At 71.4% G+C, this 55,257-nt stretch carries 53 protein-coding genes and 1 riboswitch (1 of these 54 only partly in view); of the genes, 25 read left to right on the forward strand and 28 right to left on the reverse strand.

The window, feature by feature from the left end:
• Window positions 1–58: 58 nt before the first annotated feature.
• On the reverse strand, window positions 59–4,078 hold the full coding sequence (locus ACFT2C_RS00005; RefSeq protein ID WP_377204949.1) for a S8 family serine peptidase: 4,020 nt from the start codon (window positions 4,076–4,078) through the stop codon (window positions 59–61).
• 480 nt (window positions 4,079–4,558) lie between these two features.
• Here ACFT2C_RS00005 and ACFT2C_RS00010 point away from each other — a divergent pair, with 480 nt between their 5' ends.
• The gene (locus ACFT2C_RS00010) at window positions 4,559–5,476 is read left to right on the forward strand and encodes a winged helix-turn-helix domain-containing protein (protein WP_377204950.1); all 918 of its coding nucleotides are present in this window, start codon (window positions 4,559–4,561) and stop codon (window positions 5,474–5,476) included.
• Window positions 5,477–5,479: 3 nt separating this feature from the next.
• Here ACFT2C_RS00010 and ACFT2C_RS00015 read toward each other — a convergent pair whose 3' ends face one another.
• Window positions 5,480–6,532, reverse strand: coding sequence for a tetratricopeptide repeat protein (locus ACFT2C_RS00015; RefSeq protein WP_377204951.1), 1,053 nt, complete (start codon window positions 6,530–6,532; stop codon window positions 5,480–5,482).
• 70 nt (window positions 6,533–6,602) lie between these two features.
• Window positions 6,603–7,946: an MATE family efflux transporter gene (locus ACFT2C_RS00020; protein WP_377204952.1), complete on the reverse strand. Its 1,344-nt coding sequence runs from the start codon at window positions 7,944–7,946 to the stop codon at window positions 6,603–6,605.
• Window positions 7,947–8,320: 374 nt separating this feature from the next.
• Here ACFT2C_RS00020 and dnaB point away from each other — a divergent pair, with 374 nt between their 5' ends.
• Window positions 8,321–9,685, forward strand: a complete 1,365-nt coding sequence (dnaB, locus tag ACFT2C_RS00025) for a replicative DNA helicase (protein WP_377204953.1) — start codon at window positions 8,321–8,323, stop codon at window positions 9,683–9,685.
• A 13-nt stretch (window positions 9,686–9,698) separates the two neighbouring features.
• Here the strand turns inward: dnaB and ACFT2C_RS00030 are convergent, their stop codons facing one another.
• Window positions 9,699–10,649 (reverse strand): SDR family NAD(P)-dependent oxidoreductase, encoded by a 951-nt coding sequence (locus tag ACFT2C_RS00030; RefSeq protein ID WP_377204954.1) that lies wholly within the window; start codon window positions 10,647–10,649, stop codon window positions 9,699–9,701.
• Window positions 10,650–10,704: 55 nt separating this feature from the next.
• Between ACFT2C_RS00030 and ACFT2C_RS00035 the strand changes: the two genes are divergently transcribed.
• The gene (locus ACFT2C_RS00035) at window positions 10,705–11,115 is read left to right on the forward strand and encodes a MerR family transcriptional regulator (RefSeq protein WP_377204955.1); all 411 of its coding nucleotides are present in this window, start codon (window positions 10,705–10,707) and stop codon (window positions 11,113–11,115) included.
• A gap of 41 nt (window positions 11,116–11,156) precedes the next feature.
• Here ACFT2C_RS00035 and ACFT2C_RS00040 read toward each other — a convergent pair whose 3' ends face one another.
• A complete protein-coding gene (locus tag ACFT2C_RS00040; RefSeq protein WP_377204956.1) occupies window positions 11,157–11,516 on the reverse strand; it encodes a hypothetical protein in 360 nt (119 codons plus the stop codon).
• Between the two features lie 179 nt (window positions 11,517–11,695).
• On the opposite strand from ACFT2C_RS00040, the gene ACFT2C_RS00045 reads away from it, so the two are divergent.
• The gene (locus ACFT2C_RS00045; protein WP_377204957.1) at window positions 11,696–12,865 is read left to right on the forward strand and encodes an AI-2E family transporter; all 1,170 of its coding nucleotides are present in this window, start codon (window positions 11,696–11,698) and stop codon (window positions 12,863–12,865) included.
• 12 nt (window positions 12,866–12,877) lie between these two features.
• Here the strand turns inward: ACFT2C_RS00045 and ACFT2C_RS00050 are convergent, their stop codons facing one another.
• Window positions 12,878–13,354 carry a GNAT family N-acetyltransferase gene (locus tag ACFT2C_RS00050; protein WP_377204958.1) on the reverse strand — a complete coding sequence of 159 codons (477 nt, stop codon included), beginning with the start codon at window positions 13,352–13,354 and terminating at the stop codon, window positions 12,878–12,880.
• Window positions 13,351–14,031: a Type 1 glutamine amidotransferase-like domain-containing protein gene (locus ACFT2C_RS00055; RefSeq protein WP_377204959.1), complete on the reverse strand. Its 681-nt coding sequence runs from the start codon at window positions 14,029–14,031 to the stop codon at window positions 13,351–13,353. Before ACFT2C_RS00055 ends, ACFT2C_RS00050 begins: the two co-directional genes overlap by 4 nt.
• A 214-nt stretch (window positions 14,032–14,245) precedes the next feature.
• Here ACFT2C_RS00055 and ACFT2C_RS00060 point away from each other — a divergent pair, with 214 nt between their 5' ends.
• Both ACFT2C_RS00060 and ACFT2C_RS00065 read left to right on the forward strand, forming a co-directional pair.
• Window positions 14,246–15,163 (forward strand): alpha/beta hydrolase family esterase, encoded by a 918-nt coding sequence (locus ACFT2C_RS00060; protein WP_377204960.1) that lies wholly within the window; start codon window positions 14,246–14,248, stop codon window positions 15,161–15,163.
• A gap of 16 nt (window positions 15,164–15,179) precedes the next feature.
• Window positions 15,180–16,091 (forward strand): fructosamine kinase family protein, encoded by a 912-nt coding sequence (locus tag ACFT2C_RS00065; protein WP_377204961.1) that lies wholly within the window; start codon window positions 15,180–15,182, stop codon window positions 16,089–16,091.
• Between the two features lie 116 nt (window positions 16,092–16,207).
• Here the strand turns inward: ACFT2C_RS00065 and ACFT2C_RS00070 are convergent, their stop codons facing one another.
• The 6 genes from ACFT2C_RS00070 to ACFT2C_RS00095 form a co-directional block, all read right to left on the reverse strand.
• The gene (locus ACFT2C_RS00070) at window positions 16,208–17,074 is read right to left on the reverse strand and encodes an alpha/beta fold hydrolase (protein WP_377204962.1); all 867 of its coding nucleotides are present in this window, start codon (window positions 17,072–17,074) and stop codon (window positions 16,208–16,210) included.
• Between the two features lie 43 nt (window positions 17,075–17,117).
• Window positions 17,118–17,528, reverse strand: a complete 411-nt coding sequence (locus ACFT2C_RS00075) for a VOC family protein (protein WP_377204963.1) — start codon at window positions 17,526–17,528, stop codon at window positions 17,118–17,120.
• Between the two features lie 159 nt (window positions 17,529–17,687).
• Window positions 17,688–18,299 (reverse strand): GNAT family N-acetyltransferase, encoded by a 612-nt coding sequence (locus tag ACFT2C_RS00080; protein WP_377204964.1) that lies wholly within the window; start codon window positions 18,297–18,299, stop codon window positions 17,688–17,690.
• Between the two features lie 4 nt (window positions 18,300–18,303).
• Window positions 18,304–18,912 (reverse strand): DinB family protein, encoded by a 609-nt coding sequence (locus ACFT2C_RS00085; protein WP_377204965.1) that lies wholly within the window; start codon window positions 18,910–18,912, stop codon window positions 18,304–18,306.
• A 62-nt stretch (window positions 18,913–18,974) separates the two neighbouring features.
• Window positions 18,975–20,090, reverse strand: a complete 1,116-nt coding sequence (locus ACFT2C_RS00090; protein ID WP_377205259.1) for a mannonate dehydratase — start codon at window positions 20,088–20,090, stop codon at window positions 18,975–18,977.
• An 84-nt stretch (window positions 20,091–20,174) separates the two neighbouring features.
• The gene (locus ACFT2C_RS00095; protein WP_377204966.1) at window positions 20,175–23,159 is read right to left on the reverse strand and encodes a glycoside hydrolase family 2 TIM barrel-domain containing protein; all 2,985 of its coding nucleotides are present in this window, start codon (window positions 23,157–23,159) and stop codon (window positions 20,175–20,177) included.
• Window positions 23,160–23,245: 86 nt separating this feature from the next.
• Between ACFT2C_RS00095 and ACFT2C_RS00100 the strand changes: the two genes are divergently transcribed.
• Genes ACFT2C_RS00100 through ACFT2C_RS00110 form a run of 3 tightly spaced genes read left to right on the forward strand, consistent with a single transcriptional unit; the run spans window position 23,246 to window position 24,665 of the window.
• On the forward strand, window positions 23,246–23,734 hold the full coding sequence (locus ACFT2C_RS00100; protein WP_377204967.1) for a nitroreductase family deazaflavin-dependent oxidoreductase: 489 nt from the start codon (window positions 23,246–23,248) through the stop codon (window positions 23,732–23,734).
• A gap of 10 nt (window positions 23,735–23,744) precedes the next feature.
• The gene (locus ACFT2C_RS00105) at window positions 23,745–24,077 is read left to right on the forward strand and encodes a TfoX/Sxy family protein (protein WP_377204968.1); all 333 of its coding nucleotides are present in this window, start codon (window positions 23,745–23,747) and stop codon (window positions 24,075–24,077) included.
• 24 nt (window positions 24,078–24,101) lie between these two features.
• Window positions 24,102–24,665, forward strand: a complete 564-nt coding sequence (locus ACFT2C_RS00110) for a peptide deformylase (RefSeq protein WP_377204969.1) — start codon at window positions 24,102–24,104, stop codon at window positions 24,663–24,665.
• A 13-nt stretch (window positions 24,666–24,678) separates the two neighbouring features.
• On the opposite strand, the gene ACFT2C_RS00115 is transcribed toward ACFT2C_RS00110, so the two are convergent.
• Entirely contained in the window at window positions 24,679–26,091 is a 1,413-nt protein-coding gene (locus ACFT2C_RS00115) for a PLP-dependent aminotransferase family protein (RefSeq protein ID WP_377204970.1), read from the reverse strand.
• On the opposite strand from ACFT2C_RS00115, the gene ACFT2C_RS00120 reads away from it, so the two are divergent.
• The gene (locus ACFT2C_RS00120) at window positions 26,090–27,043 is read left to right on the forward strand and encodes a DMT family transporter (RefSeq protein ID WP_377204971.1); all 954 of its coding nucleotides are present in this window, start codon (window positions 26,090–26,092) and stop codon (window positions 27,041–27,043) included. The genes ACFT2C_RS00115 and ACFT2C_RS00120 overlap by 2 nt on opposite strands.
• Window position 27,044: 1 nt before the next feature.
• Here ACFT2C_RS00120 and ACFT2C_RS00125 read toward each other — a convergent pair whose 3' ends face one another.
• Window positions 27,045–27,938, reverse strand: coding sequence for a LysR substrate-binding domain-containing protein (locus ACFT2C_RS00125; RefSeq protein ID WP_377204972.1), 894 nt, complete (start codon window positions 27,936–27,938; stop codon window positions 27,045–27,047).
• A gap of 53 nt (window positions 27,939–27,991) precedes the next feature.
• Here ACFT2C_RS00125 and ACFT2C_RS00130 point away from each other — a divergent pair, with 53 nt between their 5' ends.
• From ACFT2C_RS00130 to ACFT2C_RS00145, 4 genes are all read left to right on the forward strand, one after another.
• Window positions 27,992–28,963: an SDR family NAD(P)-dependent oxidoreductase gene (locus ACFT2C_RS00130; protein WP_377204973.1), complete on the forward strand. Its 972-nt coding sequence runs from the start codon at window positions 27,992–27,994 to the stop codon at window positions 28,961–28,963.
• A 429-nt stretch (window positions 28,964–29,392) separates the two neighbouring features.
• Window positions 29,393–29,899, forward strand: coding sequence for an FBP domain-containing protein (locus tag ACFT2C_RS00135; protein WP_377204974.1), 507 nt, complete (start codon window positions 29,393–29,395; stop codon window positions 29,897–29,899).
• A 243-nt stretch (window positions 29,900–30,142) separates the two neighbouring features.
• The gene (locus ACFT2C_RS00140; RefSeq protein ID WP_377204975.1) at window positions 30,143–30,661 is read left to right on the forward strand and encodes a DUF664 domain-containing protein; all 519 of its coding nucleotides are present in this window, start codon (window positions 30,143–30,145) and stop codon (window positions 30,659–30,661) included.
• Window positions 30,658–31,392: a GH25 family lysozyme gene (locus tag ACFT2C_RS00145; protein ID WP_377204976.1), complete on the forward strand. Its 735-nt coding sequence runs from the start codon at window positions 30,658–30,660 to the stop codon at window positions 31,390–31,392. Before ACFT2C_RS00140 ends, ACFT2C_RS00145 begins: the two co-directional genes overlap by 4 nt.
• A gap of 19 nt (window positions 31,393–31,411) precedes the next feature.
• Here ACFT2C_RS00145 and ACFT2C_RS00150 read toward each other — a convergent pair whose 3' ends face one another.
• On the reverse strand, window positions 31,412–31,930 hold the full coding sequence (locus ACFT2C_RS00150; RefSeq protein WP_377204977.1) for a GNAT family N-acetyltransferase: 519 nt from the start codon (window positions 31,928–31,930) through the stop codon (window positions 31,412–31,414).
• A 79-nt stretch (window positions 31,931–32,009) separates the two neighbouring features.
• The gene (locus tag ACFT2C_RS00155) at window positions 32,010–33,119 is read right to left on the reverse strand and encodes a DNA glycosylase AlkZ-like family protein (RefSeq protein WP_377204978.1); all 1,110 of its coding nucleotides are present in this window, start codon (window positions 33,117–33,119) and stop codon (window positions 32,010–32,012) included.
• An 82-nt stretch (window positions 33,120–33,201) separates the two neighbouring features.
• Here ACFT2C_RS00155 and ACFT2C_RS00160 point away from each other — a divergent pair, with 82 nt between their 5' ends.
• The 4 genes from ACFT2C_RS00160 to ACFT2C_RS00175 all read left to right on the forward strand — a co-directional run bounded on the left by ACFT2C_RS00160 (window position 33,202) and on the right by ACFT2C_RS00175 (window position 36,481).
• Window positions 33,202–33,822, forward strand: coding sequence for a SigE family RNA polymerase sigma factor (locus ACFT2C_RS00160; protein ID WP_377204979.1), 621 nt, complete (start codon window positions 33,202–33,204; stop codon window positions 33,820–33,822).
• Window positions 33,819–34,943, forward strand: coding sequence for a PASTA domain-containing protein (locus ACFT2C_RS00165; protein WP_377204980.1), 1,125 nt, complete (start codon window positions 33,819–33,821; stop codon window positions 34,941–34,943). The genes ACFT2C_RS00160 and ACFT2C_RS00165 overlap by 4 nt, the downstream gene beginning before the upstream one ends.
• A 66-nt stretch (window positions 34,944–35,009) precedes the next feature.
• Complete coding sequence (locus tag ACFT2C_RS00170) at window positions 35,010–35,456, forward strand: SRPBCC family protein (protein WP_377204981.1); 447 nt, start codon at window positions 35,010–35,012, stop codon at window positions 35,454–35,456.
• Between the two features lie 347 nt (window positions 35,457–35,803).
• The gene (locus ACFT2C_RS00175; protein WP_377204982.1) at window positions 35,804–36,481 is read left to right on the forward strand and encodes a C40 family peptidase; all 678 of its coding nucleotides are present in this window, start codon (window positions 35,804–35,806) and stop codon (window positions 36,479–36,481) included.
• Between the two features lie 88 nt (window positions 36,482–36,569).
• Here the strand turns inward: ACFT2C_RS00175 and ACFT2C_RS00180 are convergent, their stop codons facing one another.
• Window positions 36,570–37,631, reverse strand: coding sequence for a S8 family serine peptidase (locus ACFT2C_RS00180; protein WP_377204983.1), 1,062 nt, complete (start codon window positions 37,629–37,631; stop codon window positions 36,570–36,572).
• 144 nt (window positions 37,632–37,775) lie between these two features.
• Entirely contained in the window at window positions 37,776–38,669 is an 894-nt protein-coding gene (locus ACFT2C_RS00185) for a hypothetical protein (protein ID WP_377204984.1), read from the reverse strand.
• 163 nt (window positions 38,670–38,832) lie between these two features.
• Window positions 38,833–39,029: riboswitch (cyclic di-AMP (ydaO/yuaA leader) on the forward strand.
• Window positions 39,030–39,031: 2 nt separating this feature from the next.
• Here ACFT2C_RS00185 and ACFT2C_RS00190 point away from each other — a divergent pair.
• Both ACFT2C_RS00190 and ACFT2C_RS00195 read left to right on the forward strand, forming a co-directional pair.
• Complete coding sequence (locus ACFT2C_RS00190) at window positions 39,032–39,766, forward strand: C40 family peptidase (RefSeq protein WP_377204985.1); 735 nt, start codon at window positions 39,032–39,034, stop codon at window positions 39,764–39,766.
• Window positions 39,767–39,981: 215 nt separating this feature from the next.
• On the forward strand, window positions 39,982–41,349 hold the full coding sequence (locus ACFT2C_RS00195; RefSeq protein WP_377204986.1) for a TrkH family potassium uptake protein: 1,368 nt from the start codon (window positions 39,982–39,984) through the stop codon (window positions 41,347–41,349).
• An 80-nt stretch (window positions 41,350–41,429) separates the two neighbouring features.
• On the opposite strand, the gene ACFT2C_RS00200 is transcribed toward ACFT2C_RS00195, so the two are convergent.
• On the reverse strand, window positions 41,430–42,374 hold the full coding sequence (locus tag ACFT2C_RS00200) for a hypothetical protein (protein WP_377204987.1): 945 nt from the start codon (window positions 42,372–42,374) through the stop codon (window positions 41,430–41,432).
• Entirely contained in the window at window positions 42,371–42,634 is a 264-nt protein-coding gene (locus ACFT2C_RS00205) for a GlsB/YeaQ/YmgE family stress response membrane protein (protein WP_377204988.1), read from the reverse strand. Before ACFT2C_RS00205 ends, ACFT2C_RS00200 begins: the two co-directional genes overlap by 4 nt.
• Window positions 42,635–42,847: 213 nt before the next feature.
• Here ACFT2C_RS00205 and ACFT2C_RS00210 point away from each other — a divergent pair, with 213 nt between their 5' ends.
• Window positions 42,848–43,699 (forward strand): ion transporter, encoded by an 852-nt coding sequence (locus ACFT2C_RS00210; protein WP_377204989.1) that lies wholly within the window; start codon window positions 42,848–42,850, stop codon window positions 43,697–43,699.
• Window positions 43,700–43,712: 13 nt separating this feature from the next.
• On the opposite strand, the gene ACFT2C_RS00215 is transcribed toward ACFT2C_RS00210, so the two are convergent.
• A complete protein-coding gene (locus ACFT2C_RS00215) occupies window positions 43,713–45,695 on the reverse strand; it encodes a class I tRNA ligase family protein (RefSeq protein ID WP_377204990.1) in 1,983 nt (660 codons plus the stop codon).
• Window positions 45,696–46,009: 314 nt separating this feature from the next.
• Between ACFT2C_RS00215 and ACFT2C_RS00220 the strand changes: the two genes are divergently transcribed.
• The 3 genes from ACFT2C_RS00220 to ACFT2C_RS00230 all read left to right on the forward strand — a co-directional run bounded on the left by ACFT2C_RS00220 (window position 46,010) and on the right by ACFT2C_RS00230 (window position 49,594).
• Window positions 46,010–46,231 carry a hypothetical protein gene (locus ACFT2C_RS00220; protein ID WP_377204991.1) on the forward strand — a complete coding sequence of 74 codons (222 nt, stop codon included), beginning with the start codon at window positions 46,010–46,012 and terminating at the stop codon, window positions 46,229–46,231.
• Between the two features lie 125 nt (window positions 46,232–46,356).
• On the forward strand, window positions 46,357–47,808 hold the full coding sequence (locus ACFT2C_RS00225) for a zf-HC2 domain-containing protein (protein WP_377204992.1): 1,452 nt from the start codon (window positions 46,357–46,359) through the stop codon (window positions 47,806–47,808).
• 199 nt (window positions 47,809–48,007) lie between these two features.
• The gene (locus tag ACFT2C_RS00230) at window positions 48,008–49,594 is read left to right on the forward strand and encodes a zf-HC2 domain-containing protein (RefSeq protein ID WP_377204993.1); all 1,587 of its coding nucleotides are present in this window, start codon (window positions 48,008–48,010) and stop codon (window positions 49,592–49,594) included.
• Here the strand turns inward: ACFT2C_RS00230 and rlmC are convergent.
• Genes rlmC through ACFT2C_RS00250 form a run of 4 tightly spaced genes read right to left on the reverse strand, consistent with a single transcriptional unit; the run spans window position 49,561 to window position 53,010 of the window.
• On the reverse strand, window positions 49,561–50,739 hold the full coding sequence (gene rlmC / locus ACFT2C_RS00235; protein ID WP_377204994.1) for a 23S rRNA (uracil(747)-C(5))-methyltransferase RlmC: 1,179 nt from the start codon (window positions 50,737–50,739) through the stop codon (window positions 49,561–49,563). The two genes, ACFT2C_RS00230 and rlmC, sit on opposite strands and share 34 nt — an antisense overlap.
• 7 nt (window positions 50,740–50,746) lie before the next feature.
• Window positions 50,747–52,117, reverse strand: coding sequence for a M15 family metallopeptidase (locus ACFT2C_RS00240; protein ID WP_377204995.1), 1,371 nt, complete (start codon window positions 52,115–52,117; stop codon window positions 50,747–50,749).
• Between the two features lie 33 nt (window positions 52,118–52,150).
• Window positions 52,151–52,774: a DinB family protein gene (locus ACFT2C_RS00245; protein WP_377204996.1), complete on the reverse strand. Its 624-nt coding sequence runs from the start codon at window positions 52,772–52,774 to the stop codon at window positions 52,151–52,153.
• A gap of 29 nt (window positions 52,775–52,803) precedes the next feature.
• Entirely contained in the window at window positions 52,804–53,010 is a 207-nt protein-coding gene (locus tag ACFT2C_RS00250; RefSeq protein WP_377204997.1) for a hypothetical protein, read from the reverse strand.
• A 166-nt stretch (window positions 53,011–53,176) separates the two neighbouring features.
• Between ACFT2C_RS00250 and ACFT2C_RS00255 the strand changes: the two genes are divergently transcribed.
• Window positions 53,177–53,809 carry a DNA-3-methyladenine glycosylase I gene (locus ACFT2C_RS00255; RefSeq protein WP_377204998.1) on the forward strand — a complete coding sequence of 211 codons (633 nt, stop codon included), beginning with the start codon at window positions 53,177–53,179 and terminating at the stop codon, window positions 53,807–53,809.
• A 3-nt stretch (window positions 53,810–53,812) separates the two neighbouring features.
• On the opposite strand, the gene ACFT2C_RS00260 is transcribed toward ACFT2C_RS00255, so the two are convergent.
• Both ACFT2C_RS00260 and ACFT2C_RS00265 read right to left on the reverse strand, forming a co-directional pair.
• The gene (locus ACFT2C_RS00260) at window positions 53,813–54,685 is read right to left on the reverse strand and encodes an LLM class F420-dependent oxidoreductase (protein ID WP_377204999.1); all 873 of its coding nucleotides are present in this window, start codon (window positions 54,683–54,685) and stop codon (window positions 53,813–53,815) included.
• A gap of 12 nt (window positions 54,686–54,697) precedes the next feature.
• A protein-coding gene (locus tag ACFT2C_RS00265) for a TetR family transcriptional regulator (protein ID WP_377205000.1) crosses the window boundary here: on the reverse strand, window positions 54,698–55,257 show its 3' portion. The gene runs 46 nt beyond the window's last position; the window shows 560 of its 606 coding nt (coding positions 47–606); the start codon falls outside the window, past its right edge; the stop codon is at window positions 54,698–54,700.

Consider the following 55,257-nt stretch of genomic DNA (forward strand, 5'->3'; position numbering starts at 1 on the left):
AGCTTGTCGAGACCTGGTCTCGACAAGCTCGACCACCGGGCGCACTACTGGTGAAGGACTACTTGATCGGGTCCAGCTCGAAGTCGGTCACGACGGTGGTGCCCGCCGTCACCTTCGCGGAGCCGACCTGCGGGACGTACCCGTTGGACGTGGCGATGATCTGCGCCGTCCTCTCCGACTTGTCGAACCAGTACTCGTATGTGCCGCCTGCCCCGGTGACCAGGGTGATCGCCGAGTGGAGGCCGTTGACCTGGACCACGGAGTCCCCGAGGGAGACGACGCCGTCCGGCGAGAAGCCCGACACGGTGCCGGCGAGCTTGCCCCAGCTCTTCGGCGGGTTGATCTTCATGGACACGTTCACCGACGGGGTGTCGTACGGCGTCTCCGCGCCGGCCACGAGCTTGCCGGTGAAGGTGCCGGGCTGGGCCACCACGCCGCTCATGGACGCCGTGATCGTCTTGCTCTGGCCTGGCTCGAGCGTGAACTCGGTCGGGTCCATGGTCAGCCAGTCCATGCCGCCGCCGGCGGTGTCGCCGGAGACGTTCATGACGATGTGCATGTCGGGCCAGCCGATGGAGTCGGTGGTCGCCGGCTCCGGGAGCGAGCAGTCGGTCGCGGACAGGTACGACGGCGCGCTCTGGCCCGCGCCGTTGGACCCGATGTAGAAGACGCCACCGTTCGCCTGCTGGTTGGCCGAGACGACCTCGACCACGAGCGTGGCGCCGGCTGGCACCTCACCCGTCACGGGCACCGAGACCATCGTCAGGGTCGACGCCGGGATGGCCGCCTCCGCCGTCCCGATGGAGGTCAGGTTGGCGAAGGTGAGGGCACCGTCCAGCGTGTAGAGGTTGACGGTCAGGGTCTGGGCCGTGGCCTCCTCGACGCCGAACGACACGTCCGAGACCTCGAAGTCGTCGTCGATGCCGAAGTCGCTCAGCGTGAACGTCCGGAAGAAGTGGTTCTCCGTGGTCCCCGCCACGCCACCGCACGAGGCCGAGTTCAGCGCGGTGATCTCCTGCGACGTCGAGTGGGTGATGGTCGTCGCGTTCGGCGACACCGGGATGGACTCCGGCGTCACGCCCTCACCTGCGGTGCCCTTGCCCGCGGCCTGGAGCCGTGAGCCCGAACCACCGAGCGACCCGCCGGCCGTGGCCGACGGCTTGGTGGACTCGGCCACGGTGGCCTCGCCCTGGGTGTGCTGGATGACGGCGGCGCCGTCCATACCCTGCATGTCGAAGCCGCCGCCGGTGCCCGCCATCTCGACGGCGGCGGGCGCGGTGCCCTCGTTCTTCACCGTGAACCGCTTGGTCGTCGAGCTGCCCATCGGCAGCGTGGTGCTGATCGACTCGGTGCTGACGGCGAGCATGCCCGCCGCGAGGGCGGCGTCGAACGTGCCGGTGGCCTCGGGGGCGAGGCTGACGACGCCCGACTTGGCCTCGTAGTCCGGTGCCGTGATGTCGACCGTGTAGTCGCCGGGCAGGGCGATGGCCGAGTAGGTGCCGTCCTCCTTCGAGGTGGCGGTCCGGGTGACGCCGTCGGCCGTGGCCGTGACGTGGGCGCCCTTGACCGGGTCGCCGGTGTTCAGGTCGGTGACCGTGCCCTCGAGGAACGCGAGGACGGGGGCGGTGTAGGTGATGGTCAGCCCCGAGGAGACCGCGGGGGCGCCGTTCGAGTACTCCATGCCGATCGTGCCGGTCTCGTTCTCGATGCCGATCGACGCCGAGCTGCCCTTGGCGGTGTCAGTGTCGGTGACGTCGCCGTAGCCGAAGAGCACGGTGCCGTCCGCGAGGAGCGTGATCGAGAAGCTCAGGCGGTCGCTGGCGGGGCTGTACTTGCGCACGTTGCGCCACTCGACGACGAACGCGTCCTCGCCGTCGACCGTCGTCGTGCCCGTGTACAGGCCCGAGTCGGCGTCGAGGAGCAGGTCGTCCCAGAAGGGGTAGAGGGCGGCGTTGGGCACCGAGCTGTTGGGGATGGGGCCGTTCGCGTAGCTCGTCGTGCCGGCCAGGAAGTTCAGGTGGCCGTTGGAGGTGACGAACGCGGAGTCGTAGCCGACGCCGTAGAAGGGGAACTCGAAGGGCAGGTCGAGCGACATCTGCACGTCGTCGCCGGTGAGGGAGGTCTCCGTGTCGCCCTGCAGGTAGTCGCCGGTCGAGGTGGCGCAGGAGTAGCCGAAGTCGTCGGTCACCGCGGTGATCTCGACGGGCACGTCCTTCGCGCCGTCGACCACGACGTCGGCCTCGTAGGAGGAGGCACAGCCGCCCATCTCCACCGTGAGCGGGTAGGTGCCCTCGGGGACGTCGGCGAAGGCGAAGGTGCCGTCCGCGCCGGTGGTGACGTCCTCGAAGTGGCTGCCGAGGCTGACCGGGGCACCGGAGACGGCGTCGCCCGAGCCGGCGAAGGTGACAGTGCCGGTCACGGCGTGCGACGGGGCCGCCTCGAGCGTGATCGGCACGTCGACGGTGCCGTCCTCGGTGACGGCTGCGGGGGCCGGCGTCGAGGGCAGGAACCCGAAGGCGGACGCGGACACCGAGTAGTCGCCGGTGGCGACGCGCGCGGTGAAGGTGCCGTCGGTGCCGGTGCTGACCGTGCGGTCCCGCTCGCCGTCGACGGTGACGTCGGCGCCGGCGATCGGGGCGCCGTCGGCGTCCGTCACGGTGCCGGTGACGTACCCGGTGGCGCCGATCGGGGCGGCGTCGACGAGTGCGGCGACGTCGAGCTTGCCCTCGCCCCACACGTTGTTGTTGTCGGCGGTGCCGCCGCAGGTGGTGTTGTCCGTGTCGACGGCGGTCTCGTTCAGCAGGGCCTTGGTGCCCTCGATGTCGCCGACGAGCGCCGGGGCGGCGCTCCACAGCAGCGCGACGGCGCCCGCGAGGTGCGGGGTGGCCATGGAGGTGCCGTTGAACGAGGCGTAGCCGTCACCGGGGACCGAGGAGCGGACGTTCACGCCGGGGGCCGCGATGTGGGGCTTGATCATGCCGTCCTCGCCCGAGCCGCGCGACGAGAAGGACGCGATGGTGCCGGAGGAGTCGAACGCGCCCACGGAGTAGGAGCCGGAGTTCGCACCGGGCGACGACGTGGTGGTGCAGCCGGGGCCGGCGTTGCCCGAGGCCCAGGCACCGAAGATGCCTGCGGCCTCCCAGGCGTCGGTGGTGTCGGTGAACCAGTCGTCGATGTAGCCCGCGGCGGTGTAGCCCCACGAGTTGTTGACGATGTTGGGGCGCTTGGACGGGTCCGGGTCCGTGCCGTCGGTGCGGGTCGGGGCGACAATCCACTGCCCGGACTCGAGCAGGGCGGTGTCCGAGCAGCTGTCGCAGCCGTTCGTGGCGATCCAGTTCGCGCCGGGTGCGACGCCGATCTGGTTGCCCGCGCCGTCGTCGCCCACCATGGTGCCCATGGTGTGCGTGCCGTGACCGTTGTCGTCGAACGGCGCCTCGGCGGATCCGGACGTGTCCTGCCAGTTGTAGTCGTTCACGACCGTGCCGTCGGCCTGCATGCCGCGGTACTTGTCCGCGAGCGCCGGGTGGTCGTACTGCACACCCGTGTCGATGTTCGACACCGTGATGCCCTCACCCGTGTAGCCCATGTCCCAGACCTCGGGGGCGTTGATGAAGTCCAGGCCCCACTCGACGGACTGCGTCCCCTTATCGCTGACGGGGACTCGCTTGACCGGCTCGACCAGGTCCAGCTGCACGGTCTCGCTGATCCGCTGGACCTCGCCGCTCTTGGCGAGCTTGTCCGCGAGCGCGAGGGTGCCGTCCTCGACGAGGATCCGGTTGCTGATCCAGAAGCTCTCGTAGTCGGCGCCGGCGGCTTCGAGCTCCTTGATCAGGCTCGCCTGGGACGTCTTGGCGGTGCTGGTGAGCGCGTCGTAGACGTACTGGCCACGGTCGTCCCAGTTGGTGATGCCCCGGGCGTCGGTCAGGTCCGCCTCGTCGGCCAGCTCGACCCAGAAGTCGGCAGTTTTGCGCTCGGCCAGCATCTCCCGGGCGAAGTCGGTGAACTTGTCCTCGGGATCGGCCGCAACACTCTTCGTGGTCGTCGACGCTGTTGTCGGTGACGTTCCTGCGAACGCCACCGGGGCGACGCTCAGAGCTGATGTCGCGACAAGCGCGAGAACCGCTGTGGCGGTTGTCGAGCGTTGTGCGAGAGCAGTTCGACGGTGCATGAACCCTCCATTACCCGGCGCATCCGCGATTCGGACGCGCGTGGACGGACCACGGTCGTGGGCCAGCCCTAACCGTCGTTTGCGCTGGTCAGCGCAACAAGGTCGGTTCGGGGTCAGGTGTGGGTCACTTCTCGGTCAATACGCGGTCGAACGACGGGTGACGATCTTTGTCGCGGGTTGCGGCGGAGATTTCACCCGCACGAGGTCCATATTTCACCCCCTACCAGGGCCTTCGTGGCGCAAAAACGTCATTCGGGCGGGAATGCGTCATTTCCGCCACGCAACGGGCAGGTAACGAAAAATTGACCCAAACGGTACGCCCCGGGGGCAAACTGACGCCGCTGGCCCGGGTTTAACCCGGTCCGCGCCCGAACGCCCGACCCATGGAGGGTGACGCACGTGATGCTCGACCCCGCACCAGGTTCCGCCCCCGGCCTCGTCGTCTGCGTAGGCCTCCCCTCCGACCAGATCATCGAGATCGCTCACCTCCTCGGTGGCCGGGCGACGGTGCTCGCGACCCCGGACGCGGAAGGCGCCCGCGCGGTCCTCGCGAACCAGGCCGCGCCCCGGCACACGGCCGGCCCGTCCCGGCGCGTCCTCAGCGTGCCGCCCGAACGGTTCGAGAACCCAGGTCCGTCCGCCGAACAGACCTACGGCCGGCACCTTCCCGAGGACCCCGCCGGACGCTTCCTCGAGGGCGACAACCCGACCGGCGTCGTGCGCTCTGGCGCGGACCGCCGGTCGACAGCGCTGTCCTCGGCCCCGCCGTTGCCTGGCGCGCCCGACGGCGGAGCGACGGCCCGCCGTGGACGGTTCCGGCCGACGTCGGGCAGCATGCTGACGCGGCCCGTGCTGCACGGGACGATTCCCGCGCCGTCGCTCCCGGCGGCGGAGACCATGGCGTTCGGCGCCGGCAGCGAGCCCGCGGACACCCGGCTCACCCGCACCCGCACCGGCGCCGTCCCCGCCGTCACGGGCGCGATCCCGATGATCGCCCCGCCCACGCTGGACCCGCTGGTGGCCGGGCCGCTGCTCGTCGACCTCGCCGGCCGCGAGGTGACGGCGCTCGGGCGGCGCGTCTACCTGTCGGCCCGGGAGTTCGACCTGCTCGCGACGCTCGCCCTGGAGGCGGGGCGGGTGTGGTCGTTCGCCGAGCTCACGGCGCGGGTGTGGCAGCTGCCCTACCTCGGCGACTCCGACCCGGTGACGTCCGCGGTCAAGCGGCTGCGCAAGCGGCTCGCGCCCGTCCGTGACGTGGAGGTCGCGTCGGTGCGTGGTGTGGGCTACCGGCTCAGGGTGCCGGCGTAGGGATCAGCGGGGCTCGGGAAGGTCGAGCTCTCGCTGGAGCTCGGCCAGCCCTCGGGTGCGGTCCTCGTCGCGCCAGTCCTCGACGTGTTCATGGAGGACGAGCACCAGCCTGCGAGCGCGCTCGTAGCGCTCCTCGCTCCATGTCCTCAGCCGGGCGAGCCCGTCGTGCACCGGGCCGAATTCCCCGGGGAACGGGTGGAAGCCGATGTCGACGAGCGCGGGACGGCTGACCTGCCGGTGGTACATCGCGCCCTCAAACGGGTCCCGCACCACGGTGCCCACGCTCACGCCGCTCTTCTCGACCTGGTCGTAGACCACGTCCAGCCAAGGGTCGCCCGCCAGCAGCTCGCCGAACCGGATGGCGACCCAGGGATACAGCCCCTCCGTCCCGCTCGTGGCCTTGTGGGCTTCTCTGCAGGCGTAGGCGAGCACCTTGCCCGCCTCGTCCTTTTTGTCCTGCCCGACGAGGATGTGCCCTTCGAGGTGGCCCGCGTAGCCCGCGAACAGGCCGTCGCACATCGTTCGTGCGGTGTGCAGCGGCTTCAGCGCCGCATCCGGATCGCCGGTCTGCAGCAGCAGGTTGCCCAGCAGGATCTTCGCCAGGTCCTCGGTCTCCATGCGCTCGTGGACCGCGATGGCCTGCTCGAACGTCGACTGGGCCGTCGCCAGGTCGCCGGTGAGCTGGGCCGCGAGGCCGTCCAGGAGCACACCGGAGTCCGCGGATGCGTCCGACTGGAACTCCGGGGTGAGCGCTACCGCGGCCAGGGGACCGCGCCACGGGTCCTCGCCGGCGGCGACCTGCTCCAGCCAGGTCCGCCAGGCGCCGTCGGACCCACTCTCGCCGAGCTCGATGCCCGCCAGGGCCATGGCCGCTTCCCCTGCAAGGGCGGTTCGTCCCGCGCCGGCGACCGGGGTCAGCAGCGCCCGAGCCTGCTCGACCTCACCCGCCCGGTACGCCGCCAGCCCACGCTCGACCTCGTCCGACACCGGGTTCAGCGGATCGGGCGGGAGCGGAAGAACGCGGCCGTCGGGGTCCAGCAGGGGGTGCTCAGTCATGTGGATGTCTTTCCATGAGGGGAACGTGTTCGCCCCAAGGTGCCAGAGACCACTGACATCGACTCCCGCTTCACGCCCCCGTGACCAGCCAGTGGTCCCCCCGCGCGCGCCAGCCCGTGGTCACGGCGCGGGCGGCCATGAACACGCCGGCGAACGCGAGCCACAGCCAGGCCAGGCCGTGCGCGCCGTCGGGTGCCCAGGCGGACACCGCGAGCGCGAACGGGAGGTAGACCACCAGCGTGGCCATGCCTGCCCAGGCCAGGTAGCGGCCGTCGCCGGCGCCGATGAGTACGCCGTCCAGCACGAAGACCCAGCCCGCCATCGGCATGAGGACGCCACACACCGCGATGCCGAGGGCGACGGCGACGCGCACGTCGGGATCCGGCGAGAAGAGTGGCGCGATCCACCAGCCTGTCGCCGCGAGGACGACGCCGATCACCGCTCCCGCCCCGACCCCCCACTGCAAGCAGCGGCGCAGCACCTGGCGCACGTGGCCGACGTCGCCCGCACCCAGCCCGTGCCCCACCAGCGCCTGCGCCGCGATGGCGAGCGCGTCGAGCGCGAACGCCGCCAAGCCCCACAGCGAGCTCACGACCTGGTGTCCCGCGAGCGCCACGGCGCCGAGGTCGGTGGCGACCACCGCGGTGAGCAGGATCGCGGCGCGCAGGCTGAGCGTCCGGATCATCAGCGGCACGCCCGCGCGGGCACCGGACAGGATGCCCGCGCGGTGGGGGCGCAGGCTCGCGCCGCGGGCGCGCGCGCCGCGCACGACGATCGCGCCGAGCACCACCGCCATGAGCAGCTGCGTGATGGCCGTACCCAGGCCCGACCCCGCGATCCCCATCCCCGCCCCGTACACGAGCGTGATGTTCAGCCCGGTGTTCAGGAGCGCGCCGGTCGCCGCGACGACCAGGGGCGTACGCGTGTCGCGCAGCCCGCGCAGCACCCCGGTCGCGGCCTGGACCACGAGCATCCCGGCGAGCCCGGGCGCCGACCACCGCAGGTAGGTCACCGCATGCAGCGCGACGTCGCCTTCCGCGCCCAGCGCGGTCACCGTCAGCGGGGCGCCGAGCAGCAGGACGACGACGAGGACCACGCCGATCCCGAGCGCGAGCCAGATCCCGTCGATCCCCGACTGCAGCGCCGCCCGCTCCTTGCCCGCACCCGTCAGCCGGGCCACGGACGCCGTCGTCGTGTACGCGAGGAAGATGCACAGGCCGACGAGCGTGAGCAGCACGTTGCTCGCGAGCGAGAGACCGGCGAGCTGGGCGGTGCCGAGGTGCCCCACCACAGCGCTGTCCACGAGCACGAAGACTGGTTCGGCGACGAGCGCCCCGAGCGCGGGGACCGCGAGGGCGAGGATCTCCCGGTCGGTGGACCGTCGAGAACCCGGGATGTGGCGAGGCTCGCCCAACTTTCTTTCCTCCACAGGCTGGGGGTTACGTCGATGCAGGTCAGAGGACATGGTGATGTTTTACACAGGGGTTATCCACAACTGGGGACAGGGTTGTCCACCCGCTATGCACAGCCCTGGGCCACCTTTCCACATGCTGTGCACAGGCCCGTCCACAGGTCTCATTGCGTTCGGGTCCGCAGGGGCTTAGCGTCAGCGGAGCTTGCTTGGCCGACCGGGCGCTCGCGGGGCTGTCGCGCACGGCACAAAGGCGTGTCGGGGCTGACGTCCCAGGCCGTGTCAGTGGCGGGGAGTAGAACAGATGTAGGACGTCGATGGAGCGCACGTGTAGCGTGCGCCGAGGCGTCATGAGCTGAGGAAAGCAGGAAGTGCGGATGTCGATCGAGGAGCTCGAGTCGAGCTATTCCGGGGGCGGCCCCGGCCTCGACCGCACACCGCCGCAGGACGTCGCCGCCGAGATGAGCGTGCTGGGCGGCATGCTGCTGTCCAAGGACGCGATCGCCGACGTGATCGAGCAGATCCGCGGCAACGACTTCTACCGGCCGGCGCACGAGGGCATCTACGACGCGATCATCGACCTCTACGGTCGCGGCGAGCCGGCCGACGCCATCACGGTGCTCGCCGAGCTGCAGCGCCGCGGCGAGCACGCGCGCGTCGGCGGGGCGCCCTACCTGCACGACCTCATGGCGGGCGTGCCCACGGCGGCGAACGCCGGCTACTACGCGCGGATCGTGCGGGAGCGCGCCATCATGCGCCGCCTCGTGGAGGCGGGCACGCGCATCGTCCAGATGGGCTACGCCACCGACGGCGGCGAGGTCGACGACGTCGTCAACAACGCACAGGCCGAGGTCTACGCGGTGACCGAGCGTCGCGCGTCGGAGGACTACCTGCCGCTGGCCGACATCATCGGGCCGACGTTCGACGAGATCGACGCCGCCCAGGGCCGCGGCGAGGGGCTCACCGGTGTGCCGACCGGGTACTCCGACTTCGACCGCCTGACGAACGGCCTGCACGGCGGCCAGATGATCGTCGTTGCGGCCCGGCCTGCCGTGGGCAAGTCGGTTTTGGGCATCAACGTCGCTTCTCACGCGGCCATCCACCACAACCTGGCCTCCGTCATCTTCTCCCTGGAGATGAGCCGCAACGAGATCGTCATGCGAATGCTCGCCGCCGAGGCGCGCGTACCGCTGACCAAGATGCGCAGCGGCAACATGGACGACGGCGACTGGCAGAAGCTCGCCGCGACCATGGGCAAGGTCTCGGACGCCCCGCTGTTCATCGACGACTCGCCGAACATGTCGCTGATGGAGATCCGCGCCAAGTGCCGGCGGCTCAAGCAGAAGCACGACCTCAAGCTGGTGGTCATCGACTACCTCCAGCTCATGTCGTCCGGCAAGCGCGTCGAGTCGCGTCAGCAGGAGGTCTCCGAGTTCTCGCGGTCGCTCAAGCTGCTCGCGAAGGAGCTCGAGGTGCCCGTGATCGCGATCTCGCAGCTGAACCGTGGCGCTGAGCAACGCAGTGACAAGAAACCGCAGATGTCCGATTTGCGCGAGTCGGGCTCTATCGAGCAGGACGCCGACGTCGTGATCCTGCTGCACCGCGAGGACGCCTACGAGAAGGAGTCACCGCGCGCCGGCGAGGCGGACCTGATCGTGGCCAAGCACCGTAACGGCCCCACCGACGTCATCACAGTGGCGTTCCAGGGCCACTACCAACGGTTCGTCGACATGCAGGTCTGACCGCGGTCGGATCCTAAGATCTGAACGCGTCCACCCCGGTGAGCTCGGCCGACAGCTCCCACAGGCGTGCCGCCTCCGCGGAGTCGATCGCGTGGGCATGCACGCCGCCAGCTTCGGTCGCTGGCCCGGCAATGTCGCAGTCCTCGCAGTACACGCCACCCATGCCGGCGAGCTGCGGCGAGGTCGCCGCCCACACCTGCGTCGCCGCGCCTTGCTCGAGGGTCTTGAAGGTTGGGTCGGCCGGGTTGCCGCCCTCGTCGATCCAGCCCGCAGCAACCATCTCGTCCTTGGACAAGTGCCGTTGCAGGGGGGTGAGGATGGCACCGGGGTGTAGCGCGAACGCCCGCACGCCAGCGTCGCGGCCGAGCTTGTCGAGGTGCACGGCGAAGAGCACATTAGCCGCCTTGGCCTGCCCGTACGCCTGCCAGCGGTCGTAATCCCTCGTGAACTGTACGTCGTGCCACCGGATGCCGGTAATGCCGTGGGCACCGGAGGACACAGCGACGACCCGGCCACGGGCGCGGGCGATCGCGGGCCAGAGCCGGTTGATCAGCGCGTAGTGGCCGAGGTGGTTGACGGCGAACTGCGCCTCCCAGCCTGGGCCGACCCGGGTCTCGGGGCAGGCCATGATGCCCGCGTTGTTGATGACGATGTCGGCCTGGCGGCCGGAGGCGACAAAGCGCTCGGCGAACCGGCGGACGCTGTCGAGGTCGGCCAGGTCGAGTGCGTCGATCTCGATGCCGTCGATGCCGCCGAGCTCGTGGCCTGCGAACTCGGGTCTCTTGGCGAGGACGACGACGCGAGCGCCGGCGCGGGCCAGTGCACGTGTCGTCACCAGGCCGAGGCCGGAGTATCCGCCGGTCACGATGGCCGTCTTGCCGGTCAATTCGATCCCTCTGAGAACGTCATCCGTGGTGCTACGGGCGCCGAAACCCGAGCCGATCCCACGCTGCGGTGTGGTCATGGACCCGAAGCTAGGTGCTCGACCGAGGTCTAGGTCAACGGCATACGCTCGGCGCATGACTGCAGCATCCAGCGAGCTGACTATCGGCCAGGTCTCCGCACGAACCGGCCTTGGTGTGCACACCTTGCGCCTGTACGAGCGCGAGGGTCTCTTGGCGGGCGAGGTGCGGCGCGACGGACGCGGCCGCCGTGTCTACTCGGCCTGGGACGTTGAGTGGCTGGAGTACTGCACGAGGTTCCGTGCATCGGGAATGCCGCTGGTGACGATCCGGCGCTTTGCCGAGCTGGTGCGGCAAGGGCCGGGCAACGAGCACATCCGGCTCGGGCTGCTGCACGAGCACAGGGACCTGGTAGTGGAGCGGATCGCGGAGCTGACCACCTGCCTCGAGGTGATCGGCTTCAAGATCGATATGTACGAGAAGCACCTGGCGCAAGGCGGTGCGGGCGACCTATGGAGCCCGCCTTGAGGGTGCGGTTCCGACCGCGTCAGAGGACCGGCGCCTCCGCATCAGCCGGCAGCTCCGGGATGCGCGACGTCGTAGGCGCGGGAGACCTTCTGGGGGACGACCATGCGCCACGCGTCGATTACCAGCTCGCGCGCCTCTTCTCGATCCAGCGCGGCGAGGTCGGCGTGCAGCCAGTTGAAGCGCATGTCCGACGCGGAGGGCAGCTGGAACTTGCGCGGATCGCTCGCGACGAAGTCCGCCCGCTCCTCCTTGGGGAACGCGAAGCCCATCACCGACTCGTCGAGCGAGAACGCCACGTAGACGAGCTGGCCGACGCGGAACTTCAGCCGGCCACGCACGTACACCTCGTAGGAGCGTTCCAGACTGGTGCCCAGCGGCTGGACGTCGCCGATCTTCGCCATGCGTACCTCCGCTCGTCGTGCCCAGGGCGTTGACCGTGGTGACCACCCCGAACTCATCGATCGCTCAAGGATGGACCTGCGGCGTGCGTCGACGCACGTGCCGCCGCGCGACCTGGGCACGACCGCAATAGCGTCGGTATGTCCGGCACCCGCCGGGCGCCGCACAAGGAGGACCGGCAATGGGTCTCTTCGGCCGCCGCACAGCACCGTCCGCCGGCCCGAGCACCGAGGCACAGCCACCGGCCGAGCACGAGACGCCCAGCGATAGCGCGACGTCCCGGCTCTGGTCCGACGGCTTCGGCCGCGTCGGCACGCGGTCGCTGCAGATCCTCGCGATCATCGCGGTCATCGCCGTCTTCGGGTACGTGGGCACGCGCCTGACCCTCGTCGTGATCCCCGTCCTCATCGCGCTCGTACTGGCGGCGGCGATCTTCCCGCTGGTCTCGTTCCTGCGTCGCCGCGGTCTGCCGTCGCTGCTCGCGACGTGGGTCTCGCTCCTGGCGCTGGTCGCGCTCCTGTCGGGGATCGTGTGGCTCGTGGTGCGCGCCGTCGTGGACCAGTGGGGCGAGCTGCTCGCCCAGGCGCTCGACGGTTTCGACTCCCTCCAGACCTACGTCCAGGACCTGCCCTTCGACATCGGCGACGAGCAGATCGCGTCGGTGCGCGAGGCCGCCGTGAACCTGCTGCAGTCCGACGCCGTGGGCTCCGGTGCCATCGCGGGCGTCTCGCAGACCGCCGACTTCGTCGCGGGCTTCTTCATCATGATCGTCGTCCTGTTCTTCTTCCTGAAGGACGGCCCGGCGATGTGGGAGTTCCTGCTCCGGCCGTTCGAGGGGCACCGGTACGAGCGCGGGCAGCGTGTCGGTGCGGCCACCGTCAGCACGCTCGGCGGCTACGTGCGCGGGACGGCGATCGTGGCGCTGGTCGACGCCGTCGGTATCGGGATCGGCCTGGCGATCGTGGGCGTGCCTCTCGTCATCCCACTGTCCGTGCTCGTCTTCCTGCTCGCCTTCATCCCCCTGGTCGGCGCCACCGTGGCCGGGATCCTCGCGGCCCTGGTCACGCTGGTGGCCGTCGGGCCGGTCGAGGCGCTCATCGTCGTCGCGATCGTGGTGGCCGTGAACCAGCTCGAGGGCGACTTCCTCCAGCCGATCGTCATGGGCCGGACCCTGCGCCTGCACCCGCTCGTCATCCTGTTCGCGCTGACCGCGGGGACGGTGCTCGCGGGCATCACCGGGGCCGTGCTCGCCGTGCCGGTCGCCGCGTCGATCTGGCGCGCGATCCAGGTGTGGGACGGTCCCGACCTGCCGGCACGGTTCGCCCGCAAGAAGCGACCAGAGACGGTCTGACCCGCGAGAACCTCAGACCTCCCGGAGGTAGCAGAGCATGCGGTAGTCCTCGCCGGGCTGGATGTTGGTGAAGCCGTGCCGCTCGTAGAACCGCCGCGTGTCCACGTCCACCTCGTCGACGTTGATGTGGATCTCGCCGCCGTGCCGCGACCGGACGAGGTCGACGGCGGCACTCAGCAGCGCCGTGCCGACGCCGCGGTCGCGCAGGTGCGGCTTGACGTAGAGCTCCTCGAGCTGTGCGAGCGGCCCGTCGTAGTAGGGCGTCGGGCGCAGCGTGAGGAAGGCGAAGCCGGTCGGGTCGTCACGGCTGCCGGAGAGCAGGACGACGACGTCGTCGCGGTCGAGCAGGTCCATGAAGCGGCCGGCCAGCTCGTCCGCGCCTGGCCCGTGGAAGGAGAACTCTTCGTTGAACTCCCACAGGAGCCGGCCCACCACCGCGGCCTCGGCGGCGGTGGCACGAAGGACTGGCGCCTCGGCAGGATCGCTCACGAGGCCAGTGTGCCGCCAAGGAGCTTCCAGTGGCCCTCGGTGACGACCTCGACGGACCCGTCAGCCACGACGATGGCGGTGTCGTCGTCGATCGCGTACGCGGGCCCGCCGATCCCGGCGGCCCACTTCTCGGCGGCGGCCATCGTGTTGTACGGCAGCATCGGGTGGCCGACGTGCGGAAAGATCGAGAAGTCGACGATCCCGAGCGTGGCGTCGTCGCCCGACGGCGGCGGCCATTCGACGAACCACTCCCCGATGCGTGGGGCCATCACCATGCTGCCTGCGCTCATCCCGACGTAGACCGTCTCGGTCAGCGACGGCAGGAGGTCCACGAACCCGGACTCCCGCATCCAGTGGTTCAGGTAGAGGGCGTCGCCGCCCGCCACCAGGAGGACGTCCGCCTCCCGGACCTTGGGGACCCAGAGCTCCTCGTCGATCGTGGGCAGCGCGGTCAGCTCGAGCACGCCCACCGACTTCCAGCCGAGCCCGGTCATGTCGTCGGACCGTCCGGTGATGAAGTCAAAGGCGTTGAGCCCGGGGCCGACGGCCGGATGCCCGTACAGCGCGGTGGGGATGCAGAGGGCGTCGCAGTCGGCGATCGGCCGGCCCAGGAGGCTGAGCAGCGCGTCGTGGATGCTGGGGTTCTTGACGCCTGCGGAGGTGAGAAGTAGCCGCATGATTCTCCAGGTTCGGGGTGAGGCGAGCTGACGACCGGTAGACGGTGGACCGCCGCAGGAATCATCGCTGCCCGTGCCCGACTCCCGCCTGAACCGTTTAAGCCCCTTCACCCCGGCCGATGTGTATCGATAAATTCGCCGCACCGGGGGACGTCGTCCCGCGGACGTCGTCCCCGGCAGCGTGGCCGGGGACCCTGCTGAAGGGAGCGACACCATGCAACACTCCACCCCGTCCCGAGGCCGGCGGTTCCTGCTGGCGGCCGCGGCCGCCCTGCTCGCCTTCGGCGGGCTGAACGCGCCCGCCTCCGCTCTGCCCGAAGACGCCGTCCCGGCGTCCGCCACCGCCGGCTGCAGCCAGCCCGCAGGGCTGGGGACCGGCAACCACACCATCACCAGCGGCGGACAGTCCCGCACGTTCCGCCTCGACGTGCCCGCCGGGTACGACCCGAGCCGGCCCTACCGCCTGGTCGTGGGGCTGCACTGGTGGGGCGGTACGTCCCAGGACGTGGTGAACCAGGGCTTCTACGGCCTGAAGCCGCTCGCGAGCGACAGCACGATCTTCGTGGCCCCGCAGGGCATCGACAACGCCTGGCCCAACAGCGACGGCCGGGACGTCACGTTCGTGGACGACGTGCTGCGCACCCTCGACTCCGCGTTCTGCATCGACAGGAGCCAGCGGTTCGCGACCGGCTTCAGCTACGGCGGCGGCATGAGCAACGCCCTGGCGTGCGCACGGGCCGACGTGTTCCGCGCGGTCGCGGTCCTCAACGGCGCCCAGCTCTCCGGGTGCGCCGGCGGCACCCAGCCCATCGCGTACCTCGGCTCCCACGGTGTCGCGGACAGCGTCCTGAACATCTCGCAGGGCCGTGCGCTGCGCGACCGCTTCCTGCAGAACAACGGGTGCCAGCCGCAGCAGGCGCCGGAGCCCGCCGCGGGCAGCGGCACGCACATCAAGACCAGCTACACGTGCCGCGACGGCTACCCGGTCGTGTGGATCGCGAACGACAGCGACCACCAGTGGGACGCCCGGGACCGCGGGCAGTCGCAGTCGCACGTGCCGGGTGAGATCTGGCAGTTCTTCACGGCGCTGACGCCGGCAGCGCTGACGACGCCGGACGGCAGCCCGTCCTGACCGTAGGCTCTGCGTCATGAATCGCCCTCCGGCGCCGGCACGCCCGGATGACTCCGCGTCCATGCTGCGCGAGCGCTTGCACGCGGCGGGGATCACCGACGTCATCACGATCGAGCCGGCGACGGGGGGCCTCGCGGCGACCGCGGGGTTCGCCCGCCGCGTGGACGGTGCGCCGATGTTCGTCAAGGCGTTCGCCGAGCCGCCGTCGGACGATGCGTTCGCGACCGAGGCCGAAGGCCTCGCCGCGCTGCGCACGCTCGGCGGCGTCGCGACGCCAGAGGTGCTCCTCGCCGGGCGGGACCTGCTCGTGCTGTCGGTGCTGCGCCCCAGGCCGAGCTCCGAGGCCTTCTGGGAGCAGCTCGCGCACGCACTCGCGCACCTGCACACGAGCACCACCCGCTCCAGGTTCGGCTGGCACCGCGACAACTGGCTGGGCCGCCGTTGGCAGGTCAATACCTGGGAGGACGACGGGTTCGAGTTCTTCGCCCGGCACCGGCTCCTGCGCTGGCTGGACGAGTCCCGGGTCGCGGCGGTGCTCGACGCCGCGGACCGGTCGGCGCTGGAGCGGCTGTGCGCCCGGCTGCCGGAGCTGCTCCCGGAGCGGCCCGCCTGCCTGACGCACGGTGACCTGTGGGCGCAGAACGTCCTGGCCACACCCGACGGGCTGCCCGCGCTGATCGACCCGGCCGTCTCGTACATGTGGGCCGAGGTCGATCTGGCGCACCTGTGGACCACGTCTCCGCCGCCCGAGGCCAAGGGATTCTTCGACCTGTATGCGGAGCTGACCTCGCTCGACAGCGACTGGCGGGAGCGTATGCCGATCCTCCAGCTGCGCCAGCACCTTGCGGTCATCGCGCAGTTCGACGACGACTGGGGCGCGGCCGACCAGGTGCGCGCCACCCTCGCCCCGTTCCGACGACGGGCGTGACCTGGTGTTCAGTGTCGTTCACATCACGTGAACCTGGATTCGCGTGATGTGAACGGCACTGACCTCGCCGGGTCTACGCCAGGTCGAGGACCCAGTTCTGGCCGTCGACCTCCAGCTCAGCCTGCTGCGAGAGCCTCGCTGACGGCGAGCCCGACCAGCAGCTCGGCCGCCGGCCGCGGACGCACCAGCCACATCAGGTGGCTGGACTCGAGAGTGTGCACGTCGTACGGGTTGTCCGGCGTGAGCGCGTCGCCCTCCCGGATCATCCGGTCCTGCATCGCGGGCGGGATGCTGGTGTCGGCGCTGAGCCGCACGTAGGTCTTGGGGATCGTGCCCCACGTCTCCGCCTGGGCTCGGTCGGCCGAGGTGCCCACGTCCAGGTTCTCGTCCGGCTGGAAGGTGTTGAGGAAGGTGAAGAACTCGTCGTCGGTGCCGTCGGCGAGGAACGCCTCCCTGAAGCCGGCGAGCGCGCCCGGGTCAGCGGTGCGGAAGTTGGACCGCAGCAGGCCGACGGCGGCCGGGTCGGCCGCCAGCGCGCCCGCAAGCGCCGCCGGATCGGCGGCGGCCATCTCGGGCTGGGCGTAGTAGTCGCCGACGTCGAGGTCCACCGGTGCCCAGGCGGAGACGTACACGATCCGGTCGACGAGGTCGGGGCGGGCGTTGCCGACGGCTGTCAGCGTGATGCCGCCTCGGCTGTGGCCGACCAGGATCACCGGTCCGTGCTCCTTGGCGCGTTCGAGCGCTTCGATGACCCGAGCCGCGTTGTCCGCCAGGGTCACCCCCTTGATGCTGCCGGGGGCGGTCGCGAGGCCCGCGGCGTCCTGCGGGGCCTGGTAGGCGGCGGGGTAGGTCGCCTCGAAACCATGGCCGGGCAGGTCGACCGCTGCCGAGCGGTGGCCCAGGAGGGCGAGCTCGGCCTGGAGCGGCGCGAACGAGAACGAGTTGGCGAAAGCGCCGTGGACCAGCACGAACGTAGGGGACATGCCGCCAGATGTTAGCCGAGGCCGTGTGGGATTCAGCCCGGGCTCAGCCCTGGCCGAGCAGCTTCCCGAATCCGTCGCCGTCCGCGAGCCCGATGGTGTTGCCTGCCGGGTCGGTGAACCAGGCGCCGTCCCCGCCCTCCATGAACCCGCGCGCAATACCCTTCTCGTCCTGGTCGAACCCCTCGTACCGCTCGAACGTCACGCCCTTGGCGGTGAGCTCGTCGACAGCCTGGTCGACGTCGTCGACCGCCAGGTGCATCACCGTGAAGCCGGCGGGCTCGTGGTTGTCCTTCTGGTAGACGAACACCGAGTTGCCGCCGTCGAGGTGGATCGCCAGGCCTGTCCCGTCGTCCATGGGCGTCACCTGTAGTCCGAGGGTGTCCGCGTAGAACGCGCGTGCCGCAGCGATGTCGGGCGCCGCGAAGGTGGGATATACGTTCCGCACAGTGACCATGGTCGTCACTCCCTTGTGATCGGCCGGCGAGCGCACCGCGGGTGCGTGGTGCGGGGGCGCCGGATACCTCCAGGCTCCCACCGTCGGGCGCAAGCGCAACGCGGCAGGGTCAGACGCGCGCGTTCTTCATCCGTGGTGGCCAGGAATGCCGGATCGCCCTCAGGTCACGATCCGCATCACCGCGCGTCGTTCCGTCGGCCGGCTGACCTCGGCGAACCCCGCGGCCTCGAACATGCCGACGGTCCCGACATAGAGATCGCCGCTCGTCACCCGGCCGTCGGCGCGGGGCAGCAGCGGGTAACCCTCGACCGCAGTCGCGCCGCGGTCCCGGGCGAAGCCGACGGCGGCCCGCGCCAGGGCGGTGCTGATTCCCTGGCGGCGGTAGCCCTTCCGGGTGACGAAGCAGGTCACCGCCCACACCGAGGCGTCATCGCGGTCCTCGTCACGGCCGGCCCAGACGAGCCGGGAGGTGCGCAGGCGTGGGTAGGCGGTACGCGGCTCCACCGCGCACCACCCGACCGGCTCGCCATCCACAGAGGCGATGAGGCCGCTGGTCGACGGCGCTGCCGGGTCCCCGCACGCGGTCTGCTCCGCGAACCGCTCGCGCCGCTCAGGGCCGTCCATCGCGTCGAACTCCGCGTTGGGGAACTTGAACCACTGGCACTGGCACCAGTGCGGGGTGCTGCGCTCGCCGAACACCGCCTGCAGGTCCTCCCACGAGGCCTCGTTGGCGGGGACGACGACTATCGAGCGCGTGTCGGCGGCAGTCATGCGATCACTGGCCGACCCGACCGTCGATCCGCTCGCGCAGGATGTCGGCGTGGCCGCAGTGCCGGGCGTACTCCACGATCTGGGAGATCAGGCCGTCCCGGAGCTGGAGGTTCGCGCCGTCGGGGCCGAGGTCGGACTCGCCGGCGTTCCAGGTACTGAGGTCGGTGACACCGTCCAGGTAGCGGTCAGTGGCCTCCATCTCGGCGTGCCAGGTCCGCCAGGCGTCCTCGACGACCGCCGGGTCGGCGACGGCGCCGTTCCACTCCCCGTCGCGGTCCTCGTCGGTGCGGTACAGGTCCGGGGCGTCCTCGCCGGCCATGACGCGGCGCAGATGCCGCTCGCCGTCGGCGAGGTGCCGCACCAGCCCGAGCAGTGACATGGTCGACGGCGGGGCCGACCGGCGGGCGAACTGCTCGGCGTCGAGCCCTCCGCACTTCATCTCCAGGGTCAGCCGGTAGTAGCGGAGGTAGTCGAGCAGCAGGGCGCGCTCGTCGCCGGTCGGGGTGTCGGTCTCGCGCGGGTCGTCGTCGGGGTCGGCCCACATGTCGGGGAAGACTGTCGACTGTGTCCAGCGCGTTGTCCGGGATTCCTCGGCCTGCTCCTGTGGCTCCATGCGGACAATCGTGGACCCGTACCGCAACGTGTCGCCACGGGAAATCCGCGCCCCGCCGCCGCTCAGCCCTGGTAGCGGAACGCGTCCCACGCGCCGAGGAGGTACTGGATGCCGAGCGCGCGGTCATACAGGCCGTAGCCGGGCCTGGGCTTGTTCGTGGTGTTCTCGTCCCACAGGTGCCGGCCGTGGTCGGGCCGGACGTAGCCCTGGTAGCCGGCCTCCGCGTAGGCCTTCATGATCCCGGTGGTGTCGACGCTGCCCTCGGACGCGCGGTGCGCGACCTCGGTGAAGTCCCCGTTGTCGAAGTGCTTGATGTTGCGCACATGGGTGAAGTGGATGCGGTCCATGAAGGTGCGCACGGCGTCGACGGCGTCCTGCTCGGGGTTGGCCGAGAAGCTGCCCAGGCACAGCGTGAGTCCGTGGTGCGGGCTCGGGTGCAGGTCGAGCACCCGCGCGATGCCCTCCTTGGTGGAGACGACGCGCGGCCACCCGAAGACGTCGAACGGCGGGTCGTCGGGGTGCACGCCGAGCTTGACGTCGGCCTCCTCGCAGGCGGGGATCACGGCGTCGAGGAAGTAGCGGTAGTTCGCGTACATGTCGTCGTGCGTGACGCCCTGGTACGCGGCGTTCAGCTCGCTGAAGCTGGCCAGCCGCTCCGGCTCCCAGCCGGGAAGTGTCAGCCCGTGGGTGTTGGCCTCCATGTCCGCGATGAGCGACTCGGGCGACATCTTGTCGACCACAGCCTTCTCGTAGTACAGCGCGGTGGAGCCGTCGGGCAGCGGGTGCCAGAGGTCGGTGCGCAGCCAGTCGAAGACGGGCATGAAGTTGTAGCAGACCACCTTCACGCCGGCCCGGCCGAGCCGTCGGATGGTCGTGACGTAGTTCTCGATGGCCTCGTCCCGGCTCATCCCGAGGACGGTCCGGCCCAGCTTGATCGACTCGTGCACGTTGACCGACTCGACCACCTCGGCGTCGAACGTCCGCGTGATGCCGCGGGCACGCGCATCGTCGGACAGGCCAGTGATGCGTGCGACCTCGGCGTCGATCTCCGCCTGCTCCCACACCTCGCCGGCCTGCTTGTGGTGCAGGCTCCACACGATGGTCTCCACGCCAGGGATCTGGCGTACGTGATCCAGGGTCACGGTGTCGTTGCCCTCGCCGTACCAGCGGAAGCCCATCTTCACAGCGGTTCTCCTCGTCGTCGTTGTCAGCCGCTCTTGTATACATCATGCCCGCCCCGACGAGCGGGGCGGGCACGGTGCTCACAGAGCGGTGAAACGCAGGCGCATCCGGAACGGCGCGGCATGCAGCTGCGCGTTCGGCAGGACGCCCGGGCCGCAGGCGGCGCTGCCGACGCCGTGCTGGGCGGCGTCGATGTGCAGCCACAGCCGGCCGTCCGGCACGAGCTCGTGCGGGTGGGCCGCACGTTCCAGCGCCTCGTCGGACCACGGGCGCAGCGACAGCTCGACCCCGAGCTGCGAGGCCGCGCCGACCGTGACCTCGTCGGCGTCGATCCGCAGGCCGGTGCCGTCGGCGAAGGACAGGACGGCGCTCGTGACGCCGCGCCGCGCGCCGTTCTCCTGCGGGTGGGTGTACCGGGTCTGCCAGTCGGCGACGGTGTGCCGCCACGCGCCCCCGAGGGCCGCCCTGGTCGAGTCCGCGTACGACTCGTCCGGGCCGAGACCCGTCCACCGGACGCCGGTCTCCGCCGCCTGCGGCTCGTCGAGCGCGAGCAGCAGCCCGAGGCGCGCGACGCTCTCGGGCCAGCGCCCCTCCGGCCGGACGTCGAGGAGCAGGTCCACGGCGTCGGGCGCGTCGGTGACGGGCTGCCAGCGGTAGCGCGTGGCGAACCCGGCGCGGGTCGCCGGTCCCGCGGCCCGGGCGTCGATCTCGAGCGCCCCCTCCGCGGTGACGCCGGCTCCAGCCTTGCGCTCGGCGAGGAGGTGCAGGCCGGCGTCGCGCCACCTCCGCTCGTCGGAAGGCGTGCTCCAGAAGCCTCCCGTGTGGTCGTTGTCGATCGGCGCACGCCAGGCGTCGACCCGGAAGGTGTGCACCCCACGGCCCGCGAGCGAGCGGAGATCGCCGCGGCCGTCGAAAAGCGCCGGGCCGGCCCGGAACCCGCCGTCGGCCTCGACGGTCGCCTGGCCAACCGGGGCCGCGAGCGGCGCCGGCTCCACGAGCAGGAGCTGGCCGGCGCCGAGCACGAAGCCGGGCTCGAGCCACGCCTCCTCCAGCGCCCCGGCCTTCTGCTGGACGGCGCGCACGGTCCACCAGACGGGCGCCTCGCCCGGCTCCGGCAGGGCAAGGTCGGACGGCGGACGCACCGCCGCCTCGGTTCCGGCCTCCAGCAGCCGGTCGAGGGTGCCCGTGGCGAGCTCCTGCTCCCCGCGGTGCAGCGTCCAGCGCAGCTCGACGTGGCCGGAGTCCCGGAACGAGTAGCGGTTCCGGACGCGCAGCGAGCCGTCCGGCTGCGGGTCGATCCGGATCGGCGCGAACACCGCGGCGGCCTCGAGCAGCCCGGGCGACGGCGTGCGATCGGGCAGGAGCAGGCCGTCGGCGATGAAGACGCCGTCGTGGAACCGCTCGCCGAAGTCGCCGCCGTACGCCCCGAACTCGACTCCGTCGGAGTCCGTGCGGGTCAGGCCGTGGTCGATCCACTCCCAGATGAAGCCGCCGAGCAGGCGCGGGTGCCGGTCGAAGAGCGCGTCGTAGTCGGACAGGCCGCCCGGGCCGTTGCCCATCGCGTGCGCGTACTCGCACAGCACGAAGGGCATGGCCCGACGCCGGGCATCGGCGTCGCCGTCCTCGAGCGGCGGTTCGATGCCCTGGCCGATGAGCGCCACCTCCTCGGTCTCGGCGTACATCCGCGAGTACACGTCGAGGTGGTCGCTGGTCCGGTCGCCCTCGTAGTGGATGGGCCGGCTCGGGTCGAGCGCGCGGACGGCGTCGGCCATGTGCGCGAGGTTGCGGCCGACGCCGGCCTCGTTGCCGAGCGACCACATGATGATGCTCGCGTGATGGGCGTCGCGGCGCACCATCCGGGTGACCCGGTCGACGAGCACCTCGGTCCAGTCCGGGTCGTCGACCGGGTTGCCGACCCAGCCCCTGTCGTCCTCGAAGCCGTGCGTCTCCAGGTCGCTCTCGTCGATGACGTAGAGCCCGTAGCGGTCGCACAGGTCCAGGAAGTGCGGGTGCGGCGGGTAGTGGCTCGTGCGGACGGCGTTGATGTGGTGCCGCTTCATGAGCAGCACGTCCTCGAGCATCCGCTCGGGCGTGACGGCGCGGCCGCGCAGCGGGTCGAACTCGTGCCGGTTGACGCCGCGCAGCTTGATCGGTCGCCCGTTGACCAGGAACACGCCGTCCTCGATCGAGACGGTGCGGAAGCCGACCGCGAGCGTCACCGTCTCGCTGTCCGTCAAGACGACGACGTCGTAGAGCCGCGGCTGCTCGGCGCTCCACGGCTCGACGTCGAGCCGCAGCTCTTCGCCGGAGGAGCCCTCGACGCCGAGCTCCGCGATCGTCACGCGTGCCGCGACGGCGCCCGCCTCGCCCACGACGGCCGCGGCATCCACCCGCAGCGTGCCGACGCCGGTCGTGTGGTCGTAGCCGGCGTGCACCCGGACGTCGTCGAGCGCGCCGTCGGGGCGGTGCTCCAGCGTGACGCTGCGGAAGATGCCCGAGAGCCACCACTGGTCCTGGTCCTCGACGTACGACATGGCCGACCACTTGGTGACGCGCACCGCGAGCAGGTGCTCGCCGCCCGGCCGCAGCCTGTCGGTCAGGTCGACCTCGGTGGGCAGGCGCGAGCCGTGCGACGTGGCGAGCAGCTCGCCGTCGAGGGCCACCTGGAACCACGAGTCCACCCCCTCGAAGCGCAGCAGGGTGCGGCCGCCGTCGGGCCAGTCGGCGGGCAGCCGGAGCGTCGTGCGGTACTCGCCGGTCGGGTTGTCGTCGGGCACGTGCGGCGGCTCGACCGGGAAGGGGAAGGCCACGTTGTTGTACTCGGGCACGCCGTACGGCCAGGAGTGCGGGGACTGCGCGAGCTGCCAGTGCCCGGGCACCGCCAGGCGGTCCCAGTCGTCGCCCGGCTCTGCGCGGTCCACGCCCGTGTCGGGGTGCGGGAACAGCCGGAACCGCCACTCGCCGTCGAGCGACAGGGAGGCGGAGCTGGAGGCCCCGGCCGGCGGGCGGAACCGGGGCGCGACGACGCCGTCGGGTGTGGCGACGGACTCGTGGGTGATGGTCATGACTCCTCCAGGCGGCGTGGGGTGAGGAAGCGGAGCGCGCAGGCGCCGTCGCGACGGTACAACGCATCTCGGCACAGAATGGGCAGGTGTCCAACCTTGTACACCTCGTCCGATCGATCATCGCGCCGCTGACACGCACGCGCGCGTTCCGCGCCGCCGGACCCATACTGCTGCCGCCCGCCGAGCGCGCGCTCAAGTGGCTCTCGCGCGGCCGGTTCCAGGTCAGCGCGGTGCTGGTGCCGTCACTCGTCCTGCACTCGACGGGTGCGCGGTCGGGCGAGCCGCGCGACACGTACCTCATGTACACGCCCGACGGGCGCGGCCGGGCGATCGTGGCGGGCACCGCCTTCGCCCAGGACCGCCATCCGGCATGGACCTACAACCTGCTGGCCCACCCCGACGCGAGCATCAGCGTGGGAGGACGGCGGATGCCGGTCCGGGCCGCGCCCATCGAGGCCGGCGCCGAGCGCGCCGCCGCCTGGGCCCTGATCGAGGCACAGTGGCCGGGCTACCGCGCCTACGAACGGGACTCCGGCCGGGTGGTGCGGCTGTTCCGGCTGCAGCCGCTCACGTAGCCTCGTTTGCATGGCATACGACCTTGCCCTCGCGGACGAGATCCGCACCGTCCTGGACGGCGCGCCCGAGGTCACCGAGCGGCGCATGTTCGGCGGGCTGTCGTTCATGGTCAACGGCAACCTCGCGGTGGGGGTGCGCGGCTCGGAAGGGATCCTGGTCAGGGTCGGGGCGGATGCCGCGGAAGAGCTGGTGCGCACCTCGATCGCCACGCGCGCGGTGATGGGCGCGCGAACCATGGCCGGCTGGCTGGCCGTTGGGCCCGACGGCCTCGGCACCGAGGCGGAGCTCTCGGAGTGGGTACAGCGCGGGGTGGACTACGCCCGCTCGCTCCCGCCCAAATAACCGACCACGAGAAAGGCGAATGACATGCCGCTGGACCAGTTGCTGCGCGAGGGCACCGCCGTACCGATCACCCGCTGGGACCAGCCGGTGCTGCACCGACCTGCCCGGCCGGTCGAGGAGTTCGGCCCGGAGCTGTGGAACCTGCTCTGCACGTTGTTCGCGACCAACCGGGCCGCTCAGGGAGCGGGACTGGCCGCACCCCAGATCGGGGTGGACCTGGCGGCGTTCGTCTACGACACCTTCGACGCCGACGCCGTTCGGCGCACCGGCCTGGTCTGCAACCCGGTACTGGAGCTGCCCACCGGCGCCGACCGACGTCTGGCGACCGACTTGGAGGGCTGCCTGTCCCTGCCGGGGGCCTACTCGCCGATGTCTCGTCCGGACCAGGTCGTCTGCCACGGCCAGGACCAGTTCGGTGCCCCGATCACTGTGGTCGGCTCCGGCTACTTCGCGCGATGCCTGCAGCACGAGACGGACCACCTGCACGGCACGGTGATGGAGGACCGGTTGTCTGCCAAGGACCGCAAGGCGCACCGGCGGCAGCATGCCGAGGCCTCTCGCGACTACCCGAGCACCTGGCCGGTCTGACGCGGCGCCGGAGTCAGCCCTCCTGGCGCGCCAGCATCGTCCCGATCACCCGCGCACCCTCGGGGAAGGCCCCTGGGTTCGGCCCCGAGTAGTTGAGCCGCAGGTAGGCACCGGTCGGCTCGGCCGGGAACCACTCGTCGCCCGCCGCCAGGATGACGCCGGCCGCCTCGCAGTCCCGGACCAGGCGGGCGGCGTCGGTGGCGTCGGGGAGCCGCACCCACAGGTTCAGGCCGCCGTGCGGCACGGCCTCGACGCGAGCCGCCGGCACGTGCTCGGCAAGCGCCCCGAGCAGCAGGTCCCGCCGCGAGGCGAGCTGCTGGCGCAGGCCCCGCAGGTGGGTGCGCCAGGCAGGCTGGGTCACGACGTCGAGCGCGACCGCCTGCAGCATGCCGCTCACGTACATCGACTCGGCCTGAGCGCCGGCGAGGATCCGCTCGCGGGCCGGTCCCCGGGCGACGAGCCCCGCGACACGCACCGCCGGCGAGACGCTCTTGGCCAGCGAGCGCAGGTAGACGACGTGCCCGCCGTCGTCCCGGGCGGCGAGGGGAACCACGTCCTGGGTGATGCCGAAGTCGTGCGCCCAGTCGTCCTCGATGAGGTACGCGCCGTGCTCGCGCACCATGCGGAGCACCGCGTCCGCCAGGTCGGACGACCAGCGAGCGCCGGTCGGGTTGGCGAAGTGGGGCTGGGCGTAGAAGGCACGCGCCCCGGTCTGGGCGAACGCGCGGGCGAGCTCATCCGGGTCGGGGCCGCGCGGACCGCTGGGCACCGGCACGAGCTGCACGCCCACCTGCTCGGCCGCGAGGATCGCGCCCCAGTAGGTCGGCGACTCGACCAGGAGCGGTCGGCCCGCGCCCACGAGGGCACGGAAGATCGTGCTGAGGCTCGCCTGGCTCCCCGGAAAGACGACGACGTCGCTCGGCGTCGGCGGCGCGACGCCGACGGGTGCGGCGGCGCCCAGCTCGGCCGCGAACCATGCCTGCAGCTCCGGGGCGCCCGCGGCGGGCGATCTGGTGACCGCGGCATCGCTGCGCGCGGCCCTGGCAAAGGCGGACCGGACGAGACGTTCGGGCAGCAGCTCGCGATCCGGGTAGCCGGAGTGCAGCGCTATCACGTCGTTCGGAACCGAGTGCAGGGCCCTGGACAGCTGCTGGACGGACTTCGGCCGAGGGCCCAGCGCCGCCGTCTGCCAGCCGTAGTCGTTGGGGCGCGCCACCCGCACCGCACGGACGAACGTCCCGACACCCGGCCGGGTCTCCACCGCACCCTGCGCAACCAGGGTGCGCAGCGCCTTCTGCACGGTGACGGGGCTCGCCCCGTACTGCGCGACGAGCGTCCGGCTCGACGGCAGTCGGGCACCCGGCGGCGCCGCCGCTATCCACTCGTGGAGGCCGGCCACTATGCGGCCACTGCTATCGTCATACATGACAGTCAACAGTAGCGCTACTCTCGTGGCGACTCCGCCGCTATCCGCTTCGCGGGCCGGCCTCTGGTGGGGCTTCCTCGGGGTCGTGGCCTTCTCGTTCACCCTCCCCTTCACCCGCGTGGTGGTCGACGGCGGCGCGATGTCACCGCTGTTCGTGTCATGCGGACGCGCCGTCGTCGCCGCGGTGCTCGCGGCGGCCGCCCTCGCCGTCACCCGGCAGCCACGGCCCCAGGGCATCCAGTGGGCACGCCTCACGATCGTGGCAGGAGGTGTGGTCGTCGGCTTCCCGGTGCTGAGCTCGTTCGCGCTCATGACGGCGTCGGCCAGCCACGCCGCCGTCGTCATCGCGCTGCTGCCCGCGGCGACCGCGGTGCTGGTCGTGCTCCGCGGGCACGAGCGGCCGCGGCCGTCGTTCTGGGTGATGGCGGCGCTGGGCGCGGTCGCCGCGGTCGCTTTCGCCTCGGTCCAGGGCGGCGGGTTCGGCCGGCTGCACGGGTCGGACCTGCTCCTGCTCGCAGCCGTCGTGGCGGCCGGGATCGGCTACGCGGAGGGCGGGCTGCTCGCGCGCGAGCTCGGTGCGTGGCAGACGATCTCCTGGGCGCTCGTGCTCGCCGGGCTCCCGATGGCGCTGCTCACCGGCGTCTCGGTGATCCAGGCTCCGCCGACGGGCACCCCGCTCGACTGGACTCTGTTCGCCTACCTCGGGGTGGTGAGCATGTTCCTCGGCTTCTTCGCCTGGTACCGGGGCCTCGCGATCGGGCCGATGGCGCAGGTCAGCCAGGTCCAGCTCGTCCAGCCCGTGCTGGGCATCGGCTGGGCCGCGCTGCTCCTGCACGAGCAGCTCACGTGGCCGACCGTGCTCGGCGGGGCAGCCGTGATCGCGTGCGCGGGCATCGCCGTCCGATCGCGACTGAAGACCCCTGCCACCGCGTCCCGGCAGCAGACGCGGTAGCTCACCGCCGGTACACGGCCTCCGTCACCTCCACGAACCGGTCGGCCAGCCGGTTCGTGGAGCCTGCCGGCCAGGCGACGACCAGCGTGCTGGGCGGCATGTCGCGCACCGGGACCCAGGCCAGGCCCTCGGGCAGCAGGCCGTCCGGCGACTCCTGGTGGGCGGGCCCGAGCCCTATCGAGTCGCTCCACAGCACGGCGTGCAGGCACTCCTGCACGGTCCGGACCACCGGTCCGGGCGCGGCCACGTCGTCTCCCGATGACGCCCCGCCCGTCCAGTACTCGGTCCACCGGCGGTCGGTGCCCTCCGGGAACCGGAACCACCGGCGGCCCGCCAGGTCGCGCAGCGCGACGTCGTCCCGGGCGGCCAGCGGGTCGTCCGCCAGCAGGATCACGCCCACCGGGTCCGCACGGAGCGGCCGCACGACGATCCCGTCCGCCTCGAACGGCACCCGGGTGACCGCCACGTCGACAACGCCGGCCCGCAGGCCGGCGCTCGGGTCGTCGAGCCCTGACTCGCGGATCCGGACCTGGACGTCCGGGAACGACTCCCGGAACGCGGCGGCCGCGCGGGACGCGTCGGCGTCGACGCTGCCGACGAGGGTCCCGACGGTCAGGACCGCCGCGCCGGAGACCCGCTCCCGGACGGCTTCGGCGTGCGCCAGGAGGCCACGCGCCTCCTCGTGCAGGACGGCGCCCGTGCCAGTGGGCCGGACACCGGTGGGGGTCCTGACCAGCAGGGGCGCGCCGATGTCGGCTTCCAGCCGCTGCATGGCCCGGCTCAGCGGCGGCTGCGTCATGTGCAGCCGCTCGGCCGCCCGGCCGATGTGGCCCTCGTCGACCACCGCGACGAAGTAACGCAGCAGGCGAAGGTCCACCGGCCCGGGTGTCGTCATACGCGCCATTCTGGCGGCACGACCGCGGGCGAGCATCGGTACCGTCAGTCCACATGCACACCATCATCATGACCGGTGCGAGCCGCGGCATCGGCCGCCCGGCCGCCGAGCGAATCCTGCGCGACGACCCCGCGGCCCACCTCGTGCTCATCACCCGCGGCCCGTCCGGCGAGCGGCTCGCCGGAGAGCTCGCGGCCGGTCTGCCCGCCTCTGGTGACGCGGACGGCGGCCACTCCGCCGACGCCGCTCGCGTCTCGCACGTCTCCGCCGACCTCGGCTCGCTCGCGGAGGTCCGGTCGGCCGCGACGACGATCGCGGGGCGGCTCGACCGCGGAGAGCTGCCGCCGCTGCGCGGCTTCGTCGGCAACGCGGGCATCCAGTACACGAATGCCCGCACGGAGAGCGCCGACGGGTACGAGGCAACGTTCACGGTGAACGTGCTGGCCAACCACGTGCTCCTGCGCACGCTCATGGACCGCTTCACTGCGCGGTCCCGGATCGTCATCACCACGAGCGACACCCACTTCGGGGACTTCGCGCACACCGGGGGCCTGGTGCCCGCGCCCGTGTGGCAGGCGCCGGAGGTGCTGGCCCGGACCGGCGCGTTCCCGGCGTCGGACAGGATTTCGGGCGGGCGACGCGCCTACTCGACGAGCAAGCTCGCCGCCATCTACCTGGCGCACGAGTACGCGCGGAGGCTGCCGGCCGGGGTCGACGTCGTCACGTTCAACCCGGGCCTGGTCCCGGGCACGGGACTCACGCGCGACGCCGACCGGCTGAGCCGCTTCGCCATGCGCTGGCTCTTCCCGGTGCTGAACCTGACCCCGCTGACGAACAGCCCGTCCGTGGCCGGCCGGCAGCTCGCCGACGTGGCCCTCGGCAAGGTCAAGGCGCCGACCGGCTCGTACGTGAGCCGCGACCGGGTGGTGCCGTCGTCGGACGAGTCGTACGACCCGGAGCGGGAGCGCGAGCTGTGGGAGGCGGCGGACCGGCTCGCCGGGGTTCCTGTCGGGCGGGCCTGGTAGCTCGCGACCCTGGGCGTCCGCGCCCTCATGCTGTGGGAGAAAGCAGGTGTACCTCGACCGAGACGTGTCGTAGCATCGACCGGTCGGCTCGTGTGGCGCATCGCCCCGGCCGACTCACCAGGCACACACGAGGAGCGAGAGATGCGGGAATTCACCGCGGGATGCGGGGCGGCCGTCTCGGCCTGCTCGGGCAGTCCCCGGACCCGCGTCACGACTCTCTGATCAGGCACGGCAGCACAGAGCCCCGACCGCTCCCGCGGTCGCGCGCGCTGCGGCCGGACGTCGGAGGGCGGGCGCGGCGTCGTCCCCTGCGCTGCCGCCTGCCGGCCCGGTGACCGAGACGCATCGGTGACCGAGGCGCCGTCGTGCACCCGTTGACGACGGCAGACGCCGGCCGGTGGCCTCCGCACTACCGGAAGCCGATACCTGATGAATCCCCTGACCGAGAAGCAGATCCGCGCGTCCTTCCTGAACGCGAGCAAGCGGGAGGCCAACCAGGCCACCCTGCCCGACCTCGGCACGATCGACTGGGCGCACCTCGACTACCTCGGGTGGCACGACCGCAAGGCGCCGCTGTCCGCGTACGTGGTGCTCGAGCTCGACGGCGAACCGACCGGCGTGCTGCTGCGCTCCACCGATGCCAAGACCGGCGGCGCACGCACGAAGGGTGTGTGCGCCTGGTGCGAGGACGTCGTCGTCACTGACGACGTCTCCCTCTACGTCGCCCGGAGGGGCGGCGCCGCGGGGCGCAACGGGAACACGATCGGCACGCTCATCTGCACCGAGTTCGGCTGCTCGCGGAACGTGCGCCGCAAGCCGACCTTCACGGAGGCGGGCAACGACCCGGCCGTCCGTGAGCTGATCATCGACCGGCGCATCGAGGGCCTACGCGAGCGGGCCGCACGGTTCGTCGCAGAGGTCGGCAGAACTCGCTGACGTACGGGCAGGTCCCGTAGGCCTGCGCGTCCGACATCCGGCCGTGCCGCCCAGCGCGCGGGTCCGGGGCGCACCTTCGCCGGTTCATGCCGGCGAGGGTGCGCCGGTCCGCAGGCGCGCGGCCGCCGCGATCGCCGCCTCGCACCACACGACGGCGGGCCGGTCGACGGCGCCGTGCATCACGATCTGGCGGCACAGCACTTCGGCGATCGAGTTGTCAGTGGCTCGAAGTAACCTCGCAGCGTGCCCCTCCCCGACCGCGAACCGCGCCTCGACTCCGCCGATCCGGCGGTCCTGTTCGCCGCCTACCTGGACTACTACCGGCATGCGGTGGAGCGGAAGCTGCGCAGCCTGTCGGACGCCGACGTGCGCGCCTCGCGGCTGCCCACCGGCTGGTCGCCGCTGGAGCTGCTGATCCACCTGGTGTACATGGAGCAGCGCTGGTTCCGGTGGGGGTTCCTGGCGGAGCCGGTCACCGACCCGTGGGGCGACCACGCAGGTCAGGACCCGGACGGACCGTGGGTGGTGCCCGACGGTGTCGGCCTGGACGAGCTGCTCGAGGCACTGCACGCGGGGGGCGTCGTGACCGGCGGTGTGCTCGCTGCGCACTCCCTGGACGAGCACGGCGCGCTCGGCGGCCGGTTCACCGAGCACTCGCCCACGCTCGCGTGGATCTGCTTCCACGTACTGCAGGAGTACGCCCGGCACGCGGGCCACCTGGACATCTCGGCGGAGCTCGCGGGCGGGGCGACCGGCGAATGACCGGACGCACCGCCCTGTGGACGACGACGGCGGGCGTCGCCTTCGTGGCGGTCCTCGGCCTGCTCGTGGTGAACGGCGTCGTCTGGCCCAACCGGGTCCCCGCCGCTCGGTACGACGTACGGGGCGTGGACGTCTCCCACTATCAGGGCGAGATCGACTGGGAGGTGCTGGCCGCGCAGGACCTCGACTTCGCGTGGATCAAGGCCACCGAGGGCGCCTCGCACACCGACCCGCGGTTCGCCACGAGCTGGGCGGCCGCCACGGACACCGACCTGCTCGTGGGTGGCTACCACTTCATGAGCTTCGAGAGCCCCGGCGCCGACCAGGCCGCGCACCTCGCCGCCGAGGTGCCGGCCACACCTGGCACGCTCCCGCCGGTCATCGACCTCGAGTTCTACGGCTCGTTCTTCGAGAACCCCCCGACGCCCGACGAGGTCCGCGCCATCCTCGACCCGCTCGTCGCCGGCATCGAGGAGCACTACGGCACCGCGCCGATCGTGTACGCGACGGAGGAGGCCTACGACCTGTACCTCGCCGGCCGCTACCCGGACCTGCCCATCTGGATCCGGTCCGTCGCGTGGGCCCCACGGATGTCGGACGGCCGCGACTGGACGGTCTGGCAGTACTCGAACCGCGACCGTCTGCCCGGGTACGACGGCGCGGAGCCGTACATCGACATGAACGTGTTCGCGGGCACGCGCGCGGAGCTCGAGGCCCTCGCCCTCCCGTGACCACCTCGCGGCAGGCGCGTCAGGGCAGCGCGATGATGCCGATCATGACGTCGCCGCTGTCGACCACCTCGAAGCCGATGCGCTCCAGGGACCTCCGGACGGCCACCGAGCCCGCCGGCGAACGCGCGACCAGGCGCTTGGCGTCCATGGTCTGCGCCGCGGCGAACGCCCAGTAGGCCACCTCACTCGAGATGCCCTGGCCGCGGTACGGCTGGCCGAGCCAGAGGCCGACCTCCCGGGCGTCCGGGTCGCCGTCCACCTGGGCGAGGCGAGCCGCGCCCACGATCCGGCCTCTCGCTTTGACCGCCCACGTCACCTCGGGGACCGGCACGTACGGGTTCAGCCGGCACCGGCGGTGGTACTCCCGGAACGCGCCCTTGCGCAGGTCGGTCCAGGTGGTGCGGGGCTCGGTGATCGACTCGCCGGAGGCAGGCGGCATCACCTCGCCGGGCTGAGCCTCGGCAACGGCCAGGGCGAGGAGGCCTTCGAGCACGTCCTCGTCCACTGGAACTAGGTCGACAAGCATCTGCGACGTCACCTCGCGGATGATAGCCGCATTTCGGAGCTGCTGACACTGGTGAAACTTTCAACCACCTGACCCCCGGTCAGGAGCGGTGCTACGCGTCCCTGGCGTAGTCGACCTGACCCAGTCCCAGCCACAACGCGAGCTGCTCGATCTCGGCGTGCACCGCGTCCATCGTGGCCCCGTCGAACGGCAGGTCCTCGTGCACCGCGAAGACGTTCAGCACGCCCTCCTTGCGGTCCGCCTTGGCGTCGAGCTTTCCCACGAACCGCTCCCCGTGCAGGATCGGCAGTGCGAAGTAGCCCCAGCGGCGCTTGACCTTCGGCTTGTACATCTCGAGCGTGTACTCGTAGTCGAACAGGTCCAGGAGCCGGGCCCGGTCGGCGGCTATCAGGTCGAACGGTGACAGCAGGGCGGTACGCGGCTCGAACTCGTCGTCCGCCCGCTCCAGCAGCTCCGGGTCGACGCGCCACTCGCCGTCGACCCCCTCGACCTCGACCACCTCGCCGGGCAGGTCCACCCACCAGGCGCCGTCCCCCGAGCGGCCCTGCACCCGCTTGCGGGCGATGCCCTCCGCGGCCAGCCGCCGCTCCACCCGCTCGCGGAGCGCTTCTTCCAATGGAACCGCCTCGACCTGCGGATACACCCGCTCCGCGAGGTCCCACAGCCGCTGCCTGCCCTTGCGTCCCACCATCGCGAGCTTGCCCTGCATGTTCAGCGACTCGAGCATCTCGGCCACGCTGCGCCGGCTGCTCCACCCCTCGGCACCCCAGGTAAAGGGAACCTGCGCGGTGTCCGGCACGTCCTTCGCCAGCACCGGCCCCTTCGCCTCGACCAGCGCGAGCACGTCGCGCTCGAAGCTCGCGTTGTCCGCGAGCCACTTCCGGAGGGTCTCGTGCTGCGGCCACTGCGCCATCTGCTCCAGGTACAGCGGCAGGTCCCCCATCGAGCGCACGGTGCCGCGCAGCTGGAACAGCATGCGGTCCGTGATCGCGTCGTCGACGGCGCCCTGCCAGTACTCGTTGCCGAGCCGCGACCAGGCCACGAGGTCGACCGCGGGCGCAACCGCCGACGTCGGGTCCACCGCGAGGAACGTCAGGTCCTCCACCAGGTGCACCAGGTCGACCGGGCGGTGGGCGTCGAGCAGCTGGGCACGGAGCGCGATGCGGCGTGCCTGCTGGACGGTGAGCCGATGCATGGCCATGCCGCGAGGATACGGAAGGACACCGACACGCTCCTGGAGGCGGTCCGCTCAACCTTTCGTCGTGCTGGACCGTGAGGGAGGCATGAGCATGCCAATGGTCGCGGGGCGTTCGAGCCCCGACAAGGTTCACGCGATCGACGTCGTCGTGGTGGGGGACAAGCAGGCCGAGTTCGCCAGCTTCATGGCCCGCTCGGCGCCCGCCCTCGCCCGCACGGCCTGGTTGCTGTGCGGCGACACGCATCAGGCCGAGGAGCTGGTGCAGCAGGCCCTGATGAAGACCTACCTGGCCTGGCCCAGGGCCCGGCAGGGCGAGCCGCTCGCCTACGCGCGGCGCGTCCTGGCGAACCTGCGGATCGACGGGTGGCGCCGGGGCCGGCGGGAGGTGCTCATGGCCGCCGACACCCTGCCCGAACGGTCGGGCGGCGGCCAGAGCCCGGCCGACCAGCACGCCGAGCGCGACCGACTCACCCGCGCGCTGCTGGTGCTCCCGACCAAGCAGCGCCGGATCGTGGTGCTCCGGCACCTCGAGGGCCTCACCGAGCGCGAGGTCGCCGACGCCGTCGGCGTCTCGGTCGGCACCGTGAAGTCCACGGCGTCGCGCGGTCTCGTGCGGCTGCGCGAGGTCCTTCAGGCGGAGGACACGGACGCCGCGCGCACGCCAGGAACCACCACGAGCACCACCGACGAGAGGAGCGGGTCATGAACAACGACGAGCAGTTCGCAGAGAGCCTGCGCGCCCAGGTGACGCGGGTCGCGCCGCAGATCGACGTCGACGTCACGCGCGTCGTCCCCGCTGCCCGACGGCGGAGGGTCGCCCAGGTCAGCGGCGCCGCCCTGACCCTCGCGCTGGCCCTCGGCGGCGGGGCCTGGGCGGCCACCACCCTGGGTGTCCAGGGAACGGCCTTGCCCGGCGGTTCGACGACGATGGCGGTCGAGCCGTCGCCGTCGCCGAGTGGGCCGCCGCCGACGTCGAGCGAGGGCGACCACCTGCCGGAGATGCCCAGCTACCCGCCCATGGACCCCATCATTCCGCCCGAGAACTGGCGGGAGGCGACGTACTACCACGTGGTGAGCCGCATGGCGACGGCCGAGCAGCCCGCGGGCGAGGCACCGCTCGGGATCGAGCGCTGGTACGGCGACGGCACCAGCTTCGAGCTCACCGCGCACGGCCCGGAACTGATGGCGCTCGGCAACTACGCCGACTTCGAGGGCGGCAACCCCGTCAGCTACACCTGGACGGAGATAGCAGCGCTGCCCACTGAACCGGAGGCCCTGCACGATGCCCTGAGCAGCCGCTACCCCTCGATCCAGCGTGAATGGGCGGTGCGCGACGCCGCGAGCCGCATGGCGACCCAAGCACCGGCCTCGCCCGAGCTGCGGGCCGCGGCCTGGGAGCTGCTGATCAGCTTGCCCGGCGTCGAGGTGGAACAGGATGTTCAGGACTCGGAAGGCCGTCGAGGCACCGCCGCGACGTTCGAGAAGCCCGACACGGTCACGACGGTGATCTACGACGAGGCACAGAACCGCCCGCTCCAGAGGGAACGGACGAAGGGCCCGATCCACACCCTCGAGGCCTACCTCACGACCGGGTTCTCCGATCTCCCCGAAGAGGTCGCGGACAGCGCCATCGAGGTGCCCAACTTCACCGCGATGACCCGCGAGGACGCCGAGGTGGCCTGCCTGCAGAAGCACCTCGCCTGCACCTTCGAGGGGGCCGGGTCGGACACCGTGCCGGAGGGAACGGTCATCTCGTCCGACCCGGAGGCTGGCGCACTGGTCACCTGGGGCGCGCCCGTCACGGTCCTGCTCTCCACGGGTTCCTGACCTGGCGGTTCGCCACGGGCCCCAGGTTGCGCCGGTTGCTCTCGAGCCCGGCGTAGCCTGGGGCCCGTGGCCCATGCCTACCGCACCAGCACCCGCGTCGAGGCGCCCGCGGCCGTCGTCTGGCAGGTGCTGTCCGACGTCGAGCGCATGCCCGCCTGGACCAGCTCCATGACTCGCGTGACGATCCTCGGGCCCGAGACGGCGATCGCCGTCGGCTCCCGCGTCGAGATCGAGCAGCCGGGCCTGCCCAGGGCGACCTGGGAGGTCGACAGCCTCACCGAGGGCCGCGGGTTCTCCTGGTCGAGCAGCACGCCCGGCGTCCGCACGGGAGCGGCGCACCAGATCGCCCACGTGTCCGACGTCGCCTGCGAGGTCACGCTGGCCGTCGCCCAGAGCGGGATGCTCGCCGGGCTGACCAACCTCGTCCTGGGCACCAGGGCGCGGGAGTTCGTGGACACGGAGCTGGCCGGTCTGAAGGCCGAGTCGGAGCGTCGCGCCCGGGACAAGGGCTGACACGCCGCCGTAGACCGGCGTGTCGCACCATTTCCTCCCGTGTTTCTTTATGCCCTCCAGAGCGTTATTTCACCGCTAAGAATGCCCCTTACGCTGCGAAAAGGCATCTGGGCGAAAAGTTACGCGCATTTTGGACAGCCCGGTACTTCACGACAACTGTTATCTGATCGAGACAAGAGGGTTACCCGTATGTAGCGTCTGATCCGTTGTGCCACCGGAGGCACAACCGCGGGCCCCATTCCCCACATCGGTACGGGCTCACGAACCCGGCGACTTGGAGAACTTCGGTGAGTACCACCGTCCGACGCGGTCGACACCGCGCCGCTCATGCTCCTAGAACTCCCCTGATGACCGTGACTCGTACCGCAGCCCGTTCGGGCGCACTGATCGCGGCATCCTCCGGACTCATCGCGACGGCGTTCGCACCCAGCGCACACGCCGTCGTGGGAGACGGCTCCCACCGCCTGGAGAGCGTCGGCACGACAGCACTGACGCAGGAGGCCCGCAGCGAGCTGCCGGCGGCGCCGGCGGTGCAGGTCGCGAGCGACGCGAAGCTGCGGATCGAGAGCTCGGCCGTCAAGGTCACGCCGGCTCCCGAGCCGGAGCCCGTCGTGGAGGCCCCCGCCGCCCCCGAGGCGGAAGCCGTGGTCGAGGAGGTGGAGCCTGCCACGCCGGACTATGCGTCCGACGGATCCATCGGCGCCCAGGCCATCTCGATCGCCATGCAGTACGTCGGCATCGCGTACGCGTACGGCGGGGATTCCCCGGCGACGGGCTTCGACTGCTCGGGCCTGATCAAGTACGTGTACGCACAGCTCGGCGTCGAGCTGCCGCACTCGTCGTCGTCCATGGTGGCCGCGGGCTACCAGGTCGCGTCGCCGCTGCCCGGCGACATCGTGTGGACCCAGGGCCACGTCTCGCTCTACGCGGGCGACGGCATGGTGGTCGAGGCCGCCAACTACGGTTCCCCGGTCCGCTACACCGACCAGTGGCAGGACTACGCGGTCTACATCCGCCCCTACTGACCCGGGATCCGCGAAGTAGAGCGCCTGTCCGGGTCTCCCTGGTGTCGCCAGGCAGACCGGACAGGCGCTCTACTTCGCGGATCGCAGGTCAGTAGGCGACTGCTGCCGCCGCGTCCACGACGCCGTAGCCGTACAGCGGGGTCCACACACCGACGAGGCCCAGGAGCGGGTCGTGCGACGTGTACAGGATGGCCTTCTCCACGCCCGCCGTCGGACGGCCCTGGCTGAAGAGCAGCGCCGCGACCCCGGCCACGTGCGGCGTCGCCATCGACGTGCCCGCGTAGGCGTCGTAGCTGCCCTTGCCACAGGTGTCCGACCCGGTGCCCACGGGAACCGTGGACCAGACGTCGCCGTCGCAGCCGGTCAGACCGCCCGAACCGCCGGGCGCCGAGACGCTCCTCAGGTCGAGCTTGATCGGCAGCTCCGAGTAGTAGGAGTGGATGCCTGCGTTGTCCGTGGCCCCGACGCAGATCGCGACGCTGGTGAACGCCGGGTCGCTGCAGAGCGGGGTCGACGAGTTGCCGGCCGCCGCCACCGTGAGCACGCCCTGCTCGCGGGCGTACGCGATGGCGTCGCGCATCAGGGTGTCGACGCCGAGGATCGTGAACAACTGCCCGCCCGGGCCGGAGCCCAGCGAGAGGTTGATGACGTCGGCTCCGTGGTCGGCGGCCCAGCGGATGCCGTCCGCGATGTCCTCGGACGAGCCCGAGCCCGCCTCGAGCACCTTGACCGGAAGGATCTTGGCATCCGGTGCCACGCCGGCGACGCCGATGCCGTTGTTCGTAGCGGCGGCGACGATGCCCGCCACGTGCGTGCCGTGCTCGTCGCCGTTGTTCTTGCCGTCGGGGCCCCTGAAGTCCCCCTCACCGCACGGACGGACGTCCGCGCAACCGGTAAAGGTGGCTCCCGGCAGGAGCTGGCCCGCCAGGTCCGGCTGGTCGAAGTCGACACCCGTGTCGACCACTGCCACTACCGCGCCCTTGCCGGTGGCCGTCGGCCAGGCGGCCTCGGCGTTGATCTGGTCCAGGCCCCACTGCTTGTCCCGGAGGGGATCGCTGGTCGCGGCCTGCGCACCCGGCGCCACGGCGACGAGCGCCGCCACGGCCAGCGCCGCGGAGGTGGCGACGCCGACGAGTGACTTCCTGTTCATATATTGCCCCCATTGCTCGCCAGGGGCTGATTACCCCCGAACTGGCCCAAACGTACGGGTATCGGACAGGGATAGAACAGGGCAGACGGGGCGGAGCGGGTGAAATTTACACAATCGCAATCAGCAGTGGCGCGGGTTGCCAGCTCAGGCCCAGGCCTCGGAGAGCTCGCCCTCGTCCGGCGCTTCCCGGGAGAGCCGGAGCGCCGCGATGGCCGCCCCGAGCAGCAGCGCGACGACCCAGGCCCCGAGCTGGTGCCCCTCGGACACGATCGCCGCCGAGGCGATCTCGTCCCAGACGATGCCGACGGCGGACAGCGGGTCCTCGGTGGGCGCCGAGCCGGGCCAGATGTTCTCCTGGACTGCCAGCAGGGCCGGGCCGGCGGCCTGCAGCACCCAGACGACGCCGGCGGCGGGCAGCCAGCCCAGCAGCTCGATGGGCCGGCTGTCCACGGCGAGGCCGAACGCGACGCCGAGCGCCACCGCGAAGATCCACCAGGTACCCGTGGGCGACACCGGCTGTCCCGGCACGAAGCCCCAGAACCAGCCGTCGAGGAGCACCACCGGCAGGGCGAGCGCGAGCCCGCGCAGCGCGGCGGGGCCGAGGGCCGTCAGGAGGCCCGCCCCCAGGCCCACCAGACCGGCCGCGCCGGTCACGACGAGCATTGCGAGCGGTCCCGCGTCGCCCGGCACGCTCTCGCGCATCGCGAGCCACCAGGACGTCCCGCCCGCGGCTGCCATGGCGATCAGCGTTCCGGCGATCGCGGCGCCCGCACCCGCTCCGGCCGACGCCGGGAGGCCTGCGGCTACCCCGGCGAGGAGGCCGCCGACCAGGGCCATGACGACCAGGCCGACCACCGCGTCGTCGGTGGTGAAGGGGAGGGGCGAGAAGCCGGCGACGCCCGCCGTCGAACCGTCCGCGAGGCCTGTGACCTCGTATAACGCCTGCAGGAGCCAGGGCAGAAAGCCACAGGCCCACCAAGCAATAGCACTGATGGGAAGCACCCACCAGGCGGAGATGTGGTACTCACTGTCGGCCATGCCGCCGAACGGTAGCGGATGTGTGATGTCGGTCATAACCCCCGATGACGGAAAGAGCGCAAATCTGCGCCTTCGTTGGGTCAGACCGTAATGCGTAACCCGATCGTGACTTTTTCGATGAAGGTGTGTACTTTGACTCCTACTCCGCCGCAACGGTGGAGTCGTGAGCCGGACGCCGAATCCTGTCACCGGTTCATGACCAGACGTTCGAGACAGGAGCGGGGGACCCACTTCCGGGCGACAGCAGGACCGTCGTCCTCGGGGTGAAGCCGAGCGGTACCCCCCAAGTAGCCGTGCGGCCGGGTGTTTACTCCCACCCGAACCCGACAGCTGACCTCGCAGGCGGTACAGGAGACATTTAGGTGACGAACTCCATCCGCGGCCGGCATCGTGACAGCCGGCCGGCCATGACTCCGCTGACCATCCTCGCTCGTACCGCCACAGAGAACGCCGGCACCGTCGCCCGCCGGGGCGCCATCGCCGCAGCCGCAGGCGGCGTTCTGATCTCGACCATCGCGACGACGGCCCACGCGGCCCCGGCGATGGACCTCAAGACCGACGTCAAGACCGCCAAGCTGAACACGGCGGACCTGAACTCCCTCACCGCGGTGGCCAAGCAGGCCGTCGCCGCCGCCCCCACCGTGACCGTCCCGGCCGACGCGAAGATGCCGATCGAGATGGAAGCCCTCGGCACCTCGCCGGGTGCGGACGGCGAGAAGGGCGAAGGCCCTGCCGTCGTCTCGGTGGACGCACCGGACCCGGTCCCGGTCGGCCAGCAGGCCGTCAACATGGCCATGAACTACCTCGGCATCACGTACGTGCTGGGCGGCGCTTCGCCGGCCGAGGGCATGGACTGCTCCGGCCTGATCCAGTACACGTTCGCGCAGCTCGGGATCTCCCTGCCGCACTCGTCGAGCGCGCTGCTCGGCTCCGGCTACCAGGTCACCTACCCCGAGCCCGGCGACATCGTCTGGACGCCCGGTCACGTGGCCCTGTACGCGGGCGACGGCATGGTCATCGAGGCCTGGGCCGCCGGCATGCCGGTGCGCTACACCGAGATGTGGCAGAACAGCCCGACGTTCATCCGCGTCGTCTGAGCTGAGCCGAAAGCACCGCCGCACGGCAGCAGCTCATCGTAAGGCGCCGCCTCCGTCCCGGGTATTCCCGGGTCCGGAGGCGGCGCCTTACGCGTGCCCGCGCTGATTCCCGACTACGGTGACCGTCGGGCGTCAGGGCGACGCCGGCAGACACCGACGCCGGTAGGACAGCTCGGCATCGACGCGTGCGACGAACGAAGGACGACGGTAGGCAGATGCGGTTCAGCAGCCCCTTGGGTCGCGAGCAGGGCCGGGGTGCGGCACTGCAGCGCCGGCCCGGCCAGCTCGTGATCGTCGGCTTCGCCGGCGCGATTGCGGTGGGAACGCTGCTCCTGCTGCTGCCGGTCGCGGCGTCAGGCGAGCCGGCCTCGTTCATGGAGGCCCTGTTCACCGCGACGTCGGCCGTGTGCGTGACCGGGCTGATCGTCACCGACACACCGGTGTTCTGGTCCGGGTTCGGCGAGGCCGTGATCCTGGTGCTCATCCAGCTCGGCGGCCTGGGCGTCATGACCGTCGCGTCGCTGCTGGGCGTCCTGGTGACCCGGCGCCTCGACCTGGGATCCCGGCTGGTGGCGGCGGCGTCGACGCGGACCGTCGGCCTCGGCGACGTGCGCCGGATGCTGGTCCGCGTGGTCGTCGTGGCGTTCGTCGTCGAGGCCGCTACGGCACTGGTGCTGGCCCTGCGTTTCGCCGCTGCCTACGACGAGCCGCCCGGCCGGGCGCTCTGGTACGGGGTGTTCCACTCCGTCTCGGCCTACAACAACGCGGGCTTCGCCCTGTTCTCGTCGTCGCTGATCGACTTCGTGGCCGACCCCTGGATCTGTGTGCCGATCTCCGTCGCCACGATCCTCGGCGGGCTGGGGCTGCCCGTGATCCTCGAGGTGCTGCGCGAACGCCGCCGACCGAGCCGGTGGAGCGTCCACACCAAGATCACGCTGCTCATGACCGCGGTCCTGCTGGTGGGCGGCACGCTGTTCTTCCTCGTCACGGAGTGGGACAACGCCGCGACGATGGGCACACTCGACACCGGCGGCCGAATCCTGGCGTCGTTCACGCAGTCGGCTCAGGCCCGCACAGCGGGCTACAACTCCTTGGCCACCGGTGAGATGCATACCGAGACCTGGCTCGGCACGATCATCCTGATGTTCATCGGCGGCGGGTCGGCGGGAACCGCCGGCGGCATCAAGGTGACGACGTTCGCGGTGCTCGCCCTCGTGATCTGGTCCGAGCTGCGCGGCGACCCGGACGCCAGCGCCTTCGACCGGCGCATCTCGCCCGCCACCCAGCGGCAGGCGCTCACGCTGGCCCTCCTCGCGGTCGCGATAGTGGTTCTCCCCACCCTGTGGATGACGGCGCTCTCGCCGTTCACCGTGGACCAGATCCTGTTCGAGGTGACGTCGGCGTTCACCACCACCGGCCTGTCCACGGGGATCACCGCCCAGCTCGCCTGGTATCACGAGTTCGTGCTGGTGCTGCTCATGTTCATCGGGCGGCTCGGGCCGGTCACGCTCGGCACCGCGCTGGCGCTCCGCGCCGGCAGGCGCCTGTACCGCCTCCCGGAGAGCGCCCCGATCATCGGCTGACCGTCCTCCGTGTTGTGAGCGCGATCGTTGCGCCTAAGACGGGCACGTAGTCGCCAAGATCCCGCCCACAACAAGGGGGGTCAGTCGGGCCAGTCGCAGTAGTCGCCGACGAAGTCGTAGAAGTCGGAGCGCGCGCTGTCCGGCATCGGCACGTAGACCGTCGGCTGCGGGGCGCCGTCGACCCGCGCGGAGACGGGCACGAAGGTGCCGCGCTTGTCCTCGGCCACGGCGTGGACGTCGCAGCGGGCGGGCACGACGGCGAGCACCACCTCGCCGGACCGCTGCCCCGCCAGGTCCCGGCCGACCCACCCGGAGGTTCCGCCCGGGTCGGGGTTGCTCATCAGCGTCGTCCCGGCGATCCGGTCCAGGGTGACCTCGGGCCCGCCGTCGACCGGCTCGATCCGGAGCGTGACCAGGGCGGTCAGCTCGCCGTCCCGCGTCTCGACGGGGACGTCCGGGTCGACGGCGAGGGCCGCGCCTGCTGCCACGGCGGCCACCGCGCAGTCCGCCTGGTGGTTGCGGGCGAGGTGTCCCACGGGGTCGCCGACCTCGTCGACGGCGACGTCGGTGGCCGGTCCCAGGTCGTCGCCCTCGCCCAGCGCGAGCGTGATGGTGCCCGACGGCGGGGTCTCCGCCGCCCCCGCTCCGGACTTCGCCCCCGCGCCGGCACACCTCGGCTCGCCCAGCCCGACGTAGACCGCGCGGGTCGTGCCGGGGCGCAGCACGAGGGTGTGCTCCTCCTTGGTGGGGTGCGACGGCCCGAAGCCCTCGGCGTCCAGGGCCCCGGACAGGAGCGTCATCGTCTCGTCGGAGTCGTTGGTGACCTCGAGCCGGACCTCCCGCGTCGCGTACTGCTCGCGCCCCTGCTTCACCTCGACGCTGAGGTGGGCGGCGACGTCGGCGGGCACGCGGCCGCGCGTGGACGACGGAGGTGCGCCGCCCGCCGTGCACGCAACCGCGGCCGCGCCGATCAGCGACGCCAGAAGGACGACGCCGACAGCGCGGCCGCGGGATGCGGCGGTCAAGCGTTCCTGCGCCCGAAGATGGCCTGGACGATCAGGATGACGATGATCGAGCCGATCACCGAGAAGAGCCAGCTCTGCCACGACCAGAACTCGTCGAAGCTGATGTTGAAGAGCAGGCCACCGAGCCAGCCACCGAGCATGGCTCCGAGTACGCCGAGCAACAGGGTGACCCAGAAGCCGCCCGGCTGCTTACCCGGGATGACGATTCGGGCGATGACGCCCGCGATCAGTCCGAGGATGAGAAAGGCCCAGAAGCCCATGACATTTTCCTCCAGAGTGGTTGGCTTGCTTGCGCACTACCTCAGCACTGATCGGGGCCACTTGCCACCGGACCCGCCGAATCAGTCCCAAATTGGGACATTGCGTCCGGACGAAACCGGCCAAACACCCCCGCGCTACAGTTCGCCGGGGCAGACGCCAGACGCAGGACCGGGGCAAGGGGCTCCGGGCACGGGAAAGCTGAGGGAGATCGCATGAACCAGGGGATCGGCACGCCGGCCGAGCCACGGATCGAGCCGCGCAGCGGGCGGGAGCGGCTGCGCGCGTTCCTCGACCGGAGGTGGTTCACCAACCTCGTGCTCACAGTGATCCTGGCGAATGCCCTGGTCCTGGGCGCGGAGACCATGGTGGACGGCACGGCGCTCGAGATCCTGACCGACATCGACCACGCCATGCTGGGCTTCTTCGCGCTCGAGCTGCTCCTGCGGATCATCGCCTACGGCCGCAGCTTCTTCCGCGACCCGTGGAACGTGTTCGACCTCGTCGTCGTCGGCGTCGCGGTGCTTCCGGCCAGCGAGTCCCTGTCCGCGCTGCGTGCCCTGCGCGTGCTCCGGGTGCTGCGCGTGATCACCGTGGTGCCGTCGCTGCGCCGCGTCGTCGACGGCCTGCTGCGGGCCGTGCCGGGGATGGGCGCCGTCGGCGCGCTGCTGGTGCTGGTCATGTACGTGTCGGCGGTCATCGCGACCGGCCTGTTCGGCGAGGCCGCGCCCACGTACTTCGGGAATCTCGGGAGCTCCCTGTTCACGCTGTTCCAGGCCATGACGGGCGAGGCCTGGCCCGACATCGCCCGCGCGGTGATGGAGGTCCATCCCTGGGCGTGGATCTTCTTCGTGGTCTACATCCTGGTGGTCGGCTTCGCGGTGCTGAACCTGTTCATCGCCGTCATCGTCAACGGCATGGAGGAGATCTCCGAGGAGGAGCGCAGGGACGACGAGCAGAAGGACGTGCGCCTCGACCACCTGGCCGCGCAGAACCACGAGATCCTCGCCGAGCTCCGCTCCCTGCGCGCGAAGCTCGACGAGGACGAGGGCGGCGCCGTCGCCTGACCCGGGCCGTCGCCTAACCCAGCACGACGTTGACCAGGTGCGGCGGCCGCACCACGACCCGCCGCACCGTCCGGTCGCCCACGGCCCGCGTCACGGCGGGCCGCGCCAGGGCGGCCCGCTCCAGGTCCGCGGCCGCGACGTCGGCGGACACCGGCAGCCGGTCCCGCACCTTGCCGTCCACCTGGACCACCGCCTCGACCTCGGTCGTCACCAGCAGCTCGGGGTCGACGTCGGGCCACGGCTGCGCCGCGACCGGCGTGGTGCGGCCCAGCCGTTCCCACAGCTCCTGGGCCGTCTGCGGGGCGAACAGGCTCAGCAGCACGGCGACGGCCTCGACAGCCTCGCGGTAGGTCTGCGCGCTGGCACTGGCCCCATCACCCACCCCAGGACCATCACCCGCCCGCCCACCCATGGCCCGCCGCACCTCGGTCACCAGCTCCATCAGCCGCGCGATGGCGACGTTGAACCGCCCGGCCTCGACCAGCGCGTCGACGTCGCGCACCGTGCGGTGCACCGACCGGCGCAGGGTGTCCGGGCCGGCGTCGTCGGCCGGCCCTGCCGGTGGTCGAGCTTGTCGAGGCCCTGGTCTCGACGAGCTCGACCCACGGGAGGGCGCCGGGACCAGGCGCAGCACGCGGGCCAGGAACCTCCGCATCGCCTCGGGCGAGACGTCGGCCCAGTCGACGTCGTCCTCCGGCGGCCCGGAGAACAGCATCGCCAGCCGGACGGCGTCGACCCCGTGCCGGTCCAGCTCCGCCGCCAGGTCCACGCCGTTGCCCAGCGACTTGCTCATCGCCCTGCCGTGGTTGACCACCTGGCCCTGGTTCATCAGGCGGGCATAGGGCTCAGGCGAGGGCACCAGCCCCATGTCGTACAGGACCTTGGTGACGAACCGCGCGTACAGCAGGTGCATCGTCGCGTGCTCGACGCCGCCCACGTACAGCGCGGCGGGCATCCACCGGGCGGCATCCTCCGGGCGGAACGGGCCGCCGTCGTACCCGGGCGACAGGTACCGCAGGAAGTACCAGGACGAGTCCACGAAGGTGTCCATCGTGTCGGTGTCCCGCTCGGCCGGGCCGCCGCACCGCGGGCACGCCGTCCGGATCCAGTCCCGGGCGCCGGCCAGCGGCGAGACGTCGCCCGGGACCAGCTCGTCGCCCTCCAGGTAGGGCAGCTCGACGGGCAGCTGGTCGTCCGGCACGACCACCTCGCCGCAGTCCGGGCAGTGCACCACGGGGATCGGCGCGCCCCAGTAGCGCTGCCGGGAGATCAGCCAGTCGTGCAGGCGGTAGGTGGTGCCGTCCGGCGCGTCAGGCGCGTCCTGCCGGCCGATCCAGTTCCGCTGCATCGTCAGGACGTGCGCCGGCCAGCCTGGCTCCAGCAGCGACATGTCGTCCAGCAGGCGGTCTGCGTAGGCGGTGATACGGAAGAACCACTGGGTCAGCGTCCGGGCGACGACGGCGGTGCCGCAGCGCTCGCACGCGCCGTCGACCACCTGCTCGTTGGCCAGCACCGTCCGGTCCCTCGGGCACCAGTTCACCTCCGCCGCCGCCCGGTACGCGAGGCCCCGCTCGTGCAGGCGGGCGAACAGCCACTGGGTCCAGCGGTAGTACTCGGGCTCGTGCGTGTGCAGCCGTCGCGACCAGTCGAACGAGACGCCGTAGCGCCGGATCGATGCCGCCTGGGTGGCGATGTTGGTGTCCGTGAACACGGCCGGGTGCTCGCCCCGGCGGATCGCGGCGTTCTCCGCCGGCAGGCCGAACGAGTCCCAGCCGACCGGGTTGAGCACGTCGAAGCCCTTGGCCCGCCAGTGCCGCGCCACGACGTCGGTGATCGCGAACACCTCCGCGTGGCCCATGTGCAGGTCGCCCGACGGGTACGGGAACATCGTCAGCAGGTAGCGGCGGGGGCGGGCGCCGTCGTCGGACGCCTCGAACAGGCGGTCCGCGGCAGGGCTCGCACCTGCCGCGCGGGTGGTGGGGTACGTATCGCTCATCGCTGTCGCTCTCCGGTGCATCGATCGGGTCCGGGCACGAAAAAGCCCCTCGCAAGGAGGGGCGGCCGCACCGGGTGTGCCCGATCGAGGGGCTGATCCAGTGCGGCTAGATAAGCAGCGAGGGTGCGATGCGCATGCGCCCACGATACGTGGGGCGGCCGAGCGGGGTAAAGGAAGTTCGGGACGGGGTCCGCGGTCCAGCGAGAGCGCCGGTTCGGTCCGCCGCCAGCGAGGTCCGAACCGGACGTCACGGACGAATCGAAGAAATTTCCTCAAGTGCTGTGACATCCGGGCGTCTCGTGCGTCTGGGCTGCATGGAACACACCGAGCACCCCGAACTCGTTCGTCTGGGCGCCCAATACCTGCGCGCCTACGCGGAGGGCGATGCCGTCAGCCTCTACCGCCTCGCGGACGCGTGGGGCGCGAGCGACCTGATCGCCGCCACCTGCGAGGTCGCGCTCGCGGTCATCCACGCGACGTCCGGACCGCAGGGCCTCGACGCGGTATCGACAGCGTTCTCGACCAACCGGAGGTGAGTACCGATGGAGCAGATGAAGTCCCCGTCTGAAGATCCCGAAGACATGTGCGAAACCGACGTCGTGGTGCGATCATGGGCCAGCGGGTCGAAAGGGGACACAACTCGCAGAGGGGGCAAGGCCGCGTGACCACCACGGGTGACCTACGGATCGACGACTGGGTCGTGCATCGTCCTAACGTCGTGCGTTCGGTCGTCGCCCGTGTGCCCGGCATCGATGCCGAGGAAGCCACCAGCCGTGCCTTGGAGAAGATGGTCCGGATCGTCTCCACCGGCGGGACGATCGACGACCCGGCTCCGTACTGGCGGCGTGCGGCGGTCAACGAGGCCATCTCCATGACCCGCGAGGCCGGACGCGCCCGCCCGGTCGAGGACGACACGCTCGACGGCCTCACTCCCCCGGTCGCCGGCGCCGAGCTCGACGCCGAACGCCTGGCCGACGTCACGATGCTCCGCACCGCCCTGTCCGACCTCGCCGAGGACGACCGGCAGATCCTCCTCGAACGCCACGTCCACGATCGTGCCGTCACCGACATCGCCACCGGCCTCGGCGTCCGCCCCCACGCCGTGACCATGCGGCTACGCCGCGCCGAGGAACGCCTCGCCGGCGCCTTCGCCGCCGCCCACGCCCAAGCCGTCAACGAATCCGAGTGCCGCACCACCCGCGCCGCCATGCACGACTACCTCAAGGGACGCCTCCTGCCCCGCAGGCAGCAGCGCCTGGAAGTCCACATGGACGGCTGCACCGAGTGCACCCGGGCGTTCATCGACGTCCGCGAAGTGTCCTGGATGCTGCGCGACTTCGGTCAGCACCTCATCGCCGGCGGCTTCGTGACCGGCGCCGTCGGCACGGGCGTCGCGGGCGCCGGTGCTGCTGCCGAGGGCGCCAAGCCACGGTCGTTCGGCAAGAAGGAGACGGCGGTCGCGGCGGGCGTGCTGGCCGCGCTCGCCATCGGCGGTGGGGCCGCGGCCGCGACCTACCTCAACCGGCCCGACCAGCCCCCGGCGCAAGCCATCCAGGACACCGGAGCCGGTGGCGGCAGTGGCAGTGGCAGTGGCTCGGGAGGCGGAGGTGGCGGCGACTCCTCGCCCACCGAGCGGGAGCCGAGCACCGACAAGCCCCCGTCGATCCCGCCGACCGACCCGCAGCCGCGCCCTGCGACCACGCCCAAGGAGGACGCGGCGCCGGTGTCCGACCCGGTGACCGAGCCCGAGGAGGACGTGGCCGATCCCGCGCCGGTACCGGACGACACCTCGGAGCCGTCCGACCCCGGGTCGGATCCCGCACCGGAGCCGGGCGGCAGCCCGGACGAACCGGCGCCCGAGGAGCCGCCCGTCGATCCGGCACCGGAGGAGCCCGAGGAGCCGACAGTGCCCCCGGTGGATCCGCCCGACCCGCCGGACGTCCCTGATGGGCCCGGGATCGGCACGGCGCTGGACGACCTGCTCGCGAACCTTGGTCTCTCCGACCTGCCCGGCATCGACCTGACGACGACGACGCTGGACGAGATCTGGGCATTGCTCCTGAGCCCGTTCGAGCAGGCCGCCGACGACGCCGAGTCGGCGACCGGAGACTGATGATGACGCGGGTCCGCTGCCGGCCCCGCCTCTGCTCGGCGCTGTGCGAACGCACAGTCTCTCTGGGCGACAGCCCAAGATCCCCGATCGATCACACCTGCACCTTCCGCGCGCCCGCATTCTTTGCGAGCATGCACCCCCGACGTTCCGTGCAACGTGAGGTCACGCGGCGCCTTGTCGCGTGCAGGAGGGGGGCAGCGTGACGGTCACCAGCGCCGACCTCAGCCAGTGGGCAGCGCATCGACGCGCGGTCGTCTTCACCGTCTCTCGGCGCGTACCCGGCATCGACCCGGAGCTGGCCGCGAGCCGCGGCCTGGAGCTCCTGTGCGTGGAGCTCATCAAGCGGGGCGACGTCGCCGACCCCGTCACGTTCTGGAGCACCGCTGCGGTGAACGCGGCCCTGGAGATGGCCCACGAGGAACCGTCGGCCGCGGAGCAGACCGCGACGGCCGAGGTCGTGACGGCGCCGGTCCGGCGTGCTCTCGACTTCGAGGTGCTGAGCGCGGCGATGGAGAGGCTGCCGGCCGGCGAGCGGCAGATCCTCTGGGACCACCATGTGGTGTCCCGGCCGGTCGCGGCCATCGCCGACGAGATCGGCGTGCTGCCCTACGCCGCCAAACGTCGCCTGCGCCGCGCGGAGAACCGGCTCGCGAGCAGCCTCGCCGAGACCCACACCGGCATCGCTGACGACGCCGAGTGCAAGACCACCCGCGCCTCCATGCACGACTTCGTGCGGAACCGCCTCCTGCCGCGCCGTCGGCAGCAGGTCGAGGACCACATGGTGCAGTGCGCCGGCTGCACCCGGGCGTTCGTCGACGTCCGCGAGTCGTACTGGATGCTGCGCGCCGCCGCGCCGGTCCTGCTGCTCGGCGCCGCGGCCGCGGCGAAGACGAGCACGGCGGCCGCGGGAGCAGGTGTCGCCGCGGCGGGCGCGGGGGTCGGGAGCTGGCTGGCCACCCTGGGAACACGTGCCGTCCTGACCGTCCGCAGCGCGCTGACCGATCCGGTCAGCCTGACGGCGACCGTCGCGGGCGGACTGGTCATCACCACCGCCGTCACGGCCGGGGTCGCCGGTGAGGCGGGTGCCATGCCGTCGTTCCGGGAGACCGGCCTCGTCTCCGTCTCCAGGCCGGAATCCGTGCAGACCGCGGTGCGAACCACCCCGCCGTCCTCCCCGAAGGAGGATCCTGCGAACGTTCCCGAGCCGATGGCGTTCGTGCCGCCGGGCCAGGAGCCGACGGACGGCATGCCGCCAGGGCTCGCCAGGACCGACGGGGTACCGCCCGGCCTGGCGAAGCAGGGCGGGGTGCCGCCGGGGCTCGCCAAGGAGGAGGGCGAGCCCGCGGAGCCCGCCGAGCCGAGCACGACGGCCCCGCCGGATCGCGCGGCGACCGACGACACGCCGCCCAGGCTCACGCAGGACGACGGGGTACCGCCCGGCCTGGCGAAGAAGGGCGGCACTCCGCCTGGTCAGTCGAAGAAGGAGACGACGCCGCCTGGTCAGGCCAAGAAGGATGATGCGCCTCCCGGCCAAGCGAAGAAGGAGACGACGCCGCCGGGCCAGGCCAAGAAGGACGACACGCCCCCCGGTCAGGCCAAGAAGGAGACGTCACCGCCGAGCACGGCGACCGAGGACGGGCCGCCCGGCCAGGCGAAGAAGGAGACGCCACCCGGGCAGGCCACGAAGGATTACGCCGCGGCAGAAGAGCAGGGCCGCTCAGGTCAGGCGCGCTCAGGTCAGGCGCGCTCGGGTCAGGCGCGCTCCAGGAGGACGAGCACCTCGTAGTGCGAGGTCTGCGGGAACATGTCGAGCAGACGCGCCCGCACCGGGCGCAGCGACGGCATGCCGGCGAGGTCCTTGGCGAGCGTCGTGGCGTTGCAGCTCGAGTACAGGACGTGGTCGATCCCCGAGGCCTCCAGCCAGTGGGCCAGGTCCGCGCCGATGCCCCGCCGGGGCGGGTTCACGATCACCATCTCGGGTAGCCCGGGGGCGTCCGGCCCGACGGCGAACGCCGTGGCGTCGCCCGCCGCGAACGTGACGTCACGGAACCGGTCGGCCTGGCCGCCGTCGCGCAGCTTCTCCACCGTGCCCGACGCCGCCGCCACGGCTTCCGCGCTGATCTCGATGCCCGTGACGGCGCGCCCCGGCGCCGCGCAGTGCAGCGCGAAGCCGCCCACTCCGCAGTACAGGTCCCAGAGGCTGCTCGGGGCGATCTCGTCGACCCAGGCGCCGGCCTGCCGGTACAGCTCGGTGGCGACCGCCGTGTTGGTCTGGAAGAAGCTCTGCGGGCGCAGGTCGAGCGTGATGTCGTCGATGCGCATCGGGAGCGTGGTGCGCTCGGTGAGGGGGATCTCGAGGTCGCCCTCCAGCACCGCCGCGTGCGTGGGCTGGATGTTCGCCGACGCGACGGCCAGGGCCGGGAGCTCGGCCCGCAGCGAGGGCAGGTGCTTGCGGATCCGCGCTATCGCTTCCTGGGAGCGCAGCACGAACCGGACCATGAGCTCGGCGTCGGGCGACAGTGTGACCAGGAGGTACTTGAGCTCGCCGCGCTGCTGTGCGCGCTTTCCCCGGCCGGAGACCTCGTACGGCTCCAGGTTCGCCCTTGTGACGAACGCGGCCAGCGGGGCGAAGGAGGCCTGCAGCGCGTCGGGGTAGAGGCCGCAGTCCGTGAGGTCGACGCCGCGGCCTGTCCCGTCGAGGATGCCGAGCACCGGCTCGGCCACCGTGCCGCTGACCACCATCTTCGCCTTGTTCCGGAAGCCGGACTCCACGCTGCTGACCGCCGGGAGCCACTGGGGACCTGCGGCTGTCGGGATCGAGGCGAGGAGCGCGGCGACGTGCCGCTCCTTGTCGAGCACCTGGGTGGGGTAGTCGATCTCCAGGAGGGTGCAGGAGTGGCAGCGGCCGGCGTCGTAGTGGGGGCACTGCACACCCCCATTATCCAGCCCCCTCGTACTCGAAGTGCCACGGCTCCTCGCGCCCGCCGCCGGCGCGTGCCCAGTCCGGGTGGTGCCAGCCGGCCTTGGGCCCGTTCGCGGCGAGCCACTCGTACTCCGGCTGGCCGAAGCGGAAACCATCGTCCACCGGCACGTCCACCGCGAGCGCCCAGCCGTGGTTCGAGGTGCCGGGTGCGGCGACCTGTCCTCCACCGAACTCGTCGAGCGCCTGGAGCTGCCAGTCGTAGGGCCGATAGCCGTACTCCACGCGCAGCGGCTTGCCGAACTTCGCCTGGAACTGCTCGCCGACCTTCTTCCAGGCCTCGGCGGCGTCGCACCGCAGGTACTGGTCCTGTCCCTCGGGCCCGACCCCCACCTTGCACAGAGAGTCGATCGCGAGCCGCCCGTTGGAGCCGTCGGCCACGGTGGCACGCGCGTCCCACGCCGCCGCCTCGATCGCCACGCGCGCGGCCTCACGGCGCTGGCTGAGCGCCTTCACGGAGTTCAGCTTGCTCGTGTTCACGCCGGCCGCGAGCGCCGCCTCGCCCTCGGCGCGGTGGGTCGAGAGGGTCTTACGGACGGCGGCTGGGGCGCCCGCGTCGGCGGTCCAGTCGAGGGTGTACCGGGAGTCGCGCACGGAGATCTTGAGCTGGTCGGTGACGGATGTGAGCTGCGCCTGCGCGGTCGTGAGCTGTGCCGCGGCCTGCTTTGCCTGCTCGGCCTCGGCCTGGGCCGTGGCCTGTGCGTCCTTGCGGGCCTGCTGCCACTGCTGGTACGACACCTGGACGTCCTTGATGGCCGACTCCAGCGTGGTCGAGGTGGTGCGCATGGTGATCGCCCACTCGGTCGCCTGCGCCTCCAGGGCGTCGATGTCCTCAGGAGCCTCGAGCCCTGCAGCACCAGCCTCGGGGACGGCCGGTGGCTTCATGGCCCCGAGCTCGCGCGCGGCGGCGACGTGTCCGGCCAGGTCGGCGCGGACGGCGTCGTCGGTCACCTTGCCCTCGGAGGCCGCGAGGGTCTTCTCGGCTGCCGCGATCTGGTCGGCGAGGCCGTCCTGGGCCGTGCGCCCCTCGTCCACCGCATGCACGACGTCGGTGCGCGCGTCCGCGAGCTGCTCCAGCTCGCGCTGGCCCCCGGCGTGGACGAGGGCGAACACGATGCTGCCGACCAGGGCTATCGCCGCGGCGATGAGGAAGACGAACAGCGGTCGCATGGAGCCGCCGTCCGACCGCTTGTCCGTCCCCACGGGCAGGGCCGAGCCCGAGGACGCGAGCACCGCCACGGGCGTCGTGTCGAACGGCGACGGCGCGTCCGTAGCTGACGGTTCGGGCGGCGGCCCGGCAGGTGTGGGCGGCTCCACGTTGAGGGACATGGCCCGAAGTTTGGCGAATCCGGGGCGTCAGCGCTAGTCGCCCGCCTGCTCAGCGAGGCCCTTGAGCTTGTCGACGTACAGCTCGACGTCGCCCTTCTCCCAGTCCGGGATGTTGGAGTTGTCGGCGTAGAGGCCAACGGACCGGTCGGTCAGCTCGCGCAGGATGTCGGCGTGGCCGGCGTGCCGGGCGAGCTCGTCGGTCATGTGGACGATGATGCGGAACAGCGTGACCTCGCTGTTCGTCCACCAGGGCACCCGTCCCGGCGCGTCCAGAGGCAGGGTGTCGATGGTCTCGTCGCAGAACGCCCAGGCCCGCCGGTAGAGGTCGGTGATCGACGCGACGGACTCGTCGGCCGTCGCGTACCAGTCGGCCTGCGGGTCTTGGTCGTACACGTCAAGGGGGACGAGCTCGTCCGGGGTGGGCCACTCCCGGCCGAAGGTCGGCCCGAAGTAGCCGATCTCGGTATTGGCGCAGTGCTTGACCAGGCCGAGGAGGTTGTTGCCCGAGGACACCAGGGGCCAGCGCGCCTGCTTCTCCGTGAGGCCCTCCAGCTTCCACAGGAGGGCCTCACGGGTTTCCTGCAGGTACTTCTTCAGGACCAGCTTCTGCTCGAGCTCCGCCGGGTTGCCCGGTGTACCGCCTGTCGTCTGCGCCATGGGGACAGTGTGTCGCCCGCCACTGACATTCACCGAGTCCTTGGCGTCCTGGCCCGCTTCCTCGGCGTGCGGTGGATCCACCACTCGGCGAAGAGGAGGTTCACGACGAACGACACCCAGGCCGAGGCAATCGCAGCGCCCTCGATCTCGGGCGATCCGAAGCCGATGTCCGGGTCGGTGAGCGCCCCCGGCACGTAGACGGCGATGAGAAAGGTGGACCAGAACCGGTTGGTCACGATCGAGAAGGCGTTCCCCGACGCGTCGTGAGCCCTTCCGCACGGCGGCACACCGGTTCTGGCGCGACCACAGGCAGCGGTTTTCGGACGTTGTGCACAGGTGGGCGGCCGAGGCGGGTGGACTGTCAGTGGCGTGCGTCAGAGTGGTGCCGTGACAAGTGATCCCATGACAGACGACAGCACGGCGACGGCAAGCACCGCGACGGCGAGCACGGCCTTGCGCTGCTTCGGCGACGGCGACCCCCTCTACGAGGCGTACCACGACGACGAGTGGGGCGTGCCCCTGCACGGCGAGCCGGCCCTGCTGGAGCGCATAGCCCTGGAAGGCTTCCAGTCCGGGCTCTCCTGGATCACCGTGCTGCGCAAACGGCCGGCGTTCCGGGAGCTCTTCGAGGGCTTCGACCCGGAGCGGGTGGCGACGTTCGGGCCGGACGACGTCGAGCGGCTGCTCGCCGACGCCCGCATCATCCGGAACCGGATGAAGATCGAGGCCACCATCGACAACGCGCGGGCCGTCGTCGCGCTGCACGACTCCGGGCGCACGCTGGACGAGCTGTTCTGGTCGTTCGCCCCGGCGCCGGAAGATCGGCGTCGTGCAGCCACCTTCGGGGACATCCCGGCGTGGACCGACGAGTCGAAGGCCATGAGCAAGGCGATGAAGAAGGAGGGGTTCCGGTTCATCGGCCCCACCACCGCCTACGCGGCGATGCAGGCCTGCGGCCTGGTGGACGACCACCTGGCCACCTGCCCGGTGGTGCTCGGCCGCGCTGGAGCGGCCGAGCCGGGGGCGGCTACCTGACCGTCACAGCTCGGCGCACGGCTCCACGACCGGGACGACGGCGTCGCGCACCCACTCGGCGAGCGACGTCGCCGGCGGGCGCAGGATCACGGTGTCCACGCCGTGCTCGGCGAAGCCGCGCATCTCGCTGACGAAGTCCGCGGTGTCACCCGCGCCGATCGGCGTCCCGCGGTGCAGCATCGTGACGCGGATGTCGGCGGGGTCGCGGCCGACGTCGGCGCAGTGCCCGTGCAGCACGTCCAGCAGGTGACGAAGCCGCTCGGGCGTCTCGGCGAACAGGTTGCACGCGTCCGCGTACTGCGCGACCAGCCGGAGAGTCCGCTTCTCGCCGGACCCGCCGATCATGATCTCCGGCCCCGACAGCGGCGCCGGCGAGCACAGCGTCTCGGCGAGCTGGTAGTGCTTCCCCTCGAACGGGCCGTCGTTGTCCAGGTCGTACATCTGACGGGCGATCCGGACCGTCTCCTCGAGCATCTCGAAGCGGTCCTTGAGCGGCGGGAACGGCACTCCGAGCGCCGCGTGCTCCTTGTGGTACCAGGCCGCGCCGATGCCGTAGGTGGCCCGGCCGCCCGAGACCACGTCGAGGGACGCGACGATCTTCGCCAGCAGCCCCGGGTAGCGGTACGTCACGCCGGTCACCAGCGCACCGAGCTGCACCTTCTCGGTCACTCCGGCCAGGTAGCCCAGGGTCGTGTACGCCTCCAGCATCGGGTCCGACGCCGGGAAACCCTGGTGCTCCATCTGGAAGTAGTGGTCCATCACCGAGATCCACGAGACGCCGCCGTCCTCGGCGTACCGGGCGGCGTCCGCCAGCTCGGTCCGCATCCGCGCGGGTTCCATCGAGTCGTAACGCATGAAGTGGGTGCCGATTCGCATGCCTCGATCCTCCTACGCCGAGTTCCCGTTGCGCCTCAGCACGCTCGCGACGAGCCAGGTGATCGACTCGGCGGTCTCCTGCGGCGTCGCCGACGGCTGCATGACATGGCTGAGCGCGGACCGCACCACGAGGTCGATGACCGTGGCGATCCGCTCCGGCTCCAGGCCGATCTCGTAGGAGTCCACCCGGTTCTGCACCACTACCTTGACGGTGCCGAGCAGCGACTCCGAGTGGGTCGTGAGCAGGGGCAGCAGCTCGGTGTCCGCGCCGTGCGTCGCGGACACCACGGCGCGCAGCAGGGCGTTCCCCTCGGCGAACACCAGCGTGTTCTCCAGGGCCGCGTGGATCGCGGCCATCAGGTCGTCGGGGTGGCTGTCGAAGCCCTCGACGATCTTGAACATGAACTTGGCCGACTCCGTCAGCACCATCGCCTCGGCGAGGTCCTCCCGGCTGCCGACGGCGTTGTAGACGGTCTGCCTGCTCACCCCGGCCTCGGCGGCGAGGCGGCTCATCGTGACCTTCGACCAGCCGTCGGAAGAGGTGAGGCGCGCCGCAGCCGCGATGATCCGAC

Origin of the sequence: Promicromonospora sp. NPDC057138 (assembly GCF_042670845.1) — a bacterium.
In the GTDB taxonomy this organism is placed as follows: Bacteria; Actinomycetota; Actinomycetes; order Actinomycetales; family Cellulomonadaceae; genus Promicromonospora.

Coding starts and splice junctions, on each gene's coding strand:
- ACFT2C_RS00125 (WP_377204972.1), bottom strand. CDS start 27,938: ATGACGACACCCGGGCCGGTGGACCTTCGCCTGCTGCGTTACTTCGTC.
- ACFT2C_RS00215 (WP_377204990.1), bottom strand. CDS start 45,695: ATGAGCGATACGTACCCCACCACCCGCGCGGCAGGTGCGAGCCCTGCC.
- ACFT2C_RS00195 (WP_377204986.1), top strand. CDS start 39,982: ATGCGGTTCAGCAGCCCCTTGGGTCGCGAGCAGGGCCGGGGTGCGGCA.
- ACFT2C_RS00115 (WP_377204970.1), bottom strand. CDS start 26,091: ATGTATGACGATAGCAGTGGCCGCATAGTGGCCGGCCTCCACGAGTGG.
- ACFT2C_RS00045 (WP_377204957.1), top strand. CDS start 11,696: ATGGGTCTCTTCGGCCGCCGCACAGCACCGTCCGCCGGCCCGAGCACC.
- ACFT2C_RS00095 (WP_377204966.1), bottom strand. CDS start 23,159: ATGACCATCACCCACGAGTCCGTCGCCACACCCGACGGCGTCGTCGCG.
- ACFT2C_RS00130 (WP_377204973.1), top strand. CDS start 27,992: ATGCACACCATCATCATGACCGGTGCGAGCCGCGGCATCGGCCGCCCG.
- ACFT2C_RS00040 (WP_377204956.1), bottom strand. CDS start 11,516: ATGGCGAAGATCGGCGACGTCCAGCCGCTGGGCACCAGTCTGGAACGC.
- ACFT2C_RS00185 (WP_377204984.1), bottom strand. CDS start 38,669: ATGGCCGACAGTGAGTACCACATCTCCGCCTGGTGGGTGCTTCCCATC.
- ACFT2C_RS00035 (WP_377204955.1), top strand. CDS start 10,705: ATGACTGCAGCATCCAGCGAGCTGACTATCGGCCAGGTCTCCGCACGA.
- ACFT2C_RS00165 (WP_377204980.1), top strand. CDS start 33,819: ATGAACAACGACGAGCAGTTCGCAGAGAGCCTGCGCGCCCAGGTGACG.
- ACFT2C_RS00135 (WP_377204974.1), top strand. CDS start 29,393: ATGAATCCCCTGACCGAGAAGCAGATCCGCGCGTCCTTCCTGAACGCG.
- ACFT2C_RS00260 (WP_377204999.1), bottom strand. CDS start 54,685: ATGCGAATCGGCACCCACTTCATGCGTTACGACTCGATGGAACCCGCG.
- ACFT2C_RS00060 (WP_377204960.1), top strand. CDS start 14,246: ATGCAACACTCCACCCCGTCCCGAGGCCGGCGGTTCCTGCTGGCGGCC.
- ACFT2C_RS00090 (WP_377205259.1), bottom strand. CDS start 20,090: ATGGGCTTCCGCTGGTACGGCGAGGGCAACGACACCGTGACCCTGGAT.
- ACFT2C_RS00155 (WP_377204978.1), bottom strand. CDS start 33,119: ATGGCCATGCATCGGCTCACCGTCCAGCAGGCACGCCGCATCGCGCTC.
- ACFT2C_RS00075 (WP_377204963.1), bottom strand. CDS start 17,528: ATGGTCACTGTGCGGAACGTATATCCCACCTTCGCGGCGCCCGACATC.
- ACFT2C_RS00065 (WP_377204961.1), top strand. CDS start 15,180: ATGAATCGCCCTCCGGCGCCGGCACGCCCGGATGACTCCGCGTCCATG.
- ACFT2C_RS00160 (WP_377204979.1), top strand. CDS start 33,202: ATGAGCATGCCAATGGTCGCGGGGCGTTCGAGCCCCGACAAGGTTCAC.
- ACFT2C_RS00080 (WP_377204964.1), bottom strand. CDS start 18,299: ATGACTGCCGCCGACACGCGCTCGATAGTCGTCGTCCCCGCCAACGAG.
- ACFT2C_RS00220 (WP_377204991.1), top strand. CDS start 46,010: ATGGAACACACCGAGCACCCCGAACTCGTTCGTCTGGGCGCCCAATAC.
- dnaB (WP_377204953.1), top strand. CDS start 8,321: ATGTCGATCGAGGAGCTCGAGTCGAGCTATTCCGGGGGCGGCCCCGGC.
- ACFT2C_RS00180 (WP_377204983.1), bottom strand. CDS start 37,631: ATGAACAGGAAGTCACTCGTCGGCGTCGCCACCTCCGCGGCGCTGGCC.
- ACFT2C_RS00120 (WP_377204971.1), top strand. CDS start 26,090: ATGACAGTCAACAGTAGCGCTACTCTCGTGGCGACTCCGCCGCTATCC.
- ACFT2C_RS00085 (WP_377204965.1), bottom strand. CDS start 18,912: ATGGAGCCACAGGAGCAGGCCGAGGAATCCCGGACAACGCGCTGGACA.
- ACFT2C_RS00030 (WP_377204954.1), bottom strand. CDS start 10,649: ATGACCACACCGCAGCGTGGGATCGGCTCGGGTTTCGGCGCCCGTAGC.
- ACFT2C_RS00175 (WP_377204982.1), top strand. CDS start 35,804: ATGACCGTGACTCGTACCGCAGCCCGTTCGGGCGCACTGATCGCGGCA.
- ACFT2C_RS00110 (WP_377204969.1), top strand. CDS start 24,102: ATGCCGCTGGACCAGTTGCTGCGCGAGGGCACCGCCGTACCGATCACC.
- ACFT2C_RS00105 (WP_377204968.1), top strand. CDS start 23,745: ATGGCATACGACCTTGCCCTCGCGGACGAGATCCGCACCGTCCTGGAC.
- ACFT2C_RS00255 (WP_377204998.1), top strand. CDS start 53,177: ATGACAGACGACAGCACGGCGACGGCAAGCACCGCGACGGCGAGCACG.
- ACFT2C_RS00205 (WP_377204988.1), bottom strand. CDS start 42,634: ATGGGCTTCTGGGCCTTTCTCATCCTCGGACTGATCGCGGGCGTCATC.
- ACFT2C_RS00070 (WP_377204962.1), bottom strand. CDS start 17,074: ATGTCCCCTACGTTCGTGCTGGTCCACGGCGCTTTCGCCAACTCGTTC.
- ACFT2C_RS00240 (WP_377204995.1), bottom strand. CDS start 52,117: ATGTCCCTCAACGTGGAGCCGCCCACACCTGCCGGGCCGCCGCCCGAA.
- ACFT2C_RS00055 (WP_377204959.1), bottom strand. CDS start 14,031: ATGCGGCTACTTCTCACCTCCGCAGGCGTCAAGAACCCCAGCATCCAC.
- ACFT2C_RS00015 (WP_377204951.1), bottom strand. CDS start 6,532: ATGACTGAGCACCCCCTGCTGGACCCCGACGGCCGCGTTCTTCCGCTC.
- ACFT2C_RS00145 (WP_377204976.1), top strand. CDS start 30,658: ATGACCGGACGCACCGCCCTGTGGACGACGACGGCGGGCGTCGCCTTC.
- ACFT2C_RS00245 (WP_377204996.1), bottom strand. CDS start 52,774: ATGGCGCAGACGACAGGCGGTACACCGGGCAACCCGGCGGAGCTCGAG.
- ACFT2C_RS00210 (WP_377204989.1), top strand. CDS start 42,848: ATGAACCAGGGGATCGGCACGCCGGCCGAGCCACGGATCGAGCCGCGC.